Source organism: Streptomyces orinoci (assembly GCF_003121295.1).
Taxonomy (GTDB): Bacteria; Actinomycetota; Actinomycetes; order Streptomycetales; family Streptomycetaceae; genus Streptomyces; species Streptomyces orinoci.
This window is the reverse complement of the sequence record NZ_PHNC01000011.1, coordinates 171,084-228,754: the sequence shown is the minus strand read 5'-3', so window position 1 is coordinate 228,754 and position 57,671 is coordinate 171,084. Positions and strand designations below refer to the sequence as shown.

Annotated in this window: 32 protein-coding genes and 1 pseudogene (2 of these 33 cut by a window edge); 4 read left to right on the top strand and 29 right to left on the bottom strand. The window is 71.6% G+C overall.

The window, feature by feature from the left end; translation table 11 throughout:
• From CV755_RS34165 to CV755_RS09595, 8 genes are all read right to left on the bottom strand, one after another.
• On the bottom strand, positions 1-2,602 hold the start of the coding sequence (locus CV755_RS34165; RefSeq protein ID WP_479681636.1) for a type I polyketide synthase. The gene continues 4,169 nt to the left of window position 1, outside the view; only the first 2,602 of its 6,771 coding nucleotides appear in the window; its start codon is at positions 2,600-2,602; its stop codon lies beyond the left edge, outside the window.
• Between the two features lie 36 nt (positions 2,603-2,638).
• Positions 2,639-9,118 (bottom strand): type I polyketide synthase, encoded by a 6,480-nt coding sequence (locus CV755_RS09625; protein ID WP_422070527.1) that lies wholly within the window; start codon positions 9,116-9,118, stop codon positions 2,639-2,641.
• A gap of 31 nt (positions 9,119-9,149) precedes the next feature.
• Positions 9,150-19,883: a type I polyketide synthase gene (locus CV755_RS09620; RefSeq protein ID WP_479681635.1), complete on the bottom strand. Its 10,734-nt coding sequence runs from the start codon at positions 19,881-19,883 to the stop codon at positions 9,150-9,152.
• Between the two features lie 193 nt (positions 19,884-20,076).
• Positions 20,077-21,297, bottom strand: a complete 1,221-nt coding sequence (locus tag CV755_RS09615) for a cytochrome P450 (protein WP_109279742.1) — start codon at positions 21,295-21,297, stop codon at positions 20,077-20,079.
• Between the two features lie 49 nt (positions 21,298-21,346).
• Positions 21,347-23,458, bottom strand: coding sequence for an aminodeoxychorismate synthase component I (gene pabB / locus CV755_RS09610; RefSeq protein ID WP_109279741.1), 2,112 nt, complete (start codon positions 23,456-23,458; stop codon positions 21,347-21,349).
• Positions 23,459-23,468: 10 nt separating this feature from the next.
• A complete protein-coding gene (locus CV755_RS09605) occupies positions 23,469-28,835 on the bottom strand; it encodes a type I polyketide synthase (protein WP_435881487.1) in 5,367 nt (1,788 codons plus the stop codon).
• Between the two features lie 379 nt (positions 28,836-29,214).
• On the bottom strand, positions 29,215-30,279 hold the full coding sequence (gene aroF, locus CV755_RS09600; protein WP_109279739.1) for a 3-deoxy-7-phosphoheptulonate synthase: 1,065 nt from the start codon (positions 30,277-30,279) through the stop codon (positions 29,215-29,217).
• Between the two features lie 36 nt (positions 30,280-30,315).
• Entirely contained in the window at positions 30,316-31,332 is a 1,017-nt protein-coding gene (locus CV755_RS09595) for a 4-aminobenzoate N-oxygenase (protein WP_109279738.1), read from the bottom strand.
• Positions 31,333-31,612: 280 nt separating this feature from the next.
• Between CV755_RS09595 and CV755_RS09590 the strand changes: the two genes are divergently transcribed.
• On the top strand, positions 31,613-33,115 hold the full coding sequence (locus CV755_RS09590; RefSeq protein ID WP_109279737.1) for an AMP-binding protein: 1,503 nt from the start codon (positions 31,613-31,615) through the stop codon (positions 33,113-33,115).
• Here the strand turns inward: CV755_RS09590 and CV755_RS09585 are convergent.
• The 18 genes and pseudogenes from CV755_RS09585 to CV755_RS09505 form a co-directional block, all read right to left on the bottom strand.
• Entirely contained in the window at positions 33,112-33,465 is a 354-nt protein-coding gene (locus tag CV755_RS09585; RefSeq protein ID WP_241561083.1) for an ArsR/SmtB family transcription factor, read from the bottom strand. The genes CV755_RS09590 and CV755_RS09585 overlap by 4 nt on opposite strands.
• Positions 33,466-33,931: 466 nt before the next feature.
• Positions 33,932-34,192, bottom strand: a complete 261-nt coding sequence (locus CV755_RS09580; RefSeq protein WP_153068628.1) for a hypothetical protein — start codon at positions 34,190-34,192, stop codon at positions 33,932-33,934.
• 338 nt (positions 34,193-34,530) lie between these two features.
• On the bottom strand, positions 34,531-34,800 hold the full coding sequence (locus CV755_RS34160; protein WP_153068627.1) for a hypothetical protein: 270 nt from the start codon (positions 34,798-34,800) through the stop codon (positions 34,531-34,533).
• Positions 34,801-34,974: 174 nt separating this feature from the next.
• Entirely contained in the window at positions 34,975-36,921 is a 1,947-nt protein-coding gene (locus tag CV755_RS09575) for an MFS transporter (protein WP_109279734.1), read from the bottom strand.
• Positions 36,922-37,052: 131 nt separating this feature from the next.
• Positions 37,053-37,577 (bottom strand): annotated as a pseudogene (locus CV755_RS37130) (IS982 family transposase); the annotation flags it as partial.
• Positions 37,578-37,640: 63 nt separating this feature from the next.
• Positions 37,641-38,660, bottom strand: coding sequence for an aldo/keto reductase (locus CV755_RS09565; RefSeq protein ID WP_109279733.1), 1,020 nt, complete (start codon positions 38,658-38,660; stop codon positions 37,641-37,643).
• Positions 38,635-39,855, bottom strand: a complete 1,221-nt coding sequence (locus tag CV755_RS09560; RefSeq protein WP_109279732.1) for a GNAT family N-acetyltransferase — start codon at positions 39,853-39,855, stop codon at positions 38,635-38,637. The genes CV755_RS09565 and CV755_RS09560 overlap by 26 nt, the downstream gene beginning before the upstream one ends.
• A gap of 31 nt (positions 39,856-39,886) precedes the next feature.
• The gene (locus tag CV755_RS09555; RefSeq protein WP_161968638.1) at positions 39,887-40,921 is read right to left on the bottom strand and encodes a Gfo/Idh/MocA family protein; all 1,035 of its coding nucleotides are present in this window, start codon (positions 40,919-40,921) and stop codon (positions 39,887-39,889) included.
• Between the two features lie 8 nt (positions 40,922-40,929).
• Entirely contained in the window at positions 40,930-41,682 is a 753-nt protein-coding gene (locus tag CV755_RS09550) for an SDR family NAD(P)-dependent oxidoreductase (RefSeq protein ID WP_109279730.1), read from the bottom strand.
• Complete coding sequence (locus CV755_RS09545; protein ID WP_153068626.1) at positions 41,679-42,587, bottom strand: NAD(P)-dependent oxidoreductase; 909 nt, start codon at positions 42,585-42,587, stop codon at positions 41,679-41,681. Before CV755_RS09545 ends, CV755_RS09550 begins: the two co-directional genes overlap by 4 nt.
• 11 nt (positions 42,588-42,598) lie before the next feature.
• Positions 42,599-43,447 carry an NAD(P)-dependent oxidoreductase gene (locus CV755_RS09540; protein WP_161968637.1) on the bottom strand — a complete coding sequence of 283 codons (849 nt, stop codon included), beginning with the start codon at positions 43,445-43,447 and terminating at the stop codon, positions 42,599-42,601.
• Between the two features lie 29 nt (positions 43,448-43,476).
• Positions 43,477-44,124: a hypothetical protein gene (locus CV755_RS09535; RefSeq protein WP_109279727.1), complete on the bottom strand. Its 648-nt coding sequence runs from the start codon at positions 44,122-44,124 to the stop codon at positions 43,477-43,479.
• Positions 44,117-45,145: an inositol-3-phosphate synthase gene (locus CV755_RS09530; protein ID WP_109279726.1), complete on the bottom strand. Its 1,029-nt coding sequence runs from the start codon at positions 45,143-45,145 to the stop codon at positions 44,117-44,119. The genes CV755_RS09535 and CV755_RS09530 overlap by 8 nt, the downstream gene beginning before the upstream one ends.
• 49 nt (positions 45,146-45,194) lie before the next feature.
• Positions 45,195-46,505 carry a DegT/DnrJ/EryC1/StrS family aminotransferase gene (locus tag CV755_RS09525; RefSeq protein WP_109279725.1) on the bottom strand — a complete coding sequence of 437 codons (1,311 nt, stop codon included), beginning with the start codon at positions 46,503-46,505 and terminating at the stop codon, positions 45,195-45,197.
• Positions 46,505-47,833, bottom strand: a complete 1,329-nt coding sequence (locus tag CV755_RS09520) for an FAS1-like dehydratase domain-containing protein (RefSeq protein ID WP_109279724.1) — start codon at positions 47,831-47,833, stop codon at positions 46,505-46,507. Before CV755_RS09520 ends, CV755_RS09525 begins: the two co-directional genes overlap by 1 nt.
• Entirely contained in the window at positions 47,833-49,047 is a 1,215-nt protein-coding gene (locus CV755_RS09515; RefSeq protein ID WP_109279723.1) for a MaoC family dehydratase, read from the bottom strand. Before CV755_RS09515 ends, CV755_RS09520 begins: the two co-directional genes overlap by 1 nt.
• Complete coding sequence (locus tag CV755_RS09510) at positions 49,044-50,384, bottom strand: AMP-binding protein (protein ID WP_109279722.1); 1,341 nt, start codon at positions 50,382-50,384, stop codon at positions 49,044-49,046. The genes CV755_RS09515 and CV755_RS09510 overlap by 4 nt, the downstream gene beginning before the upstream one ends.
• The gene (locus CV755_RS09505; RefSeq protein ID WP_109279721.1) at positions 50,381-50,620 is read right to left on the bottom strand and encodes an acyl carrier protein; all 240 of its coding nucleotides are present in this window, start codon (positions 50,618-50,620) and stop codon (positions 50,381-50,383) included. The genes CV755_RS09510 and CV755_RS09505 overlap by 4 nt, the downstream gene beginning before the upstream one ends.
• A 494-nt stretch (positions 50,621-51,114) precedes the next feature.
• Between CV755_RS09505 and CV755_RS09500 the strand changes: the two genes are divergently transcribed.
• From CV755_RS09500 to CV755_RS09490, 3 genes are all read left to right on the top strand, one after another.
• Positions 51,115-52,113, top strand: coding sequence for an LLM class flavin-dependent oxidoreductase (locus CV755_RS09500; protein ID WP_161968636.1), 999 nt, complete (start codon positions 51,115-51,117; stop codon positions 52,111-52,113).
• A gap of 118 nt (positions 52,114-52,231) precedes the next feature.
• Entirely contained in the window at positions 52,232-52,645 is a 414-nt protein-coding gene (locus CV755_RS09495) for a nuclear transport factor 2 family protein (RefSeq protein ID WP_161968635.1), read from the top strand.
• A gap of 52 nt (positions 52,646-52,697) precedes the next feature.
• Positions 52,698-53,504, top strand: a complete 807-nt coding sequence (locus CV755_RS09490; protein ID WP_241561089.1) for a histidine phosphatase family protein — start codon at positions 52,698-52,700, stop codon at positions 53,502-53,504.
• A 43-nt stretch (positions 53,505-53,547) separates the two neighbouring features.
• On the opposite strand, the gene CV755_RS35375 is transcribed toward CV755_RS09490, so the two are convergent.
• From CV755_RS35375 to CV755_RS09465, 3 genes are all read right to left on the bottom strand, one after another.
• Positions 53,548-53,937, bottom strand: a complete 390-nt coding sequence (locus CV755_RS35375) for an ATP-dependent DNA helicase (RefSeq protein ID WP_241561088.1) — start codon at positions 53,935-53,937, stop codon at positions 53,548-53,550.
• 44 nt (positions 53,938-53,981) lie between these two features.
• Entirely contained in the window at positions 53,982-55,106 is a 1,125-nt protein-coding gene (locus tag CV755_RS09480) for a helix-hairpin-helix domain-containing protein (RefSeq protein ID WP_109279718.1), read from the bottom strand.
• 976 nt (positions 55,107-56,082) lie between these two features.
• Positions 56,083-57,671 carry the 3' end of a caspase, EACC1-associated type gene (locus CV755_RS09465; RefSeq protein WP_109279715.1) on the bottom strand. Its footprint extends 3,070 nt past the window's final position, so 1,589 of the gene's 4,659 nt are visible here — the last part of the coding sequence; its start codon lies off the right edge, out of view — the gene reads right to left on this strand; it ends in the stop codon at positions 56,083-56,085.

Below are 57,671 nucleotides of genomic sequence, written 5' to 3'. Positions count from 1 at the left end.
CCTCGCCACGCCGCAGCGAGGCCAGCACCACGCCCTCGGTGGCCGTGGCGTCCAGGATCTCCTGGACGGACACCGCCAGCACCGGGTGCGGGCTCACCTCCACAAAGCCGCGGTGTCCGGCCTCCAGCAGCCGGCGGACGGTGGACTCGAAGCGGACGGTCTGCCGGAGATTGCGGTACCAGTAGGCGGGGTCCAGCGCGGAGGTGTCGATAAGCGCGCCATTGACCGTGGAGAAGAAGGGGATCTCCGCGGTCCGGGGGGTGATCCCGGGGAGGGCCGCCAGCAGTTCGTCCTCCAGCGTGGCCACCTGGGCGGAATGGGAGGCGTAGTCCACCGCGACCCGGATGGCTCGCACCCCTTCCTCCTCGGCGGCGGCCAGCATGCCGTCCAGCGCCTCGGCGTCCCCGGAAACCACCACGGAGGACGGCCCGTTGACCGCCGCCACGCCCAGCCGGGTCTCCCAGGCGGCCAGCCACTCCCGGGCCCGGCCGGCGGGCAGACCGAGAAAGGCCATCCCGCCCCGGCCGGAGAGGCGTTCGGCGATCAGACGGGAACGCAGGGCGACGATCCGTGCCCCGTCCTCCAGGGAGAGGGCGCCCGCGACGCAGGCGGCGGCGATCTCGCCCTGGGAGTGGCCCACCACGGCGCCGGGCTCCACGCCATGGGAGCGCCAGAGCGCGGCCAGGGAGACCAGCATGGCCCATAGCGCGGGCTGGACCACATCCACCCGGTCCAGCGCGGCGGCGCCCTCGGCCCCGCACACCACATCCACCAGCGAGAAGCCGGTATGAGGCGCCAGGGCCTCGGCACACTGCCGCAGCCGGTCACGGAAGACGGCGGACTCGCGGTACAACTCGGCGGCCATGCCCTCCCATTGGGCGCCCTGGCCGGGGAAGACCAGTACCGGTTTGCGGGGTTCGCCCGCCACTCCGGTCAGCACGCCGGGGGCGTTCCCGCCCCCGGCCAGGGCGTCCAGGCCGGTGAGGAGTTCGTCCCGGTCATCGCCCAGGACAACGGCCCGGTGGCCGAAGAGGGTCCGGGAGACCAGCAGTGAGTGAGCGGTGTCCGCCGGGGAGAGGTGCGGGCGGGCGCGGATATGGTCGCGCAGCCGGGCGGCCTGTTCCCGCAGGCCGCGCCCGGTGCGGGCGGAGAGCACCCAGGGCAGCGGCCGTATCGCCGCCTGGGGCGGTTCCGGCGGTCCGGCGGGGGCGGGGAAGCCGTCCGGCTCGGCTTGTTCCAGCACCACATGGGCGTTGGTGCCGCTGATGCCGAAGGAGGACACGGCGGCCCGGCGGGGTCGGCCGGTCTCCGGCCACTCCCTCGCCTCGGTGAGCAGCCGCACGGTGCCCGCCGACCAGTCCACCTGTGGAGTGGGGGCGTCGATATGCAGGGTGGGCGGCAGTACGCCTTGGCGCAGGGCCATCACCATCTTGATCACACCGGCGGCGCCGGCGGCGGCCTGGGTGTGGCCGATATTGGACTTCAACGACCCGAGCCACAAAGGACGTTGGGCGTCGTGCTCGCGGCCGTAGGTGGCCAGCAGCGCCTGGGCCTCGATGGGATCGCCCAGCCGGGTCCCGGTGCCATGGGCCTCCACCGCGTCCACCAGGTCCGCCGACAGCCCGGCCGCCGCCAGGGCCCGTCGGATCACCCGCTGCTGGGCGGGCCCATTGGGCGCGGTCAGCCCATTGGAGGCGCCATCCTGGTTGACCGCCGATCCCCGCACCACGGCCAGCACCGGATGGCCCTCGCGCCGGGCCTCGGACAGCCGTTCAAGGAGCAGCAGTCCCACGCCCTCGCCCCACCCGGTGCCGTCCGCCGCCGCCGCGAACGCCTTGCACCGGCCGTCCGGGGCCAGCCCGCGCTGCCTGCTGAACTCCACAAACATGCTGGGGGTGGCCAGCACCGCCACTCCCCCGGCCAGCGCCAGCGTGCAGTCCCCGGCGCGCAGTGCCTGGGCGGCCTGGTGCAGGGCGACCAGGGAGGAGGAACAGGCGGTGTCCACGGTGACCGCCGGGCCCTGAAGGCCGAAGTTGTAGGCCAGGCGCCCGGATATCACACTGGCCAGGTAGCCGGTGGAGTAACCCTCGAAGTTCTCCCGGGCGTTGTGCACCAGCATCGCGTATTCCTGGCTGCTGGTGCCGACGAAGACCCCGGTGCGGGTGCCGCGCAGGGCGGCGGGGGTGAGACCGGCGCGTTCGAAGGTCTCCCAGGTCACCTCCAGCAGCAGCCGCTGCTGGGGGTCCAGGGCCAGGGCCTCGCGGGGGCTCACGCCGAAGAGTCCGGCGTCGAAGGAGGCCACATCGTCCAGGAAGCCGCCCTCCCGGGCGCAGCTCTTGCCCGGCCGGTCCGGGTCCGGGTCGTAGAGGCCGGCCGTCTCCCAGCCGCGGTCGGCGGGGAAGGGTGTGATGGCGTCCCGCCCGGAGGCGACCAGATGCCATAGGTCCTCGGGCGAGCGGACGCCGCCGGGGAAGCGGCAGCCCATGGCCACCACCGCGATGGGTTCTCCGGCGGCCTCCTCCAGCTCCCGCAGCCGGCCCCGGGTTTCATGCAGGTCGGCGGTCACCTTCTTGAGGAAGTAGCGCAGCTTGTCGTCCGTCACCATCTGAGAAACACCCCGTCCAGAAGTCATCGGCGGTCAGGAGATGCCGAGTTCATTGCTGATGAAGTCGATGACTTCCTCGTCGGTCGCCAGGTCCAGTTCGCCGGCGACGGCCGGCCCGGTGTCCTGGGGGCGTGTTCCCTCCTCCCAGCGCAGGGCCAGTGCCCGCAGCCGGGCCGCCACCCGCTCCCGTTCGTCCTGGTCCAGGGGGGCGGCGGCCAGTCCGGCCGCCCAGTCGTCCAGGCGGGCGAGGAAGGATTCGGCCGGTGCGCCCGGACCGGCCGGCAGCCGGGCTTCGATGGCGTCGGTCAGCGCGTCCGGGGTCGGATGGTCGAACACCAGGGTGCTGGGCAGGGTCAGGCCGGTCATGGCGCCCAGGCGGTTGCGCAGTTCGACGGCGGTAAGCGAGTCGAACCCCAGCTCCTTGAAGGGGCGTTGGGGGTCCACGGTCTCCGCTGTGGGATGCCCCAGGACGGCGGCGACCTGGCCGCGTACCAACTCCCGTACGGCCGGGCGCCGTTCCCCGGGCGCCAGGGCCGCCAGGCGTTCCCGCAGGGCGTTTGCCGCCCCGGCCGGTGCGGCCGGGTCCGCCGGGGTCCCGGCCAGGCCGCGCAGCAGGGGCGGGAGGGAGCCCTGTCCGGCCGCGGTGCGCAGGGCGGGGGTGTGGAAGCGTATGGGCAGCCATACCGCCCGGTCGGCGGCGAGTGCCGCGTCGAACAGGGCCAGTCCGTCCTCGGTGCTCAGGCCCGCGATCCCGGAGCGTGAGACCCGGTCCAGCCCGGCCCGGTCCAGCGCGGCGGCCATGCCTCCGGTACCGGCCCACATTCCCCAGGCGAGGGCGGTGGCGGGCAGTCCGGCGTCCCTGCGGTGGGCGGCCAGGGCGTCCAGAAAGGCGTTGGCGGCGGCGTAGTTGGCCTGCCCGGCGGCCCCCAGGGTGCCGGCGGCGGAGGAGAAGAGGACAAACGCGGCCAGTTCCCGGTCCCGGGTCAGCTCATGGAGGTGCCAGGCGCCATCGGCCTTGGGCCGGAACACGGTGTCCAGCCGCCGCGGTGTCATCGACTCCAGGAGCCCGTCGTCCACCACTCCGGCCGTGTGCACCACGGCCGTCAGCGGGTGCTCCGCCGGTACCGAGGCCAGCAGTTCCGCCACGGACGCCCGTTCGGCCATATCGCAGGCCACGGCCCGGACGGACAAGGCGCCCAATTTCCGGAGTTCTTCGGTCAGTTCGGCCATCCCCTCGGCCTCCGGCCCCCTGCGGCCGGCCAGCAGCAGATGACGGGCCCGGCCGGTACGGACCAGATGCCGGGCCACCTCGGTGCCCAGCGCCCCATAGCCGCCGGTCACCAGGATCGTGCCGGAGGGGTCCCAGGCGGGCGGCATGGTGAGGACGAGCTTGCCCACATTCCGGGCCTGGGCCAGGAAGCGGAAGGCCGCCGGCGCCTGCCGGACGTCCCAGGTCCGCACCGGGACCGGCCGCAGGCGGCCCCGCTCGAAGAGGGCCAGGATCTCCGCCAGCATCTCCGCGATGCGCCCGGGTCCGGCGTCCATCAGATCGAAGGCGCGATAGCGGACGCCCTGGTGCTCCCCGGCGATCCGGGCGGCGTCCCGGATGTCGGTCTTGCCCATCTCCACAAACCGGCCGCCGGGCCGCAGCAGCCGCAGCGAGGCGTCCAGCAGTTCCCCGGTCAGGGAGTTGAGCACCACATCCACCCCGCCGGATCCGGCGAATCGTGCCTCGAACTCCCCGGTACGGGAGGAGGCGAGATGCCCCTCGTCCACTCCCAGGGCGCGCACCGCATCCCATTTGGCGGGGCTCGCCGTGGCGAACACCTCGGCCCCCAGGTGCCGGGCGAGCTGCACGGCGGCGATGCCCACGCCGCCCGCGGCGGCATGGATGAGCACCTTCTCCCCCGCCCGCAGCCCCGCCAGGTCCACCAGACCGTGAAAGGCGGTGAGGAAGGTGACGGGGACGGCGGCGGCCTGGGGGAAGGACCAGTCGGGGGGCATCGGGGCGATCAGCCGGTGGTCGGCCACCGCGACGGGTCCCAGACAGCCGGCCGCCAGCCCGAACACCCGGTCGCCGGGCGCCAGTCCGGGGACGTCCGGTCCCACCTCGGTGACCACTCCGGCGATCTCGCCGCCCAGCGCCCGCTGATCGGCGACCATGCCCAGGGCCATCACCACATCGCGGAAGTTCAGCCCGGCCGCCCGCACCGCCACCCTGACCTGTCCCGGTGCCAGGGGCGCGGCGGCCTCCGGGCAGGGGGCGAGCACCAGATCGTCCACCGTGCCCCCGCCGGCCGGTGCCACCCGCCACTCCGCCGCGCCCGGCGGCGGCATCAGACTGCCCTCCGGGACGCCACGGGCCAGCCTGGGCACCAGCAACCTTCCCTCGCGCAGGGCGAGTTGCGGCTCGTTGCCGGACAGGGCCGCGGGCAGTGCGGCCGTCGAGCCGGGGTGCCCGTCCAGGTCGGCCAGCAGAAACCGGCCCGGGTGCTCGGACTGCGCGGAGCGCACCAGGCCCCAGAGCGCGGCGGCGGCCGGGTCGGTGACGGGCTCCCCGTCGGCGGCGGAGAGCGCGCCCCGGGTGATGACCGCCAGCCGGGAGTCCGTCAGCCGGGCGTCGGTGAGCCAGTGATGGATCACCTCCAGCACCCGGCCGGTCAGGGAACGGGCGGCGGCGAGCGGGTCGTCGGCGTCCGGGGTATCGGCGTCCGGGGCCCGGCAGGGCAGGAGCACCAGCCCGGGTATGGACTCGCCGGAGTCCAGCGCGGCCAGGAGGGCCTCGGGGCCGGGGAGGCCCGGGGCAGCCACGGCGGCGGCCAGGTCGTCGTCCCCCAGCACCACGCAGCCCGGCGCGGCGCCCGGAACCGGCTCCGCCGCCGCCCAGTTGAGGTGGAACAGAGTGTCCTGGGTACGGGTGGCACGCAGTTGCCCGGCGGTGATGGGACGGGTGACCAGCGAGCCCACCGAGGCCACCGGAGCGCCGTGCTCGTCCCATAGGGCCAGGGAGACCGAGTCCGTGCCCGCCGGGGTCAGCCGGGCACGCAGCGCCGGTGCGCCGGCGCCATGGCAGGAGACGTCCTGCCATGCGAAGGGAATCCGCAGCCGCGACCGGCCGGCCAACGCGCCGTCCAGCAGGGCGAGATGGAGTGCGGAGTCCAGCAGCGCCGGATGGACGCCATAGGCGCCCGCCCCGGCCCGTGCGGTACGGTCCAGCGCGAGCTCCGCGAACACCGCCTCTCCCAGCCGCCAGGCCCGGGACAGGCCCCGGAAGGCGGGGCCGTAGTCGAGGCCCTCGGCGGCCAGGCGCTCATAGAACCCCTCCAGGGGCACCGGTTCCGCCCCCGGGGGCGGCCAGTCCTCGCCGGGAGCGGCGGGCGGCGCGGCGGCCTCCGGGGCGAGTTGGCCACGGGCGTGGCACACCCAGTCCGGGGCCTCTTCCGGCCGGGAGTACACCCCCAGGGAGCGATGCCCGTTCTCCCCCGGCGCCCCCACCCGTACCTGGAGGTGGACGGCGCCTTGGTCGGGCAGCGTCAGCGGCGCCTCCTGGGTGAGCTCCACCAGCCTCCCGCACCGGGCCTCGGTTCCCGCCCGGAGCGCCATCTCGACGATGGCGGTGCCGGGGACCAGGGCGGTGCCCAGCACCTTGTGGTGGGCGAGCCAGCTCTCGGTGCGCCGGGACAACCGCCCGGAGAACACCGTCCCCTGGCCGTCGGCCAGTTCCAGGCAGGCGCCCAGCAGCGGATGCCGGAGCCCGGCGAGGCCCGCCGCGGTCACCTGGGCGGTGGCGCTCGCCCGGCTCCAGGGATAGCCGCGGCGCTGAAAGGGATAGGTGGGCAACTCCACCCGGCGGTTGCCGGTTTGAGGGAAGAACCGGGTCCAGTCCACCGGGGTGCCCTGGACGAACGCCCGGGACACCGCCGCCAGAGTGGTGCCGGTCTCCGGCCTTCCGGAGCGGGCCACCGGGATCACCACCGCGCCGGTGGCCGCCGGTTGTTCCGCGAGACAGTCCTGGGCCATGGCGGTGAGCGTCCCGGACGGCCCCACCTCCATAAAGGTGCGCACTCCCGCCGCCACCAGGGCGCGCATTCCGGTGTGGAAGCGCACCGGGGCCTGGGCGTGGCGCACCCAGTACTCCGGTGAGCACAGCTGCTCATCGGTGGCGATCTCGCCGGTGAGGTTGGAGACCACCGGGATACGGGGCGGATGGAACTCCAGCTTGCCGGCGACCTCGCCGAACTCCTGGAGCATTCCGGTCATCTGCGGGGAGTGGAAGGCATGGCTCACCCGGAGCCGGCTGGTGCGGCGTCCCCGCTCCTTCCAGTATCCGGCGACCTCCAGCACCGCGCCCTCGGCGCCCGAAACCACCACCGAGCACGGCCCGTTGACCGCGGCGAGGGAGATCTCCCCGGCCCTCGCCGCCACCAGCGGCAGCACCTCGGCCTCGGTGGCCTGGATGGCCACCATGGCCCCGGTGCCGGGCATCCGCTGCATCAGCCGGCCCCGGGCGGCGACCAGGGTGCAGGCATCCTCCAGGGAGAACACCCCTGCCGCATGGGCGGCCGCCAGTTCTCCGACGGAGTGGCCGAGCAGCAGGGCCGGGGTGATTCCCCAGTGGGTGAGCAGGCGGAACATGGCCATCTCATAGGCGAACAACGCGGCCTGGGTGAAGGCGGTCTGTTCCAGCAGTGCGGCCCGCGGGGTGCCCTCCTCGGCGTGGAGGATCTCGCGCAGAGGCCGGTCGAGTCGCGGGTCCAGATGCCCGGCCGCCTCGTCCAGCGCCTCGGCGAACACCGGGAATTCCCCGGCCAGTTGGCGTCCCATGCCGGGGCGCTGGCTGCCCTGGCCGGAGAAGAGGAAGGCCAGGGCGCCCTCGGTGGCCGTGCCCCGGGTGAGGCCGGGGGCGGGGCGGTCCTGGGCCAGGGCGTCCAGTCCGGCGAGCAGGCCGTCCCGGTCGCCGGACCACACCACGGCCCGCTGGTCCAGGGTGGCCCGGGAGGTCACCAGAGAGTGGCCGACATCGGGCGGCCGGAGGCCGGAACGGGCCCGCAGATGCGCGGCCAGGCGTTCCGCCTGCTGCCGCAGCGCCCGGTCCCCGCGTGCCGAGAGCACCAGGGGCAGGCCCACGGCCGGGATGTCCGCGCCCTCCGGCCCGTCCGTCATCTCCCCTTCTGCCGGGGCCTGTTCGAGGATCACATGGGCATTGGTGCCGCTGATGCCGAAGGAGGACACCGCCGCCCGGCGCGGGCGGCCGGTGGGTGGCCACTCGCGGTTCTCGGTGAGCAGCCGCACCGCGCCCGAGGACCAGTCCACATGCGGGGTCGGCCGGTCGATGTGCAGGGTCCTGGGCAGGACGCCATGGCGCATGGCCAGCACCATCTTGATCAACCCGGCGATGCCCGCGGCGCCTTGGGTGTGGCCCAGGTTGGACTTGACCGAGCCCAGCCACAATGGCCGGTCGGCGGGCCGGTCCTGGCCATAGGTGGCCAGCAGGGCCTGGGCCTCGATCGGATCGCCCAGGGTGGTTCCGGTGCCATGGGCCTCCACCGCGTCCACCAGGTCCGCCGAGAGGCGGGCGGCAGCCAGCGCCTGCCGGATCACCCGTTGCTGGGACGGGCCGTTGGGCGCGGTCAGTCCATTGGAGGCGCCGTCCTGGTTGACGGCGGAGCCACGGATCACCGCCAGCACCGGGTGCCCACGGCGCCGGGCGTCGGAGAGCCGTTCCAGCAGCACCAGGCCGACGCCCTCGCCCCAGCCGGTGCCGTCCGCCGCCGCCGCGAAGGGCTTGCACCGGCCGTCCGGTGCCAGCCCGCGCTGCCTGCTGAACTCCACAAAGATTCCAGGGGTGGTGAGCACCGCCGAACCACCGGCCAGGGCCATGGCGCATTCGCGCTGCCGCAGCGCCTGGACGGCCAGATGCACCGAGGCCAGTGCGGCCGAGCAGGCGGTGTCCACGGTGACCGCCGGGCCCTCCAGGCCGAAGGTGTAGGCCAGGCGTCCGGAGAGCACGCTGGCGGCACTGCCGGTGAGCTGGTGTCCCTCGCTGCCCTCGGCCGGTTCGGCCCCGCCGCCATTGGTGGTGAGCACCGATCCGACGAAGGTGCCGACGGGGCGGCCGCGCAGGGACGCGGGGTTGATCCCGGCCCGTTCGAAGGTCTCCCAGGCGGTCTCCAGCAGCAGCCGCTGCTGGGGGTCCATGGCCACCGCCTCGCGTGGGCTGATCCCGAAGAGATCGGCGTCGAACTCGGCGGCGTCGTCCAGGAAGCCGCCTTCCAGGACGTAGGTGTGTCCGGGCCGGCCGGGGTCGGAGTCGAAGAGGGAGTCGGTGTCCCAGCCCCGGTCGGCGGGGAAGGGCGAGATGGCGTCGGTGCCCTCGGCCACCAAGTGCCATAGGTCCTCGGGGGACTTGACGCCGCCGGGGAAGCGGCAGCCCATGGCCACCACCGCCACCGGTTCCCGGGCGGCGGCCCGCAGCTCCCGGTTGCGGGCGCGCAGGTTCTCGGTCTCCTTCAGTGAGGCCCGCAGTGCCTCGACGAGCTTGTCGTCACCAACCGGCATCGTGGTCCTCCGTCTCGGCGTGTGCTTGGTTGTTCAGGGCCATGGCCAGCAGCCCTTCGGCGTCCAGTCGGTCGATGGAGCCGGGTTCGCCGTCGTCCGGCGGTGCCGCCCCGGCTGCCGGACGGCCCGCGAGTTCCAGCAGGGCGTCCAGCAGACCGGCGTCCCGCAGCCGGGTCAGCGGGATGGCGGCCAGGGCCCGGCGCACCTCGCGCTCGCTGTCATGCGGCGCGTCCGGCGGGTCGTCGTCCGGGGCGAGCCGGGTGCTCAGATGCCCGGCCAGCGCGGCGGGTGTGGGGTGGTCGAAGACCAGGGTGGGGGGCAGTCGCAGGCCGGTGGCGGTGGAGAGCCGGTTGCGCAGTTCCACGGCGGTCAGCGAGTCGAAGCCCAGTTCCTTGAAGGCCCGGTCGCGTCCCACCGCCTCGGCGCCCGGGTGGCCGAGCACGGTGGCGGCCTGGGCGCGGACCAGGTCGGTCAGCTGCCGGTCCCGCTCGGCCGGGGTCAGGGCGGCCAGTCGGCGGCGCAGGGCGGCGGCGTCTTCCGCCCGGCCGGGCCCGCCACGCCGGGCCGGGGCGCGCACCAGGCCGCGCAGTACCGGGGGCAGGGGGCCGGCGCCTGCCCGGAGCGCGGGCGGGTCCAGCCGCATGGGCAGCAGCAGCGGCCGGTCGGTGGCCAGGGCCGTGTCCAGCAGGGCCAGCGCTTCCTCGGTGGGCATTCCCTGCAGGCCGGAGCGGGCCAGCCGGGCCCGGCCGGCCTGGCCCAGGGCGGCGGTCATCTCGCTGGTCTCGGACCACAGTCCCCAGGCCAGCGACTGTCCGGGGAAGCCCGCCCGGCGCCGGGCGAGGATCAGGGCGTCCAGGAAGGCGTTGGCGGCCGCGTAGTTGGCCTGGCCGGCGCTGCCCAGGGTGGCCGCGGCGGAGGAGAACACCACCAGGGCCGGCGGGGACGCGGTCCGGGTCAGGGCGTCGAGGTGCCGGGCGGCGTCCGCCTTGGGCCGGAACACCGCGTCGATCCGCTGGGGGGAGAGCGCGGGCAGCACTCCGTCGTCCAGGACCCCGGCCGCGTGGATGACGGCAGTGAGCGGGTGTGCGGCGGGGATCGAGGCCAGCACCGCGGCGATCGCCTCGCGGTCGGCGGCATCGCAGGCCGCCCAGTCCACCGTGGCCTGGTGCCCGGCCAGTTCGGTGGTGAGCCGGGCCGCTTCCTCGCCGGCGCCGCCGTGCCGGCCGACCAGCAGCAGACGGCGTACGCCATGGGTGGTGACCAGGTGCCGGGCGACCGCGCGGCCCAGGGTGCCGGAGGCGCCGGTGATCAGCACGGTGCCCTGGGGGTCCCAGGGCGGGGTGCCCTCCTGGGCGGCGGGGGCGCGCTGGATCCGGGGCAGCAGGACCCGGCCCGCGCGGAGGGCGAGTTGGGGTTCGTCCAGGGCCAGGGCGGTGGCCAGGGCGGCGGTCAGAGCCGGGGCGGAGTCGGGGTGCCGGTCCAGGTCGGCCAGCAGGAACCGGCCGGGGTGCTCCGACTGGGCCGAGCGCACCAGGCCCCAGACGGCGGCGGCGGCCGGGTCCGGCGGAGGATCGTCATCGGAGGCGGTGACCGCGCCCCGGGTGACGATCACCAGCCGCCGGGTCTCCGTCCGGTCGTCGGCCAGCCAGGACTGGAGCAACTCCAGGGCCCGGCAGGTGAGTTCGCGGGACCGCTCCGGCCCGTCCCCAGGCCCGCCGGCGAGCGGCGCCAGCACCAGCTCGGGGGCGGTCGCACCACCGTCGTACGCCGCCCACAGCGCGGGCAGGCCGGGGAAGTACGGCAGGGCGAGCCCCGGATCGTCCTCGCCCAGCACTGCCCAGGCCCCGGGGGAGGCGCCGGTGTCGGTGGGCGCGGGGGTCCAGGTGAGGTGGAACAGGGAGCCGGACCGGCCGCCCGCTGCCCGGAGTTGCCCGGCGGGGACCGGGCGGGCCGCCAGGGACCGGATGGTCACCGCCGGGCTGCCCTGGACATCCGCCACCACCACCGATACCTCCTGGCCCGCGCCCGGGGTCACCCGGACCCGGACGGCCGGTCCGCAGTCGGCATGGCAGGCGACATCGTTCCAGGCGAAGGGCATGGCGGCCGCCTCGGGCCGCTCGCCCCGGCCGCGCAGCAGACAGGAGTGCAGTGCCGCGTCCAGCAGGGCGGGGTGGGCGCGATAGCCCGCGGTCTCATCCTGCTGCGGCTCGGGGAGGGCCGCCTCGGCCAGGATCTCCTCGCCCAGCCGCCAGGCGGCGCGCAGACCACGGAAGGCGGGGCCGTAACCGAGGCCGATCTCGTCCAAGTGCTGGTAGAAGCCGACGAGTTCGATGGGCTCCGCTCCCGGGGGCGGCCAGCTGCCGTCGAGGGCGGGCGGGGTGGCGGGTTCCTCCTCGCTGAGCAGGCCCCGGGCGTGGCAGAGCCAGGGTTCTTCCGGGGAGGCGTCCTCCGGCCGCGAGTGGATGGCGAGCGCGCGGGTGCCGTCCTCGGCGGGCGGGGCGATCCGCATCTGGAGCCGGGCTGCGCCGCGTTCGGCGAGGACCAGCGGGGCCTGCTGGATGAGTTCCCGGACCTGGGGGCAGCCGGTCTCGGCCCCGGCCAGCAGGGCCAGTTCCAGGAAGGCGGTGCCGGGCACGATCACGGTGTCCGCCACGGTGTGGTCGGCGATCCAGGGGTGGGTGTCCAGGGACCAGCGGGCGGTGAGGACGGTCTCGGGTGGGTCGGCGAGTTCCATCCGGGCGCCCAGCAGCGGGTGTTCGGCCCGGCCCAGCCCGGCGGCGGTCACCTCACCGGAGGCGGCGGGGGCCGGCAGCCAGAAGCGGCGCCGCTGGAAGGGGTAGGTGGGCAGGTCCACCACGCGGGGTGTGCGGCCCGCCCATAGCGTGGACCAGTCCACGGCGATGCCCCGGGTGTGTGCCTCGGCGACCGAGGCCAGAAAGCGCAGCGGCCCGCCCTGGCCGCGCCGCAGGGACCCCACCACCACCGGGGGCGGTCCTGGACGCCCGGCCAGCGCCTCGCCCACGGCGGTGGTGAGCACCGGGTGGGGGCTGGTCTCGACAAAGGCGCCGAAGCCGAGTCCGGCCAGTTCCCGGACGGCGGGTTCGAAGCGGACGGGCTCGCGCAGATTGCGGTACCAGTAGTCGCCGTCCAGGCCTGCGGTGTCCTCGAACCGGCCGGTGACGGTGGAGAAGAAGGCGACCTGGCCGGTACGGGGCCGCAGCTCCGCCAGGTCCCGCTGGATATGGGCGCGTACCTCTGCCACCTGGGGCGAGTGGGAGGCGTAGTCCACCGGGATCCGGCGTGCCCAGACCCCGGTCCGTTCACAGTGGGCCAGTACCTCCTCCAGGGCGTCGGTGTCGCCGGAAACCACCACGGATTCCGGTCCGTTGACGGCCGCCAGGGAGAGGCGGTCGTCACCCCGGCCGGCCACCAGCTTCCCGGCCTCGGCGGGGGTCAGCGCCAGGGACAGCATGCCGCCGCGTCCCGCCAGCGCGGTCAGCGCCCGGCTGCGCAGGGCGACCACCCGGGCGCCGTCGGCGAGGGTCAGTCCGCCCGCGACACAGGCGGCGGCGATCTCGCCCTGGGAGTGGCCCACCACGGCGGCGGGTTCCACGCCATAGGAGCGCCAGAGTCCGGCCAGTGCCACCATGACCGCCCAGAGCGCGGGCTGGACGACGTCCACCCGCTCCGGGTCGATACCGGTGGCGGTGCCCCGGACCACCTCGACGGCGTCGAAGTCCACCCAGGGGGCGAGGGCTTCGGCGCACTCGCCCAGGCGCTTGCGGAAGACCGGCGAGGACTCCCACAACTCTGCCGCCATGCCCGGCCACTGGGCGCCCTGGCCGGGGAAGACAAACACTGTTTTGCCCGGTGCGCAGGCCGTGCCCCGCACCACGGCGGGGGTCTCCCGCCCATGGGCCAGGGCGGCCAGCCCGGCCAGCAGTTCCGCGCGGCCGTCACCCAGGACCACGGCCCGGTGCTCCAGGGCGGCCCGGGTGGTGAGCAAGGAGCCTGCCACATCGGCGAGTTGGAGGCCGGGGTCGGCGGTGAGGCGCTCCCGCAGCCCGGCCGCCTGCGCCCGCAGGGCCGGTTCGCCGCGGGCCGAGAGCACCAGGGGCAACGGGCCGGGGACGGCGGCCGGTTGAGGGTCGTGCTCCGCCGGGGCGGGTGCCTGTTCCAGGACGACATGGGCGTTGGTGCCGCTGATGCCGAAGGAGGAGACCGCGGCCCGGCGGGGCCGGCCGGTCTCCGGCCAGGGACGGGCCTCGGTGAGCAGCTCCACCGCTCCCTGGGACCAGTCCACCTGGGGCGTGGGACGGTCCACATGCAGGGTGCGGGGCAGTACGCCCTGCCGCAGGGCCAGCACCATCTTGATCACACCGGCGACGCCCGCGGCGGCCTGGGGATGCCCCAGGTTGGACTTCACCGAGCCCAGCCACAACGGCCGCCCGGCGGGCCGGTCCTGGCCATAGGTGGCCAGCAGGGCCTGGGCCTCGATCGGATCGCCCAGGGTGGTCCCGGTGCCATGGGCCTCCACCGCGTCCACATCGCGGGCCCTGAGCCGGGCGGTGGCCAGGGCGTGGCGGATCACCCGTTCCTGGGAGGGGCCGTTGGGCGCGGTCAGCCCATTGCTGGCCCCGTCCTGGTTGACGGCCGAGCCGCGCAGTACGGCCAGGACCCGGTGCCCTTGGCGCTGGGCCTCCGAGAGGCGCTCCACCAGGAGCACTCCGGCGCCCTCGCCCCACACCGTGCCGTCCGCGGCCGCCGCGAAGGGCTTGCAGCGGGCGTCGGCGGCCAGCGCGCCCTGGCGGCTGAACTCGGTGAAGGCGCTGGGGGTGCACATCACGGTGACGCCGCCCGCCAGCGCCAGCTCGCAGTCCCCGGCGCGCACCGACTGGGCGGCCAGGTGCAGGGCCACCAGGGAGGAGGAGCAGGCGGTGTCCACGGTGACGGCCGGGCCCTCGAAGCCGAAGGTGTAGGCGATCCGGCCGGAGGCGACACTGCCGGATCCGCCGGTCCCCAGATAGCCCGCGGCCTCGCCCGGGGCGGCGGCGTGCCGGACGGTGTAGTCGTGGTACATCAGCCCGGCGAACACCCCGGTGCGGCTGCCGCGCAGGGCCGTGGGGTCCAGTCCGGCCCGTTCCAGCGCTTCCCAGGTGATCTCCAGCAGCAGGCGCTGCTGGGGGTCCATGGCCACCGCCTCACGGGGGCTGATCCCGAAGAACTCGGGGTCGAACCGGGCGGCCTCCCGCAGGAATCCGCCCTCGGCGGTGTACTCGGCGGGGTCCAGGTCCCAGCCGCGGTCGGCGGGGAAGGCGGAGATGGCGTCGCCGCCGCGCTCCAGCAGCCGCCAGAGGTCCTCGGGAGAGGCGATGCCGCCGGGGAAGCGGCAGGCCATGCCGATGATGGCGATCGGCTCATCGGGGCGGGCCGGGGCGTGGGGCGCGGTGGAACGGGGCCGTTGCCCGCCGGTCAGGCGGCCGAGCAGATGCGCGGCGAGCGAGTGGGGCGTGGGATGGTCGAAGACCAGGGTGGCGGGCAGCCGCAGGCCGGTGACCCGGGCCAGCCGGTTGCGCAGTTCGACGCCGGTGAGGGAGTCGAAGCCCAGCTCCTTGAAGGCGCGCTGTGGTTCGACCTCGGCCGTCCCGGTGTGTCCCAGCACCGCCGCGGCCTGGGCGCGGACGGTCTCCAGGACCGCGCCGGCGCGGTCCTGGGGTGCCAGCGCGGCGAGTTCCCGGGCCAGGGCGGAGCCGCTCTCGGTGGCGGTGCCGGCGCGCCGGGCCGGGGGCTTCACCAGGGCACGCAGCAGGGCGGGTACGCCCTCGGCTGCGGCCCGGGCGCGAACGGCGGCCAGATCCAGGCGGGTTGGCAGCACCATGGGCGGCCCGGCGGCCAGGGCGGCGTCGAACAGCGCGGTGCCTTCCGCGCCGGACAGGCCGGTCACTCCCGAGCGGTGCATCCGGTCCCGGTCGGTGTCCGACATCCGGGCGGTCAGCGCGCTGGTCTCGGCCCAGAGCCCCCAGGCCAGGGAGAGCGCCGGAAGCCCCTGGGATCGCCGCAGGCCCGCGAAGGCGTCCAGGAAGGCATTGGCCGCGGCATAGCCGCCCTGTCCGGCGGTGCCAAAGGTGCCGGCGGCGGAGGAGAACAGCACAAAGGCCGTGAGATCACTGGTGAGTTCATGGAGGTTGACCACGGCGTCGATCTTGGGCCGGAACACCGTTTCCAGGCGGTCCGGTGCCAGTGCGGAGACCACTCCGTCGTCCAGCAGGCCGCCCGCGTGCACCACCGCGCGCAGCGGGTGCCGGGCCGGTATCCGGGCGAGGACGTCCGCCAGTGCGGCCCGGTCGGCCACATCACAGGCGGTCCAGCGCACCGAGGCACCCAATTCACCCAGTTCGGCGGTGAGTTCGGCCGCTCCGGGTGCCTCGGGGCCACGCCGGCTCACCAGCAGCAGCCGGCGCACCCCATGGGTGCGCACCAGGTGGCGGGTGATGACCCGGCCCAGCACTCCCGCCGCTCCGGTCACCAGCACGGTGCCCTCGGCGTCGAACGCCTGGGGTGCGGGCCGGGTGACGGGCAGGCGGCGCAGCCGGGGAGCGAGTATCCGGCCGCCGCGCAGGGCGAGTTGGGGTTCATCACCGCTGACGGCGGCGGGCAGCGCGGCGGCCGAGGACGGCTGTCCGTCCCAGTCCACCAGCACCAGGCGGTCCGGGTGCTCCGACTGTGCCGAGCGCAGCAGGCCCCAGGCGGCGGCCAGTGCGGGGTCGGCCGTCTCGGTCCCGGTGGCGGCGACGGCGCCCCGGGTCAGCAGCACCAGGCGCGAGGGCCCGTCCTCGGCGAGCCACCGCTGGGCCAGGGCCAGGGCGCGGCCGGTGACTTCCCGGGCGGCGGCGGGCAGTTCCCCCCGTCCGGGGTCCAGGGCGGCCAGCACCACATCCGGCGGCTCGGGTACGGCGGCGGACAACTCGCCGGGGGCCGCGTCGCGGGCGGCAAGCATCGCATCCGGCAGGCCCGGTGCGGCGTCGGACCGTTCACCCAAGCCCAGGTCCCGGGCGGCCGGCATCGCATCCGGCAGGCCCGGTGCGGCAATGGCCGCCGTGAGGTCCGGGCGGCGCAGCACCTCGCACCCGGCGGCCTCGATGGCCGGGGCGAGGGACTCGGCGCCGTCCAGGACCGCCCAGGTGCGTGACGTGGCGGAGGGTGCGGCCGGGGCGGGGGTCCAGTCCACGGCGAACAGGGAGTCGGCCGGCGTGACGGCGGCAGGCGCACCACTGCCGGGTGTCAAGGGGCGCACGGCCAGGGACTCCACAAAGGCCACCGGGGCCCCCGTGCCGTCGGCCGCCTCCAAGGTCACCGCATCGGGCCCGGCCGGGCCGATACGGACCCGCAGCCGGTTGGCGCCGACGGCGTGCAGGGTGACGCCCGTCCAGGAGAACGGCAGCCGGGGGCCGTCCGCGTCCTCGTCGGCGGCCACCGGGTGCAGGGCGGCGTCCAGCAGAGCCGGGTGGAGGGCGAAGCCCTGGCTCTCGCCGCTCTCGTCCAGGGCGACCTCGGCGAAGAGTTCCTCTCCCCGGCGCCAGGCGGCCCGCAGGCCGCGGAAGGCGGGCCCGTACTCCAGGGAGAGGGCCGCCAGTTCACCGTAGATCCGGTCCACCGGCAGCGGGTCGGCCCCGGGCGGGGGCCAGTCCTCCGGCATGGGTTCGGCGGGCCGGGCGGTACGGGTGAGGGTTCCGGTGGCCTGGCGGGTCCAGGGCGCGTCCGGTGCGTCCTCCGGCCGCGCATGGAGGGTGAGCGGATGGGTGCCGTCCGCACCGGCGGCGCCGACCACGGCGCACAGCCGGATCCCGCCCCGGGCGGGCAGCAACAGCGGGGCCTGAAGGGTCAGTTCGGCCACGCCCGCGCAGCCGGCCTCCTCGGCGGCCTGGAGTGCCAGTTCCAGGAATGCGGTGCCGGGCAGCAGGACGTTTCCGTCCACGGTGTGCTCGCCCAGCCAGGGAGAGCTCTCCCGGGACAGCCGTCCGGTGAGCAACCAGCCCTCGTCCTCGGGCAGTTCGGTGACCGCGCCCCACCAGGGGTGGTCCAGCGGGCTCAGCCCGGCCGGTACCGGGTCGCCCTGTGGCCGTACCGCGTCCAGCCAGTGGCGGCGCCGCTCAAAGGCATAGGTGGGCAGTGCCACCCGGCGGGCGCCGGTGCCGGTGAAGACCCGTTCCCAGTCGGGGGCGCGCCCGCCCGCGAACAACTCGCCCAGTGAGCACAGAAAGCGCTCCGGTCCCCCGTCGTCCCGGCGCAGGGTGCCCACCACCAGCGCGTCCTCGTCCAGGCCGGTGAGGGTTTCGGTGAGGCCGGGGGTCAGTACGGGGTGCGGGCTGCACTCCACGAAGACCGAGTGCCCGGCGGCGGCCAGGGTCCGCACCGTGCCGGCCAGCCGGACGGTTTGGCGCAGATTGCGGTACCAGTGCTCGCCGGTCAGCCGCTCGCCCGCCAGCGGACCGCCGGTGACCGTGGAGTACAGCGGGATCTCCCCGGCCCGGGGGCGGATGGGGGCCAGGGCGGCCAGCAGTTCCTCGCGCAGCGCCGCCACCTGCGGGGAGTGGGAGGCGTAGTCCACGGCCACCCGCCGGGCCCGTATCCCGTCCCGGGCGCAGTCGGCCAGGAGTTCCTCCAGTGCCGCCGGGTCGCCGGAAACCACCACGGAGGACGGGCCGTTGACGGCGGCCAGGGCCAGCCGGCCGGGCCGGCGGGCCAGCCGGTCCTCGGCCTCGGCCACCGGGGCGGCCACCGAGACCATGCCGCCCTTCCCGGCCAGCCGTTCGGCCACCAGCCGGGAGCGCAGGGCCACCACCCGGGCGCCGTCCTCCAGGGACAGCGCCCCGGCCACACAGGCCGCGGCGATCTCGCCCTGGGAGTGGCCCACCACGGCGGCGGGTTCCACGCCATGGGAGCGCCAGAGTCCGGCCAGGGAGACCATCACCGCCCAGAGCACGGGCTGGACCACATCCACCCGGTCCCAGCGGGCGTCCTCGGCGGGGGCGTCCACCATCTCCCGCAGTGACCAGTCCACATGGGGGGCCAGGGCCTCGGCGCAGGCTTCCATCCGCTCCCGGAAGACGGTGGAGTGCCGCCACAACGGCTGGGCCATGCCCGCCCATTGGGAGCCCTGGCCGGGGAAGACAAAGACGGTACGGCCCACTTCGCGGGCCTCGCCCTCCACCAGGCCGGGTGCCGGTTCGCCGTCGGCCAGCGCGCTCACCCCGCGCAGCAGTTCGCCGGGGTCCCGGCCCACCACCACCGCCCGGTGCCGCAGGGCGTCCCGGGTGACGGCCAGGGAGTAGGCGATATCGGCGGGGTGCGGGACGGGGGCGTCGGCGAGGTGGTCGCGCAGCCGGGCGGCCTGGGCGCGCAGGGCCCGGGGGGTCTGGGCGGAGAGCACCCAGGGCACCGGGGAGAGCGGCCGGCTGGGGTTGTCCTCGGCCGGGGGCTGCTCGGCCTGTTCCAGGATGACATGGGCGTTGGTGCCGCTGATGCCGAAGGAGGAGACGCCCACCCGGCGGGGCCGGCCGGTATCCGGCCAGGGCCGGGCCTCGGTGAGCAGCCGTACGGTGCCCTCGGACCAGTCCACATGGGGGGTGGGGTGGTCGATGTGGAGCGTCGGCGGCAACTGCCCCGCCCCCAGCGCCATCACGGTCTTGATGACGCCCGCGATACCGGCGGCGGCCTGGGTGTGGCCGATATTGGACTTCAAGGACCCTAGCCACAAGGGCTGTTGGGGGTCGCGTCGGCGGCCGTAGGTGGCCAGCAGGGCCTGGGCCTCTATGGGGTCGCCCAGGGTGGTTCCGGTGCCATGGGCCTCCACGGCGTCCACCTCGGCGGCGGTGAGCCCGGCGTTGGCCAGGGCGGCGCGGATCACCCTTTGCTGGGCGGGGCCGTTGGGGGCGGTCAGGCCGTTGGAGGCGCCGTCCTGGTTGACGGCGGAGCCGCGTACCACGGCCAGTACCGGATGCCCGTTCCGCCGGGCGTCCGTGAGGCGTTCCAGCAGCACCACGCCCACGCCCTCGGCCAGCCCGGTGCCGTCCGCCTGTCCGGCGAAGGCCTTGCAGCGGCCGTCGGGGGACAGGGCGCGCTGCCGGCTGAACTCCAGCAGGGCGGCGGGGCTGGACATCAGGGTGGCCCCGCCGGCCAGAGCCAGGTCGCACTCCCCGTCGCGCAGTGCCCTGACCGCCAGGTGGAGGGCGACCAGCGAGGAGGAGCAGGCGGTGTCCAGGGTGAGGGCCGGGCCCTCCAGGCCGAAGGTGTAGGCCACCCGGCCGGAGGCGACGCTGCCGGCCCGGCCGATCTCCAGCTGTCCCTCGAACTCGCCGAGGATTCCGGGCAGCCGGGCGGTGTAGTCGCCGCCCATCAGCCCGGTGAAGACCCCGGTGCGGCTGCCGCCCAGGGTGCCGGGGGCGATCCCGGCCCGCTCCAGGGTCTCCCGGGAGACCTCCAGCAGCAGTCGCTGCTGGGGGTCCATCACCAGGGCCTCGCGGGGGCTGATGCCGAAGAGCCCGGCGTCGAAGGAGGCGATGTCGTCGAGGAAACCGCCTTCGCGGGCATAGGACTTGCCCACCCGGTCGGGGTCCGGGTCATAGAGCCCCTCGGTGTCCCAGCCGCGGCCGGCGGGGATCGGGGTGATCCCGTCCCGGCCGGCGGCGACCAGCCGCCACAGCTCCTCCGGTGAGGACACTCCTCCGGGGAAGCGACAGGCCATCGACACCACCGCGACCGGCTCCCGGCTCGCCGCCTGGGCGGTCCGCAGGCGTTCACGGGTCTGCACCAGTTCGGCGGTGAGCCGCTTGAGGTAGTCGAGCGTCTTGTCGTCCTTGGTCATGTCGAATTTCGCTGCCCTTCAACCGGAGTTGAGATATCCGATGGCTCGCTCAGGCGCCGAAGCGCAGTGGCAGGACGTCCGGGCCGGAGACGCCGGTCTCCGGGCGCCAGCTGATCTCCCCGGTGATCCGCGGCGGGTCCAGCCGGGCGGTCAGCACCTGGAGGGCCTCGGCGATCTCCACCCGGGCCAGCGCGGCGCCCAGGCAGAAGTGGGCGCCGCCGCCGAAGGCCAGGGTGCCCGCCTCGCGTTTGACGGTGATGTCGAAGGCGTCGCCGTCGGTGAACACCCTGGGGTCGCGCTGGGCGGAGTGGGCGCACAGCCAGACCGGGGTGCCGGCCGGTATGTGCAGTCCGTTCATCTCGAAGTCCTCGGCGGCGGACTTGGTGGCCACCACGGTGGTGGTGGGGGCCCAGCGCAGCACCTCCTCCACCGCCTGCGGGGCCAGTTCGGGCCGCTCGCGCAGCAGCAGCCACTGTCCGGGGTGGGCGGCGAACGCCACCATGGCGTGGCCGAGTTGGTGGCTGGTGGTCTGGAATCCGGCCACCAGCAGGGTGGCCACCAGGGTGCGCAGTTCGTCCTCGTCCAGCGCGTTCTGCTCCCGCTGGGCGCGCAGGATGTCGGAGAGCAGGTCGTCGCCGGGGTTGGCGCGCAGCTTGGGGAAGACGGTGTCGAAGTAGGCGTACATCCCGCTCAGCGCCTCCTCCACCCGGTTGACCAGGCTGAGGTCGCCGAGCGCCGCCACCAGGTTGGTCTCCTTGCACCAGTGGCCGACGGTGGCCTGGTCCTCCTGCGGGAAGCCCAGCAGTTCACAGACCACGGCGGCGGGCAGCGGGTCGGCGAAGGCCGCCACGAAGTCGCAGTCACCGGCGGTGGCCAGTTCCCCGGCCAGCCGCTCGGCGGTGTCCCGGATGAACGGGCGCAGCGCGGTGATCCGGCGGGAGGTGAAGGCATGGGTGACCAGGCCGCGCAGCCTGCGGTGGTCGGGGCCCTCCAGGCTCTGCATAAAGTCGCGCATAAAGTCGCGGACGATGCCGCTGGGCGGCCCGACCAGGTCCACCACATCGCGGAAGCCGGAGACCAGCCGGGCGTCCCTGGAGAGGCTGTGTGCCTCGGCGTACCTCAGCACCAGGAGTCCCATGGGGGTCCGGGCGATCCAGGACTTCTCCCGGGCGGCGGCCACCTCGGGCGAGTCCCAGGCGAAGCCGGGCGAGATGATGTCCAGGAACGGCAGGTCCTGCCAGGGGGATTCGGTGGTCGGGGCGGTAGACATACACGGTCCTTCGCTCAAGGGTGCGGCCTGCTGCCGCACCGCATGGTGATCAGTGGGACTTGGCGCCTTCTTGGACCCGGCTGGGACCGCCGGACCGGCCCGTGGTGGCCAGCAGGGCGTACGCCCGTACCAGCGCCCGGCCCTTGAGGACCACTTCGTCGAACTCGTCGTCCGGGTCGGAGTCCAGGACGATGGCGCCGCCGGTGCCGATGACCGTGCCGGCCGGGGTGGTCACGGCGGTGCGGATGACGATATTGAGGTCGGCGCCGCCGCCCAGGCCGAAGTAGCCGATGGTGCCGGAGTAGACGCCCCGGGCGTCGGGTTCCAGGCGGTCGATGATGGCCATGGTGCGCAGCTTGGGGGCGCCGGTCATCGAGCCGCCGGGGAAGCAGGCCCGTACACAGGCGACCGGGTCCACATCGCGCCTGAGGCGGCCGCGGACGGTGGTGACCAGCTGGTGGACGGTGGCATAGGTCTCGGTGACCATATAGGCGGGGACTTCGACGGAGCCCACCTCGCAGACCCGGCCGAGGTCATTGCGGAGCAGATCGACGATCATCAGGTTCTCGGCCCGGGTCTTGGCCGAGGCGGTGAGGGAGTTGCGGAGTTCCTCGTCGGCGGCCGGGTCCTTGCCGCGGGGCGCCGTGCCCTTGATCGGTTTGCTTTCCACGGTGCCCTCGCGGTCGATCCGCAGAAAGCGTTCCGGGGAGGAGCACACCACGGAGAGCTCGCCCAGCCGCAGATAGGCGGCGTAGGGGGCGGGGTTGAGCTCGCGCAGCAGCAGATGGAAGGCGAGCGGGTCGCGCAGGGCGGGCAGGCGTATTCGGTTGGTCAGGCAGATCTCATAGCTTTCGCCATTGCGCAGTTGCTCCAGGCAGTCGGCGATGTCCCGGGCGTAGTCGGCGCGTTGGCGGGCCGGGGCCGCGTCGCCGCCGGGCCCGTCCGCGGCCGGCGGCGCGGGCGCGGGCGCGGTGAGGGTACGGGCCCGGCGGGCGGTGGCGGCCACCCAGGCGCGGGCCTCCTCGGTCTCCTCGGTCCCGCCGGTGGTCAGGGCCAGCACATAGGTCCGGGCCTCCTGGTGGTCCACCGCCACCAGCCGGTCGGCGAACATCCATACCGCGTCCGCGGTCTGGGCGGTGTGGACATTGGGGCTGCCGCACTCGGCCTTGAGTTCATAGCCGAAGTAGCCGACATAGCCGCCATTGAGGTCGAAGGGCAGGCCGGGGGTGGTGAGGCGGCGGGCGCGCAGGCGTCGCTGGAGCACCTCGAAGACGGTGCCGTCCTCGGTCCGCCGGCCGGTGCGGTCGCGGACCGTCACGGTGTCCTCGCCGGTGCGGTAGGTGAGGGTCTCGGCGAGCGGTCCGGAGTCGTCGCCGAGGAAGGAGAACCTGCCCCGTCCGGTGGCCGCGGTGCCGCTGTCCAGCCAGAAGCCGTGCCCGCTCGCGGCGAAGAGGGTGGTGAACAGTGCGGCGGTGTCCACCGCCCGGTCGATGACCTCGATCACCGGCCGGAGTTCGGGGCCGGTGCCGGGGGTGTGTTCGCGCGGCGCCCAGCGGGCGGGTTCCAGGGGCGCGGCGGCGTAGTGGCGTCCGGTCAGTTCGGCGAAGTTGCGGATGAGCTGGGCACCCCACTCGCTGGCGATGGACTCCGGGTGGAACTGCAGTCCCCAGCGGGGCAGCGTGCGGTGCCGCAGGGCCATCACGGTGCCGTCCTCGGCCCAGGCGGTGGCCCGGAGGACCTCCGGCAGCGGTTCGGTGACCCGGAGCGAGTGGTAACGCACCGCGGTGAAGTGCTGCGGCAGCCCGTCGAAGAGGTCCTGGGCCTCATGGCGGACCCGGGTCAGATGGCCGTGCCGGGGCGTTCCGCGCTCCACCCGGGCGCCGTGGTGGTGGGCGATCGCCTGATGCCCCAGGCACACCCCGAGCACCGGGACCTCGGCCCAGCGCTCCAGCACCTGCCGGCAGAAGCCGAGGTCGGCGGGGCGCTGGGGGCGGCCCGGACCCGGTGAGATCACCACGCCGTCGAACATCGCCGGGTCCAGTTCCGGCCAGGACGGGTCGTCGTTGACCAGCACCGTCGGCTCCTTGCCGTAGACCCGGGCCAGGAGCTGGAACAGGTTGTAGGTGTAGGAGTCATAGTTGTCGATCAGCAGCACGCTCATCGGGACGTCCTCACTCGCCGAGCTGGTGGTCGATAAAGTCCAGGACTTCCTCCAGGGAGGCCGAGTTGAGCCGCTCGATGACCTGGTCCGCCTGGTCCGGGCCCGGTTGGCCGTCGGGTGCGGTGGGTGCCGGGGCGGGGTCCGGCAGCAGCAGGGTGCGCAAATACCGGCTGAGCGCGGCCGGGTTGGGGTGGTCGAAGACCAGGGTGGCGGGCAGCCGCCGGCCGGTGGCGGCGCCCAGCCGGTTGCGCAGTTGCAGGGCGCGCAGTGAGTCGAAGCCGATGTCGGAGAAGGGGCGCCGCTCCGCCACGGCGCGGGGGTCGTCATAGCCCAGTACGGCCGCGATATGGCCGCGCACCACACCGAGCAGCAGGGCGTCGCGTTCGGCCTCCGGGGTGGCGGCCAGCCGGGCGGCCAGATCCTCACCCGCCGGTTCGGGGGCCTCGGCGGCGCCGGCACGGCGGGCGGGGGTACGGGCCGTCAGGCCGCGCAGCAGCGGCGGAATGCCGTCCGGAGCACCGGAGTTGAGAGCGGTGATATCCAGGCCGAGCGGGAAGACCACGGGTTCGCCGGTGGCGCGGGCCTGGTCGAACAGGGCGAGCCCCTCCTCGTCGGTGAGCGGCCGGACGCCGGTGCGGGCGATCAGCCGGGCGTCGGTGTCGCTGAGCGCGCCGGTCAGCCCGGAGCGGGTGGCCCACATCCCCCAGCCCATGGACACTCCGGGCAGCCCGGTGCCCCGGCGCCGCTGCACCAGCGCGTCCACAAAGGCGTTGGCCGCGGCGTAACCGGCCTGTCCGGCCGGCCCCAGCACCCCGGAGAGCGAGGAGAAGGCCAGCAGCGGCACCCGGGCCCGGGCCGTCAGCCGGTGCAGTTGCCAGGCCGCCTCCGCCTTGGGGCGCAGCACCCGGTCCAGGCGCTGTGGGGTCTGTGCCGCCAGCACTCCGTCGTCCAGGGCCCCGGCCAGATGCGCCACGGCCGCCAGCGGATGCTCCTGGGGGATGCCGTCCAGCACCCGCTCCAGTACGGCCGGGTCCGCGGCGTCGCCCTTCACCACCTGGACGTTGGCGCCTTGCGCTAGCAACTCGCCGACGAATTCCCTGACTTCGGCACTGTCGCCGCCCGACCGCGACAGGATCACCAGCCGCCGGGCGCCATGCGTGGTCACCAGGTGCCGGACCACCAGACGGCCCAGGGTGCCCAGTCCGCCGGTCACCAGTACCGTGCCATCGGCGGGCCAGGCCGGGCCGCCGGGCCCGTCGGTGGCGGTCACCCGCGCCAGCCGGGGCACCAGCAGGGCGCCGTCGCGCACCGCGGCCTGTGCCTCGCCGGCGTGCACGGCGGCGGCGACGGCGGCCCGGGACCGCCCCGGGTCGTCGGTGTCCACCAGGCCGATGCGGTCCGGGTATTCGGCTTGCGCCGAGCGCACCAGTCCCCAGACCGCGGCGAGCGCGGGGTCGGGCAGTGCGCCGGGGGTGGCCGCGACGGCGCCCTGGGTGAGCACCACCAGCCGGGTGCCGGCCAGCCGTTCCTCGGCCGCCCAGTCCTGGATGGCGGCCAGGGTGCGGTGCAGGGCGGCGCGGGCCGCGGTGAACGGGTCGGTGCCCTCGGGGGTGGCCGGTTCCGCGAGCACGATGACGGGGGGTACGGCGGCGCCGGCGTCCAACTCGGCCCGCAGGGCGGCCAGATCGCGGTATGGCCGGCCGTCCGGCGGCTGAGCGGGCGGCGCCCCGGCGCCCACCCAGGCCCAGCCCGTCAGGTCCGGGCCCGCCGGGTGTTCCGGCGCCTGACGCCGCCACTCCAGGCGCAGCAGTGCCGTGCCCGCGGTACCCGCCGCCCGGTGCAGGGCCTCGGCGGTCACCGGGCGCATGCCCAGGGTGCCGACCGAGAGGACCGGGTGTCCCAGCGGGTCCATGGCGGTGAGCGTCAGGGACTGCGGGCCGGTGAAGCTCAGCCGGGCCCTGAGGCGGGTGGCGCCGGCGGTGTACAGTGCCACGCCGCTCCAGGAGAACGGCAGCCGGGTCAGGGGCTCCGCGCCGGACGGTCCGGCCAGCGCGGCCGCGTGCAGGGCGGCATCGAAGAGGGCGGGGTGCAGGCCGTAGCGGCCGGACTCACCGGCGCTGTCCGGGAGTTCGGCCTCCAGGCAGAGGTCGTCCGCCAGGCGCCAGAGGCGTTTGAGGCCCTGGAAGGCGGGGCCGTAGTGCAGTCCGGTCTTGGCCAGTTGGCGGTAGCAGTCGTCGAGGTCGATCTCGCGGGCGCCGGTGGGTGGCCAGGGGCCGGGGTCCTGCCGGGGGTGCCCGCCGCCGGGGGCCAGGGTGCCTTCCGCGTGCCGGGTCCATGGCTCGTCGGCCCCGGCGTCCTCGGGGCGGGAGGAGAGGATGAGGGCGCGCCGCCCGGTGCCGTCGGGTCCGCCCACGCTCAACTGGATCCGTACGGTGCCCTGTTCGGGCAGGATCAGCGGGGCCTGGAGGACCAGCTCCTCCAGCATCGCCCGGCCGGTGCACTCGGCCCCCGCCCGCAGGGCCGCTTCCACCAGTGCGGTGCCGGGCACCACCAGGACGTCGGCCACCGCATGGTCGGCCAGCCAGGGGTGGGTGGCCAGGGAGAGCGTTCCGGTGAAGAGGGTGCCTCCGCCGCCGTCCGCCAGGGGGATGGCGGCGCCCAGCAGGGGGTGGTCGATGCCGTCCAGGCCGGCCGTGGTGACATCGGCGGCGGGCGGGGCCGCGTCCTCAAGCCAGTAGCGGCGCCGCTGGAAGGCGTAGCACGGCAGGTCGGCGGGCCGGGGATCGGTGTGGGCGAAGGCCGGTGACCAGTCCACGGCGACCCCGTGCACATGGGCCTCGGCCACCGCGGTCAGCAGCCGGGCCGGGCCGCCCTCGTTGCGCCGCAGGGACTCCACGGTCAGTACCTCGTCGGCGCCCGCCTCCTCGGCGGTCTCCTGGATGCCGGGGGTGAGCACCGGGTGCGGGCTCATCTCCAGGAAGGTGGTGTGGCCGTCGGCCAGCAGCCGGCGGACGGTGCGGTCGAACTGGACGGTGTCCCGGAGGTTGCGCACCCAGTAGCCGGTGTCCAGGGCCGTGGTGTCCAGGGGTTCACCGGAGACGGTGGAGTAGAAGGGCACGGTGGCCGGCCGGGGCCGGATGCCGGACAGTTCGGTCAGCAGGGTATCCCGGATCTCCTCCACCTGGGCCGAGTGCGAGGCGTAGTCCACCGGTATCCGGCGGGCCCGTATCCCCTCGGCCTCGAAGGCGGCCAGCGCTTCGCCAAGGGCTCCGGGATCGCCCGAAATCACCAGCGAGCGCGGCCCGTTGACCGCCGCCACCGACACCGCCCCGCCCCAGCGCTCCAGGGTCCGCAGCACCTGCCCGGCGGGGGCGGCGACCGAGACCATCCCGCCGCGCCCGGACAGCACCCGCAGGGCCCGGCTGCGCAGGGCCACCACCCGGGCCGCGTCCTCGAGGGAGAGTGCGCCCGCCACCCGGGCCGCGGCGATCTCGCCCTGGGAGTGGCCGGCCACCGCCGAGGGCTCCACCCCGAAGGAGCGCCAGAGGGCGGCCAGCGAGACCATTACCGCGAACAGGGCGGGCTGCACCACATCGACCCGGTCCAGGGTGGGCGCGCCGGACTCGCCGCGCAGCACCTTGGCCAGCGACCAGTCGGTGTGGGGCGCCAGGCTCCGGCCGCATTCCTTGATGGACTCCCGGAACACCGGGTAGCAGCTCATCAACTCGGCGGCCATGCCCGGCCATTGGGACCCCTGGCCGGGGAAGACAAAGGCGAGCCGGTCCCGGGGGACGGCCGTCGCCCGGGCCACCCGGGGGCCCTGGTCGCCTTCGGCGAGGGCGGTCAGACGGGCGATGGCCTCCGCGCGGTCCGCGGCCACCACCACGGCCCGGTCGGTCAGGGTCGCCCGGGTGGTGGCCAGGGAGTAGGCCAGGTCGGCGTCGGGCGCCGCGGGACCGGCCCGCAGGAAGTCCGCCAGCCGCCGGGCCTGGGCCCGCAGGCCCGCCGCACCGTGTCCGGAGACCGGCCAGGGCAGCGGGCGCGGTTCGCCGTCCGCCTCGGGCGCGTGGGGGCGCTCGGGCTCGGGTGCGGCCTGCTCCAGGATGATGTGGGCGTTGGTGCCGCCCACGCCGAAGGAGGAGACCGCGGCCCGGCGCGGCCGGCCGTCCGCCGGCCAGTCCCGGGCCTCGGTCAGCAGCTCCACCGCGCCGGAGGTCCAGTCCACATGCGGGGTGGGCTCGGTGATGTGCAGGCTGCGCGGCAGCACCCCGTGCCGCATCGCCATCACCATCTTGATGACGCCGGCGGCACCGGCGGCGGCCTGGGTGTGGCCGATATTGGACTTCAACGAGCCCAGCCACAGCGGGCGTCCGGCCGGGCGGCCCTGGCCGTAGGTGGCCAGCAGGGCCTGGGCCTCGATGGGGTCCCCCAGCCGGGTTCCGGCGCCATGGGCGTCCACGGCGTCCACCTCGGCGGTGGTCAGCCCGGCGTGGGCGAGGGCCTGGCGGATGACCCGCTGCTGGGCGGGGCCGTTGGGGGCGGTCAGTCCGTTGGAGGCCCCGTCCTGGTTGACCGCCGAGCCCCGGACCACGGCCAGCACCCGGTGGCCATGGCGCCGGGCGTCGGACAGCCGCTCCAGCAGCAGTACGCCCACGCCCTCCGACCAGCTGCTGCCGGCCGCGTCCGCCGAGAAGGAGCGGCAGCGGCCGTCCGGGGCGAGGCCGCGCTGGCGGCTGAACTCGATATAGCCCCAGGGGGTGGCCATCACGGTGGCGCCGCCGGCCACGGCCAGGGTGCACTCGCCCTTGCGCAGTGACTGGGCGGCCAGGTGCATTGCCACCAGGGAGGAGGAGCAGGCGGTGTCCACGGTGACCGCGGGCCCCTCGAAGCCGAAGGTATAGGCCAGGCGGCCGGAGGCCACACTGGGCATGCTGCCCACCACCCGGTAGCCCTCGGCGCCGGGCGGCACCCGGCGGATGCGGGCGCCGTACTCGCTGTACATCAGGCCGACGAACACTCCGGTGCGGCTGCCGCGCAGCGAGGTGGGATCGATACGGGCGTCCTCCACCGCCTTCCAGGTGGTCTCCAGCAGCAGCCGGTGCTGAGGGTCGATGGTCACCGCCTCGCCGGGGCTGATGGCGAAGAAGCCGGCGTCGAAGTCGGGCGCGTCATAGAGGAATCCGGCGTGCCGGGTGACGGTGGTGCCCAAGTGGTCGGGATCGGGGTGCTGTTGGACGGTCCAGCCGCGGTCCTCGGGGAACTCGGAGATGGCGTCGGTCCCGTTGTGCACCAGCCGCCACAGGCCTTCCGGCGAGCGGACGTCTCCGGGCAGCCGGCAGCCCATGCCCACGATGGCGATGGGTTCCTCCGCCTCCATCTGTCCGTTGGCGCCGCCGGGTCCGGCGGGCTCGTCCAGCAGCAGGGCGCACAGCCGCCCGGCCAGCGCGCCGGGGGTGGGGTAGTCGAAGACCACGGTGGCAGGCAGCGGCAGGCCGGTCGCCTCGCTCAGCCGCTCCCGCAGCCGGCCGGCGGCCCGGCCGCGTACTCCCTGTGCGCCGAAGGCCCGGCCGGGGTCCAGTGGCAGGGGGCCGGGCCGGTCCAGGGCCTCGGCGGCCGCGGCGCGGATCAGCTCCAGCAGCAGACGGTGCCGCTCCGCCTCCTTGGCGGTGGCCAGCCGCCGGCGTATCCCGTTCAACTCCATGGTTGCTTCCTTCCTGGCAGGGCGGGGGTCGGCGGGAGCGGTTCGGTGACCCCGGTCATCGGCCGGCCATCGCGGGGTCCGCGGCCGGCCGATCGGGGCCGAGGCTGTGCAGCAGCCGGCCGGTGCGGTCCACCAGCGCGCCGAACTCCTCGGCGGTGATGGCCTGTTCGCCGTCGCACAGCGCGGTGCTGGCGTCCTGGTGGACGTCCACCATCACCCCGTCGGCGCCGGCCACCGCGGCGGCCGCGGCCAGCGGGGCCACCAGGTCGCTGCGCCCGCAGGCGTGGCTGGGATCGACCAGCACCGGCAGGTGGCTCAGCCGCTTCACCAGGGACACCGCGCTGATGTCCAGGGTGAAGCGGGTGGAGTTCTCAAAGGTGCGCACCCCGCGTTCGCACAGCAGCACCCGGGAGTTGCCGGCCGCCAGCAGGTATTCGGCGCTGTGCAGCCACTCCTGGACGGTGCAGCCGAACCCCCGCTTGAGCAGCACCGCGCGGCCGGTCAGCGCCGCCTCGCGCAGCAGGGCGAAGTTCTGGGCGTTGCGGGCGCCGATCTGCAGCACTTGGGCGACCTCGGCCACCGTCTCCGCCTGGGCCGGGTCCACCACCTCGGTGACCACGGGCAGTCCGGTGGCGGCGGAGACCTCGCCCAGCATCCGCAGCCCGTCCCGCCCCAGGCCCTGGAAGGAGTAGGGCGAGGTACGCGGCTTGAAGGCGCCGCCGCGCAGCAGTTGGGCCCCGCGGGCCCGGACTTCCTTGGCCGCCAGGGCCAGTTGGTCCTCGCTCTCCACGGCGCAGGGTCCGGCGATCCAGGTGAAGCGGCCGCCGCCCACGCTCCAGTCGTCGGACACCGGCACGGCGGTGGGCTCGCCGGCGGCCGCCAGGCTGCCCAGCGGTGGTGAGCCGGCGCTGTCCACGACCGTCTCCACCGCCCTGGTGGCACGCAGCACGGTGAGGAACCGCTGCCCTTCCGGCGAGGCCGCGGCGAGGTCGGGGAAGGTGATCAGGGTGCGGTGGCCGACCCGGCAGCGGAACGAGCGGTGGCCCCGGTGCCGCCAGCCGGCGACCAGCCGGCTCTGCTCATCGGTCAGCACGTCGGGACGGAAGCGAGCGACGATCATCAGGCACCTTTCTGCGGGCTGACCGGCTGCCGGTGCTCAGCGAAGAGCCCCGTCGGCGGGCGACCACTCGGGCCGCTCCGGGAAGTCGAAGTCGATCTCATGGGCCAGTCCCAGCTGCTGGACCAGCCGCTGGGCACCGGAGAAGTCACGGACCAGCCGCCGCCCGGTGGAGCTCGTCCGCAGATCGCCCGTGATCTCCTCCGCCCCCGCCACCCCGGCGGCGGCCAGCTCCAGCCGGAGGATGGACAGATCCTGCTCGGCGAAGGCCTCCAGGGCCGGCGGCAGACAGCGGATCACGGTCCGGCGCTGTGCGGCGTTCATCCGGGCGTACAGCTCCCTGACCACCTCCACCACCACCGAGCCGTGCGCGGTCTCGTCCCTCAGGTGCAAGGTGGTGATCAGGGAGTGCATGGGCTGGATCCCGGTGTCCCGGGCCAGCAGCGCCAGCAGGGCGTTGATACAGGTCTCGGCCATGGCGCCCCAGACCAGCACGGCGACGTCCCGTTCCCAGCGTTCCGGCATGGCCGCCAGGGTCTGCCGCAGCCGCCGGTAGGTGATCAGTTCGGGCTGTGCCGGGCGGCTGCGCACCTGGCGCAGCTCGCGGGCCCGGTCGATGGCCAGCATATGCATATAGGTGTGGAACGACTCGTCCACCAGGGCCTGTTGCACCCCCTGGCGGATCAGGGGGTCGTCGCTGCCCGGGAACACCCCGCGCATCACCAGGCCGAAGGCGGGCTCGGCGATGAGCTGTTCGGTGGCGATGACGCGTTCGTTGTAGCCGATCCACATGCCGGTGAGCACCCGCTGCCGCTGCTCGGGGGCGGCGGCCAGGAACAGCGGGTGCTCGGCGAAGGGCACGATGCCCAGCGGGTAGTCCGGTATGGAGGGGTCGAACTCGGCGTGGTCCCGCAGGATTTCGGACCTGGAGGTCACCGCCGCCCGCCGGGGCCAGGCCCGTACCAGCCGGCTGAGGGTGGCGCTGTCGATGCCCCGCTCATCGGCCCAGCCCCGGGCGGCCCAGGTGGTCACCCCGTCCGCCTGCGCTTCTCGCATCGTCTCTCCCGACCTTGTCCAGCCTTGTTCCGGCCTCGTCCAAGCCTTGTCCGGCTTCGTCCGGGCCCCGTCCGGACCCGTCCGCCTTGGCGCCGGCCGGCCGTCCGCACGTGCCGTCGCATCGTCGCTGGCCGCTCTTGGCGGATTCTTGGAGGCCACTTGGCGGCGCCCGGACGAGGCTTCTGGATGCCGGGCGGGGATGCCAAGATGGGCCCGGGATCACGGCGGCGCGGGCCGGACCCTCCCCCACTTCCCCGGTACTCCCGTCGGAGGGCACAGCATGCTCGTTCCGCTCACCATGGCCGACTTCCTCGACCGCGCGGAGGCAACGGCCTTCGGCCGCACCGCCGTTGTGGACGAGCCGGGTCAACTGCCCACCACCACCTATGGGGAGCTGCTGCACCGGATACGGGCCTGGCAGGCCGGGCTGGACGCGCTGGGCATAGGCGAGGGCGAGCGGGTGGCGGTGGTCGGCCCCAACTCGGCCCGGCTGCTGGAGCTGCTCTATGCGGTCCCGGCCAGTGGCCGGATCTGTGTGCCGGTGAACCACCGGCTCGCCCCCGAGGAGATCGGCTACATTCTGCGCCAGTGCGATGCCTCGGTGGTCTTCACCGACCCCGAGGCCGAGGCGCGGCTGGGCTCGCTGGGCGGGCCCAAGCGGTTTGTCCTGGGCGAGCAGACCGAGACCCAGGTGATGGGCTTCGGCACCGAGCCCCGCCCCTGGTCCCGGCCGGACGAGAACGCGGTGGCGACCCTCAACTACACCTCCGGCACCTCCGCCCGGCCCAAGGGCGTCGCCCTGACCCACCGGAGCATCTGGCTCAACGCCATGACCTTCGGGGTGCACGCCCGGATCTGGGAGGGCGATGTCTATCTGCACACCCTGCCCGCCTTCCACTGCAACGGCTGGGGGGCGCCCTTCCTGCTCGCCGGGCTGGGCGCCAAGCAGGTGGTGCTGCGCCGGATCGACGGCCCGGAGATCCTGCGCCGGGTCAGGGAACACGGGGTGACCCTGGCCTTCGGCGCGCCCGCGGTATGGGACGTGGTGCTCCGGGCGGCCCGGGACTGGCCGGGCCGGATACCCGGCCATGGGACGATGCGGGTGGTCTGCGCCGGGGCGCCGGTGCGGGCGGAGCTGGTCGCCCGGGTGGAGGAGGAGCTGGGCTGGGAGTTCCTCCAGGTCTACGGCCTCACCGAGACCACCCTGCTCACCTTCAACCGCCGCCTGCCGGGCGCCCCCAGGACCGATCTGACCCGCGCGGGCGCCCCGGCCCTGGGGGTACGGCTGCGCACCGGGCCGCGGGGCGAGGTACTGGCCCGCTCCAATATGGTGCTGGACGGCTACTGGCGGGACGAGCGGGCCAACGCGGCGGCCGTCCAAGGGGGTTGGTTCCGCACCGGCGATGTGGGCGCCTTTGACGAGCGGGGCAGTCTGGCCCTGTCCGACCGGGTGAAGGATGTGATCGTCACCGGCGGGGAGAGTGTGTCCTCACTGGAGGTGGAGGACTGCCTGCTGGGCCATCCGGCGATCGCCGAGGCGGCCGTCATAGGAGTGCCGGACGAACGGTGGGGCGAGACCGTCAAGGCGCTGGTGGTACGGGCGGCCGGGGCCGAGGCCGCCGAAGCGGAGATCATCGCCCACTGCAAGGCCAACCTGGCCCGCTACAAGGCGCCCACCTCGGTGGAGTTCCGCGATTCCCTGCCCCGCACCAGCAACGGCAAGGTGCGCAAGGCGGTGCTCAGAGAGCCGTACTGGGCCGGCCAGGAGCGCCGGATCAACTAACCGTCCGCCGCCGCGAACCGGCGCCCGCAGGCCGCCAGCACACTGTCCAGCAGCCCCGGGAAGAGCGCGTCCAGATCCTCCCGCCGCAGCTCGCTCACCTTTGAAGTCCCCTGGTACTCCTGCGCGATCACCCCGCTCTCGCGCAGCACCCGGAAGTGGTGGGTGGTGGTGGACTTGCTGACCGGAAGGTCGAAGTCGGAACAGGCGTGCCCGCCGCAGTCCACCGCCAGCTTATGGACGATCTTCAGCCGCAGCGGGTCGGCCAGCGCGTGCAGCACATCCTCCAGGCGGATCTGGTCGCGGGACGGGTGGTCCAGGGGGCGCCCCGGCGCCGGCGGCTGCGTCTTCACGACTGTTCCTCGGATGAGCGGTGGCGGATGATCCACCCCCATTGTACGAAGCCATTCGTAGTTCGCCAATCATCGTAGTATGCTGCCTGGCGAACCAGATGGGATTCATCCGGTACGGAGCCTGCCGTGAGCACCTTGTTCGAGCCCTTCACCCTGCGGTCGCTGACCATCCCCAACCGCGTCTGGATGGCGCCCATGTGGGCCATGTGTGCCGACTGGCCGGCTCGGTCGAGGTGGAACGGGGCGAATTCCGACCGGCGTTGGGCCTGTTGGACGATTCACTGACTGCCTACCGGCGACTGGGCAGCAGGCGTGGCGAGGCCCTGACGCTACGCGCGATCGGCCTGGTGCACCGTGCCCGCGGGGCCTGGAGAATCAGCAGCGACCGGCGGCGCAGCACAGGCGGTACCGCCAACCGCTCCTCGGCGTCGGTGAGCACGGCCACGGCCGGATGCAGGAAACCCACTCATGTGGGGACCGGGACCGCCGGGACGTCACCTTGCGGCTCTGGCCCCCCGTGAGTTGGGATGGGGCCCTCCGCAAGAAGCATCTCCAGGCCCCGGGTACCGAAGCGGGCTTTCTCGATACGCCTGCCCTGCGGTTCCAGGCCATGGCGTTTGGCGTAGTTGACGACCCGCCGCCATTCCGCGATCTCGTCGTCATCGGGCTCGACAACGCGGACACGGCCTTCGGCGACCAGCCGCTCCACCAACTCCATCGCCTTCACGCGTCGCGCGCGAGCGACGGGCCGTTCGCTGTGAGACATCGGAGTGCGTCTTCGGCCTGTAGCGCCGCGCCGCCTGTCGCCTACCGTCGAAGGCGCGGCCTCAGCGGACACCGCCTGGTCACCGCTGTCTACAAACGCCGGGTCGTCGGGACGATGACCATGCCGAAGGTAGAAGCGGCCGGCCTCAGTGACCTCCGCACGCGTCCTCCCGCCACCCCGCCTGACTCTCAGGAGTCCACGGTCGTGCAGGGCATACGCCGACCGCCAGTCACCCGGCTCCCCGGCTGCAGGGTCTTCACCGGCTGCGAGCCGTTCGAGAAGTACACGTTGCCGTTCGTTCAGGGCGGGACCACCGATGCACGAACACCAGCCCACACCGCACCCGTACCCTGCATAGAGCCGAAAGAGTGACAGCGGGCAGTGGGAATTCCCTGGGAGTTGGGACTTCCGGCTGCAACAACGGGCACGAGCGTGAAACAGCCGAAAAACCATTCCTCCTCGACGCCATTTGGATCGACCACCTCGCCGTAAACCACCACCAGCCAGTCCCGCCCACCTCGTTGACCAGGCAGAACGCCCCTGACCAGCGTGATCACGGACAGCGCCATGAGACGCAGGAACCATCTGCGGCACACCCCGGCGCTCTCCACGAAGCTGACACGCCCCCAGGCCAGGACCCCTACCCCCCTCCCCAAGACACCACCAACCGTTCTCATTCAGCCCGCAACACCCCGGCTCACACCCAGCCCCACACCCTGCCGGCATTACCAGAAGTCAGCACGTCACCGCCGCCGGACGACAAGTGAACGATCGTGGTGGATGACCTCGAAACGGTTGTCTTCGGCCAGCCAGGAGTCAACCGCGCGCTTGGCACCCCCGTTCGTGCTGTAGTCGTCGAACATGACGACTCCCCCGCAGCTGATGTGGTCACGCAGCCGTTCGATGCACACGGCTACCGGGTCGTACCAGTCGCAGTCCACATGGGCGAACGCGACCGGGCCATCCATGATGAGCGTGTCGTAGAAAAGCCCTTTGACGAAGTGGACGTTCTCCCGCTCCACGTCGATGCCCGCTTGGCGGAAATTGATTTTCACCTGCTCGAGCATGTCCGTGGTGTGGGCAAGGCAGTTGGTCACGGCGGGTTGATCGGCTTTCTGCGCCGAAAGCTTGGAGTAGTCGTCGTGAGACATTTGGTCATCGTTTTCTCCGGGTGCGGGAATCAGGTCGTAGGAGTCGTACAGCCGCAGTTCTCGCCCGGGTGTCTTCGTCTTTGCCAGGACGATGGCCGATCCCCCGAGCGCGACGCCGGTCTCGACGAAGATGCCGGGGACATGAGATTCCTCAACACCCCGGGCGATCCGTTGAACGGTCTCGAGCTTGCCTGGGCGCATGGACCGTGTAAGTGCTCGTTCGCGAACGAAGCGGATCGTGTCGTCGATGGTCATGGTGTCTACGGATCGGGATGCTTGCGAGGCGATGTGGGGATGGCAAGGAGCGGTAGTCATCTCGATGCGCTGAGGCGGTTCGACAGGCGAAGGGCTGGCCTTTCGGTATCCACGGACGAGTCTCAAGGCGTACGCGCCCGCGGCCAGCGCGGCGAACCCGCCTACGGCGGAGATCGTGGTTCCGGCGCCGATGGTAGAGGACAGAGAGGAGACGAGCAGCGCGCCCACCGGGGTGACGCCGGTGAAGGCGAAGGCGTAAAGGCTGCCCACGAAGCCCCGCCGTCCCTCCTCGACGCCGGTGACCAACATGGCATTCGACGATGCCGCGAACACGACTCGTCCGAACCCGGCGAGAAAGAGCAGGGCTCCCACCGCCCACAGGGGAACCCCAATCCCGGCAGCGGCGAACGCGACCCCGAACAGGACGAGACCGCAGACCGTGGTGATCTCAGGAGGAACCCTGATGGTTGCCCGCACCAGTCCGCCAGCCACGGAGCCAATCCCGAACGTCGCGTTGAGCAGTGCGAGGACCTTTGGATCGTTGAGGTAGGTGTCGCGGACGAAGAGCGGCATCAGTGTGGCCACGTTGAACGAGACGAGGCTGACGAGGGCGAATAAGACAAGCAGGTCGCGGACGAGGGGTAGATGCCACACCACTCGGAAGCTCTCCCGCAAGGAGGCTCGCCTGGGCGTTTCCGCGCGGTAGTGCCCGTGAGGCAGCAGCAGGAAGGAGAGCGCGAACGTGACGGCGTCCACGGCGAAGCACAGCCCGCTGGGCGCGACGCTGAGCAACGCTCCGGCAACGGCGGGCCCCACCACCCGGCCCATACTGGATGCTGACGTCGTGGCACCCACGAACTGGGCCCGGTGCTCGTCGGAAACCAGTGCGGTCAGGTAGGAGGTGCGACTGGCGTATTCCGCGACCGCGAGAACCTGGCTGCAGGCACCGACGAGCACGAACGGCCAGAAGGCCAGCGCGCCAGGCGTGAGCGCGAGCGCTCCGGCCGCCAGCGCGAAGACCATCTGCAGGATGTTGGACAGTTGCAGGACCCGGCGAGGGTTCCGCCCGTCGACGAGCGCTCCGATCCACGGCGTGACGAGTGCGGCCGGCCCGTACCGCAGGGCCATGAAGATGCCCAACGCAAGCGTGTTCTGGGTTGCGCTGAGCACTACCCACGCCTGGGCCGTGGAGGACACATAGGTACCGGACTGCGAGAGCAGTTCCCCGAGTGTGTAGCGCGCCGTCGCGGCGTTCCACCACGTCCTGCGGGCGGTGCCGCTCACCGGCTGCCCAGTGCATTCTTGAGCGGAGCGGGAATGGCTGAGAGCATGCTGCGTCGTCCTTTCGTCGTCTCTAGACGAGTCATTCCGATGTGATCAGTGGTCGTAGACGATCAGGGATCGCATGACCAGCTGGTGTCGTTCACCGACTCGATCAACTGCCGCACCGACTTCAGCAGGGACTCGCCCTTGCGGCGTTTCTCCCGCTTGAACGACGGCCGCAGCAGCTCTGCCCCACGCTGGAGCAGATCGGCCTCGAACTCCTCGGAGGCGAAGCCCTTTCCGCGATCAGCCGCAGGCCGGGCCGACCGTCGGCCGCGAGCGGCCGCACTCGACCGGAGGGGAGCCGGTGATCCAGTGGTTGTCGAACCAGAAGTCGGTGCCCGTCGCAAGGAGTCGTATCGCTCGCTTGACCAGCGGCAGCGCTGCCCTCAGCCGCTTGTTCCAGCCTTGCGGCTTCGGCACTTATGGGAACATCTTGTCCAGGCGGGAGCGGACAAACCGCAGTCATCCGGCCTCCGAGGCGAAGCCCAGCATCGCCTGGGCAACGGCGAGGCAGACGAGCTGGTGCCGGTCAACCGCGGAGGTCGGCCCAGCCATCGGGTATCGCCGATCTTCACATAAAGCGCGGTGAGCAGGGTGTCCAGGTCGCTTGACACAAAACGATCTTGGACACCCTGTTTGCGTTGCCTGACGCACCATCAACACTGGGAATGACTCGTCTAGGCGGGATGGTCGCCCGGGACGGGCGCATTCGCCGGAATGAGGCCCTCGTCCCGCAGGTCGGCCCACAGGGCGTCCGGGATCGGCGTGGCGAGCCACCCGGCGTCGTCGGCGATGTGCTGGGCGGACCGGGCACCGACGACGACGGCTTCAACGGCTGGATGAGCGAGCGGGAACTGCAACGCGGCGTGCGGGAGGGCGACGTCGTGCCGTCGGCAGACTTCGGCCAGGCGGCGAGCGCGCAGAATCGGGCCGCGGGGTGCGCTCGTGAAGTTGTACCGGGCGTCGTCACCGATCTCGGTGGCCGAGAGCAGCCCCGTGTTGAACACCGCCGCGGCCACGACACGTACACCGCGCTCCACGCACCGGGGCAGCAATTCCTCCAGCGCTGGCTGCTCATGCAGGGTGTAGCGGCCGGCGAGCATGACGACGTCGATGTCAGTCTCGGCGACGAACCGGGCCGGGACTTCCCACTGGTTCATTCCGATCCCGATCGCCCGGATAACCCCCTGGTCGCGCAATGCGGCCAGTGCTGGGTAGGCGCCGCTGAGAGCCTCCTCGACGTGATCGTCGGGGTCGTGGATGTAAACGACGTCGACATGATCGAGGCCGAGCCGGCTCAGTGAGTCATCGAGGGTCCGCCGTACCCCGTCGGCCGAGAAGTCCCACACCCTGCGCAGGCAGGACTCGACGGCGTAACCACCCTCCTCCAGGTCGTTCACCGGCGCGTCCCGTGGGTCGAGCCGGCGCCCCACCTTCGTGGATACGACGAACTCATGGCGCGGCCGCCCGGCGAGAGCGGAGCCAAGGCGGCGCTCTGAGAGACCGAGTCCGTAGTGCGGGGCGGTGTCAAAGTACCGGACCCCGAGCTGCCAGGCGGCGTCCAGCGCCTCGGCTGCTGCCTCTTCGGTCACCGCCCGGTAGAGGTTGCCGATGGTGGCGGCGCCGAAGCCGAGCCGGCTTGGGGTCGTGAAGCGCGGGGCGATCACGCTCTCAGCTCCCTTCCTGGCGCAGGACATGATGCCGTGTCACGGCTTCAAACTTGCGGCGCTGGGCACCGTCCACCATCGCGAGGTCAGTCGCGGCGCGGCTACCCGGCGCGACACCGGAGAGGTAGCCCATGAAGTGCCGCAGCCGTGCGCCGCGGGTGTGCTTCGCCTCATAGGAACCCATCGAGTAGCCGATGGCGCCGACACCGCGTTCGATGGCCAGCTGGACCGGCCGGTAGAACACGAGATTGAAGTACAGGAACGACTTCTTATCGCTGTAGTCGAAGCCGCCGAAGCGGGCCCACCACGCCTCTGGGTCCGCCAGGAAGACCACGAACCCGATCGGCTCGCCGTGGCGGGAAGCGACTACCACCCGCAGCGCGTCGCCGATGTTCTCCCGCAGCGACTGGTAGCCGGCGACGGTGTCGCCGAGATCCGCGGCCCGCCCGTACTTGGCGCGCCAGCGCAACTCGAGCTCGGCGAGTCGCGGGCCGAGCACGTCGGCGTCGTGCACCGCTACGGAGATTCCCGCCCGGTCGAACGCCTCGATCTCCTTGCGGATGTTCAAGCGGCGGTGTGAAGTGAACTGTGCGAGATAGCCTTCGAAGTCGTCGAACTCGATCGGGATGTAGGCGTCGGCGCCGATGACGACATGCTGGTAGCCACGTCGGGCCAGCGCAGCTTCGATCGCCGGGTCGTACTGTTCGAGCAGATACAGCCACGCCACCCTGGCGGCACCGTCGGCATCCGCGCGACGCTCAAGGGCTTCGACCGCTGCTGTGGCGACTCGTCTGCGTCCCGCGCCGTCGAGTTCGCGGGCGTAAGCGACACCGCCCATCCGCCCCGGCGAGCCGGCGACGATCGCGGGACGCCACGGCGCCGCATCGGCGCGCAGCCTGGTAAGGGATTGGCGGGCTTCGGGCAGCCCGGTGAGGTCATCCTCCTCGAGTTCCTCCATGGACAGGACTTTGGCCAGGTCGTAGGCCGGATGCGCACCGTCGCCCGTGAGGTAGGCCGGAGCGGCGAGCAGTAGACGGCCGCCGGTGTCGCTCACCGTCACGAATCGGGGCTCGCCCTTGACCGTTCGACTACGGCCCCGCAACCAGTCGTAACGCAGATATACGGAGGGACGCTCCAGCGCGTCCCAGCGGTCTCGGTCGATCCCGTCGATGTCGGTATGGATCTCGGTGAGCAACGCCTCGTGGCGGACGGCGGTGGGCGGCATGAGCGGCTCCAGTGATGGTCGGTCGGCGCGGTTAGACGGTCTGCACGGCGCCACCGGCGCGCACCGAACGGTAGGCCGCCTCGGCTACGCGCACCGCGTGCACAGCGTGCCCGGTGTCGACGGAGGGTGCTCGCCCGTCTCGCAACGCCCGCACGAAGTCCGCAGCGCCACGGGCCATCGACGATGCTCTCCAGGTGCGCGGTTCGGCGGGAACCCCGGCCAGTGGCACGCCCGGATCATGAGCACCCTGATGGATGATCACCGGAGGGTCACGCAACTGGTCGCAGAGGATCGACGCGCGGTCTCCGTAGACCTCGAAGCGTTCGCCCCAGGGAAGTTCCAGCGCGAGGCCCACCTCGATGCTGAAGAATGCGCCGCACTCGAGGGTCCCGGTGACTATGGCTCCATCCTCGACTTCGACACCTGGAAGGTGGCCGGCCGCCCAGTGCCGGGTGACCGCCTGCACAGCGGCGACCGGCCCGAACATCCAGGCCAGCACGTAGAAGAAATGGGTGGCGGCGTCGAGGATGGCGGCGAAGCCGTGCTCTTGGCGTTTCCACAGCGCCGTGTCGTCCCGGTACTCGGGTACGGCACTGCCGTGGATGAGTCCGCGGACGAGCCGAACCGGGCCCGGACCGCCTCGTGCGATCAACTCCGCCACCTGCATGTAGGACTCGACGAAACGGCTGTTCTCCGAGACCGACAGCACCAGCCCGAGTTCGGTGGCGAGCGCCGCGAGTTCCTCGCCCTCGGCGGCCGTCGCGGCCAACGGCTTCTCCACTGTGACGTGCTTCCCGGCGGCTAGCGCGTCGCGGACCACCGGGCCGTGCAGAAGGTGAGGCAGCAGGACCACGACGGCGTCGACGTCCTCACGGGCGAGCAGTTCGCGGTGGTCGAGGTGGCCGGCGACTCCGAGGTCGGCCGCCACCGGCAGCAGCGCGGCCGGGTCGGTGTCGCACACCGCGGTGATCTCGGCTTCGCCCGCCAGCGCCCGGTAACCGGCCACGTGGTCGGCGCTGACCTGGCCGAGACCGATGATGCCGATGCGGACGACGTCGCCGTGCACCCCGCCGCTCATCGCGCGACCCACCCGGAATCGACGAGGAGGTCGGCGCCGTTGACGTAAGAGGCGTCCCCGCCCGCGAGGAACGCGATCGCCGAGGCGATCTCGCCGGGGTCGGCCCAGCGTCCCAGCGACTGCTCAGCCTCGCGCTCGGCCTTGACCTCGTCGAACGGCCGACCGAGTCGACGTGCTTCGATGGCGATGTCCGAGCGCAGCATCGCGGTGTCGACCGAGCCCGGTGAGACCGAATTGACCCGGATCCCCAGAGGGGCGAACTCCCAGGCCAGTGCCCGGCACAGAGCGAGGATCGCGCCCTTGCTCGCGGCGTACACTCCGTGCTGAGTCTGCCCGATGTGTCCGGAGACCGACGCCACATTGACGATCGCTGAGCCCGGGGACATCCGGGCCGCCGCGTGGCGGCAGCACAGCAGGGTGCCGCCAAGGTTCACGTCGATCACCCGCCGGTAGTCCTCCCACGTGGTGTCCAGGAACGGCTTGACCAGCACCGTGCCGGCAACGTTTGCCAGTATGCGCAGCTGCGATCCGTCGCGGGCCAGCTCGTCGTCGAGCGCGGTGAAGAACTGCTCGACTGCCCCGGGATCGCTGACGTCGAGTGTGCACGGCCGGATCCGGTCGTCGGCCGGCGGCTCCGGCCAGGCCAGATCGATGCCGTGGACACGGTGGCCCGCCTCGGCGAGTGCGCGGGCGGTGGCTGCCCCGATGCCGCCCGCGGCTCCGGTGACGAGTGCGACAGTCGGGCTCACAGGTCCGCCTCCGGCTTCCCGCGCCGAGGTGTGGGCCAGGTGGTACCCACGCTTTCGGCGACCCACTCGACGATGTGGGTGTAGTCCTCCGGGCCGTGCTCGGCGGTGAGGTTGCGCCACAGTGCCCCGGCACTTCGGGCGAGCGTGAGGTCGAGTCCCCGTCGGCGCGCCACGTCGAGGGCGACGTCGGCGTCCTTGCTGTACTGACCGGTGGTGAAGCGGGCGTCGAACCGGCCGGTCAGCGCGAAGCGCGGGATCTGCGTGCGGGTCGCGAACGACGTCGCGCTGCTGGCGTTGAACACGTCGAGCAGGACCTCGGCATCCAGCCCTTCGGCCAGGCCCAGGGCGAGCCCCTCTGCGGCGAGTGCGAGGTTGGCCGCGGCGAGGAGGTTGTTGATGACCTTGGCAAGGTCGCCGGCGCCGGGGCGTTCGGAGACATGGATGATGTTCTCGCCGATGATCTTGAGCACGGGCGTGGCGTCGGCGAGGTGCTCGGCCGGCCCCGCGGCCATGATCGTGAGACTGCCGTTCTCGGCGCCGGCGACCCCGCCTGCCACCGGGGCGTCCAGGAACCGCACGCCCTTTCGCTCGGCCTGCTCTGCGATCGCGCGGGTCGTGTCCGGGTGCGAGGAGCTCATTTCCAGCCAGATCGTGCCTGGCGCTGCCGCCGCGAGGAGGTCGTCGGCGACGTCGCTGACGACAGCGGCGTCGGGCAAGTAACTGATCACCACCGCGGCGGTCTCGACCGCTGCCGCCAGCCCGTCGCGCACATCGACACCGGTTTCGAGCGCCGCCTCGCGGGCCCTGGCACTGACGTCATGACCGCGCACCGGGTACCCGGCCGCGAGCAGCCGCCCGGATACCGCACGACCCATGTGTCCGAGGCCGAGGACGGCGATGGGCACGCCCGCCGCGCTCACCGCTCACCCCGCACGGCGAGGTAGGTGGCCGCGTAGTCGTCCTCACCGTGCCCGAGGGCGATGGCGCGGTCGAAGCCGGCGAGGGCGGTGGCCGCGGCGGTCATAGGAACCGTGTCAGCGGCGGCGTCGAGCACCAGGGCGAGGTCTTTGCGGGCCAGGGTGAGGGTGAAGTCCGGTGGGAAGTCCTCCGCCGCCATGGCTCCTCCCTTCAGCCGCACGTAGGGCAGGCTTACGCCGCCCGCGTCGAGTACGTCGAACAGAGTTTCGGGCTCGAACCCTAGGGCGCGGGTGAACGCGACCGACTCGGCCAACACTTGCACCAGCGAAAGCAGCCAGCTGTTGACCGCGAGCTTGAGCCGAGTGCCCGCGCCTGCTTCGCCGACTCTCACAACGGTCTTGGCGTAACTGTCGAGCAGCGGAGTCACCCGGTCCAGGGCGGCGTCGGGCCCGGACGCGAGGACGACGAGCTGTCCCCGCTCGGCGGGGCCGCGGGTGCCCAGCAGCGGCGCGTCGACCAAGATGACGCCGGCCTTGGCTGCCCGCTCGGCCCACGTCTGCGTCTCGCCGACCCCGATCGTGCTCGACTGCACCCACACGGTGCCCTCGGCCGCCGCGGCGAGGACCTCGTCGGTCATGACGGCCTGAAGGCTGGAGTCATCGGCGAGGACGGTGAGGACGGCGTCGGCACCGGCGACGGCTCCGGCGGCGTCGGCCGACACCGTGCACCCGTGCGCGGCCAGGGGCGCGGCGCGGTCGACGGAGCGGTTCCACACGCGGACGTCGGCCACTTGGGCCAGGTGGCGGGCGATCGGAGCGCCCAGAGTGCCGGTGCCGAGCACCGCCACGATAGGACGGTGGTCGGATGCTGATGAGGTCATTGCTGCTCCTCCTGGACGAAGAGAGGGCTTATCTCGGGAGCGCCATCGATCAAGGTCCGCAGCCGTGCCCGGAACCCCCGGGGGTCCTGCCGGTGCAGTTCGACGAGGTCGTCGGCCACACCAGTCAGGCTCAGCACGACGACGCGTCGCGTCGCGTCGGGCAGGCCGAGTTCGGCCAGCCGGGCGAGGACCTCGTCGCGGTAGCTGTTGGCGCCCATCGGGTAGGTACCGGGGTCGTCGGGCTCTACGACGACCCCGACGACGTTCGCGCCGGCGAGATGTCCGGCGCCGAGTACGTCGATGTGGTCGGCGCCCGGGAAGCCGACGGCCGCCACGCCGTGGTGCCAGGCGGTCCAGCAGGACGACTCGCCCTCGCACAACAGGAGGTATCCGCGCTCGCGGGCGAGTCCGGGGACGAACGGCCGCCAGTAGGCGGTCCGCGGCAGGTCCCGTTCCTCCCAGGTAGAACTGGTCGGGCCCCCCGGGGTCCACCGGAACCGGTCGCGTACCGGCGTGCCATCGGGGGAGAGGTACTCCTCCCGCACCCCGCCGCCGTCGACGTCGGTCACGCCGAAGCGGCGCAGTGCGTCCTCGGGCAGTGCCTTGGCCCGGGCGAGTTCCGCGACGCTGGTCCGGTCAGGCATGGTCGGCGGCGAGGGCGGAGAGAGCGGCGCGCCCGTTGGGTACCTGCTCCTGCCAGTCCGTGAGCTTCTGGGGCGACTTCAGCAGCTGGGTTGCGGCCACCGGGAACCCGCCTTCGCCGCGGCGTGCGGCGACCGCCGCTATCCGGATGAGGTCGATGATCACGCCGGCGGCGTTGCTGGAGTCCTGGACCTGGAGCGAGATCTCCAGGCGGACGGGCATGTCGGCCCAGCCCCGGCCCTCCACGGACATGTGCGCGATCTTGCGGTCCTCGAGGTGGCCGACGAAACCGGCCGAGGGGATGACCGTGACCGCGTCGGTGTTGCTGACCTTCTGGCGCAGGGCCCGGTGCTTCGAGGACTCCTTGTTCCCGCCGTGCTCGCGCAGGTTCTTGAAGTCGGCGTTGCCGCCGATGTTGAGCTGGTACGAGCCGGTCAACGTGATACCGCGCTCCTCCAGCAGGGAGAGCACCGTACCGTGCACGATCGAGCTGCCGATGTGGCTCTGCAGGTCGTCGCCCACCATCGGAATGTTCTTCTCCCGGGCCTCGGCGAACAGCTCGGGCAGCCCGGCGATCGGATCGGGCGTGCAGTTGACCACCGCGACGCCCGCGTCGACCGCTGCGCGGCCGTACGCCGCGGCGACCTCCGGCAGCCCGGTCGGCAGCGAGTAGAGGAAGACCTCGGCGCCGCTGTCCCGCAACACCTGCGCGACGGCGTCAATCTGGCTCTGGTCCGACGGGTCGGCGATCCCGAAGGTGACCTCGGGATCACTGTCCAGGCCCGGGATACCCAGCTTCGGGTAGTTGTTCGGCTCTGCGAACATCGCGTCGGAGAGCTTCCTGCCGACCTTGTTGGGTGCCAGGTCGAAGACGGCCACCGCTTCGATGTCGGTGACGGCGATGCCACCGAGGACGGGATGGGCGACGCCGGGCATCATCTCCGCGTCGAGCATCCCGTAGTAGGTGATTCCCTGGAGCAGGGCGGAGATGTTGTTCCCGACGCCGGCGATCGCAAGCTTCATACTGCTCTCCTCATGTGTGTGGACCTTGGAAGAGTCCGCGGGTGTTCGGTCAGGCGATGTTGCGGGGCTGGGGGTCGACTGGCAGTTCGAGGAGCTGGTCGAGGTGTGCGAAGACCTTGTGGACGGCCTCGACATAGGACTCCATGAGCTCCGCGCGCTGTACGTAGAGGGGTGCGAAGACGGCACCGAGGTTCATTGTCGAGTCGCAGATCCGCGATGCTGCGGGAAAGGTCTCGCGATGCCATTCCGACAGCGGCTCGGCTTCGTTGCGGGGATGCCAGACGGTGTGGGGCCGCCGCCGGAACGCCGGCTGGGCTGGTACGGGCTGCGGCTGCCAGATGTTGACCTCGACGCCTTCGTCGCTCAACGCGTGCATGACGGTGTCTCGCAGGTCGCGGACATCGCCGTCGTACCCGATGGCTTCGGGGTCGAGCTGGGTGGCGTAGCGCCAGTAGGACGCCTCGCGGTCGGAGTGTACGAAGGGCGGGCGGATGCCTGGGAGGTCGCGCAGGCCGGCGTCGAGGATCGCCGCGTTCGCCATCGCCCGGGCGTTGAACTCTTGCAGCCGGGGGAGCTGGCTGCGGGCGAACGCCGCCACCAGTTCCTGCCCGCGATAGTTGTACCCGACTCCGTGCGACCAGTACGGGCGTATCTCGCCGGGTCGCACGTCCTCGCCGTAGAGGACCATGCGCCGCGCGACCAGGGCCCCGTCGTCGTCATCGGTTGTGAATAGGCCGCCCTCGCCGCCCGAGAGGTTCTTCGAGACGTTGATGCTCGCCCCGGAGGCCGCGCCGAGCCCGCCCGCCACCCGCCCCCGGTATCGGATCCCGTGGGCCTGCGCATTGTCCTCGACGACAGGCACACCATGGCGTGCGGCGACGGCGAGGATCTCGTCCATGTCGGCGGGCTGTCCGTGGACGTGGACCGCCATGATCGCGGCTGTCCGCTCGGTGATGCACGCCTCCAGCGCCGTCGCGTCGAGGTTGTAGGTCCGGGGATCGACGTCGCAGAACACCACGTCGGCACCTTGGTGCACGGCGGCGAAACCGGAGGCGACGAAGGTGAAGGCGGGGACCACCACTTCGTCGCCCGCCCGCACCCCGACGGCGGCCAATGCGGCGTGCAGCGAGGAAGTGCCGCTGCCGGTGAACACGCAGTGGCGCACGCCGACAAGCTCGGCGTACTCCTCCTCCAGCGCCCGCAGCTCCGGCGCGTTCGGGCCGGCCAGCACCCCGCGGGTCAGCACGCGGTCGAGAGCGCGCCGGTCGTCGTCGGTAATCTGCGGCCACGGCTGGTGGGCGTCCGCGGCGACGACCGGGCGACCGCCGAGCCGGGCGGGCAGGTCGGTGGTCGTAGGCATCAAAACCACTCCGCTCGACGGTGGGTGTCGAATGGGACGTACGACGGGCGGTCGTCGTGGGGCACAGGGAGTTCCGGCGGGCCGAACTCCCGTGACGGCAACAGGACCGAGCCGTAGCCGAGGCAGTGGACCTCGCCTCGCTGGTTGACACCGGTGATCTCAACGGCGACCGCGTGGTAGGACGCGGCGTGGCCATGCTCGTCATCGAGATCAAGCCGGTACTTGCGGCGCACAACCCCCGTGAACGTGACGGTGTCGCCGTAGAAGACTGGGCGGCGCATTGAGGTGTACATGCGTCGGACGAACGCGTCGTCGCCGGCCCAGTTCGTGAGCAGCCGCATCGGGATCTGGGCGCGTTGGACGCCGAAGTCGAACGGCAGCGGCTCGCACCGGTAGGCCGAGAGGTAGCGGTCCTCGTGCTCGTCGTAGGGCGTGTAGGGCCAGCCCGTGATCGGATGAGTGCGGGCGAAGTCGGGGTTCTCCCGACACCGCTGGTAAGCGGGACGGAACGCCCGCACCAGGCGGGTGCCATCGAATGCAGCGATGAGGCCGTGGTGCAGCGACTGATAGGTCATCTCGTCGCGCACGCTGTAAGGCGGTTGCACGATGGCGGGCAGCTCATCGTCCACGGAAACGTCTTCCCACCAGCGCGGCACCGCGCCGCGGCGGGTTTCGCTCGCGAGTGCGGTCTGGATCGCGGCGATCTCGGAGTCGCTGTACTCATAGGGCTTGTAGTCGTAAAACATGCGCTCGCCGAGCCGGTTGGGAGGCATGACGCGCCGCCCGCCCATCTGCTCCACCGGGATGTGCAGCAACCGTCCGTAGGACTTGGCTTTGAGCTCACCGCGGTTGTCCCAGTAGAAAGTCTCTGAGTGGTGGGAGATCGTGCGGCCCTGGCGGCCGCCGGACACCACGAGCTCGCGTGGAATCTTCGAGGACTCGAACTGCATGCCCGGTCGCAGGACGTCGTAGAAGTCCCACGCCACACCGGACAGGAAGTTCGCCACCGGGTAGCCGATGGCGCGCTGTGCGCCGTGATCACCCGGGTAGCGCGCGTGCACAAGGATCGGTCCGGGCGCGATGAGGCTGCCATAGCGGGTGCCCCGGGCATAGTGATCGTCGGTGTAGATCGGGTTGTCGTCTCCGATGGTCGCGGCGTACCGGCTGATCGACTCGGGGGTGAGCAGGAACGCCGAGGGCACCGGCACCCGGCTGTGCGCGAGCGGCGCCGGGTGCGGCGGCGGGACGTCTTCCTGGCTCTCGTGGTGCAGGAGTTCCCGGCTGCGCGTCAGGAATTCCTCGAGGGCTTCGTCGAAGGTCTGCTGCATCAAGCGCTCCGCAGTCGGGGGGTGCCGGTCAGGGGCAGCTCCACGGAGCGGCCCGGTTCGGGGAGGAGCACGGTCGCGTCGGCGGTGAAGACGGTTTCGCCACGCTGGTTGGTGCCGCTGGTGGTGAGCAGCACCGCGTGCCGTTCGTCGCCGCCCGGCATCTCCTGGTGCCAGCGGTCGGCCACCCGGCCCGCGAGGTGGAGGCAGTCGCCGTAGAGCAGCGGCGTCGACAGGTGCAATCTCAGCCGCCACAGGAACCCGGTGTCCCCGCACCAGTGGGTGATGTGCTGGCCGGCGAGGGCGAAGACCAGCTCCGTGGGTGCGGCGGGGGCGCCCAGGCCGGCCTCGTGCGACGCCGCCGAGTCGATCCACGCGTCGTGGCGGTCCCACTGGGTCCAGCCGGTCTGCGGGTTGCGACGCAGCCGTCCCGGCAGGGCGGAGAGAGCCTTCAGGTGGAGATTGCCTGCTTGCACCGAGCGTGCCTCGGCGATGGTCCACACGAACAGGTCGGAGAACGTCAGCGGTCCCTTGAGCAGTTCGGGTAACAGGTCGCCGGGCTCGGTCTCGTTCCAAAACCGCGGCCGGTGTCCCCGCCCGGCCGGCTCGTTCTCCAGGCGCTCAACGATGTTGTTCACGTCGGTCGCCGAGTACTGGTGGATCCCGCGCTCGGGCAGACCGCGCTCGCGGACGGCGACGGTGGCGCCGACGTCGGCGACCGGCCGACCGTCGATGGTGTAACTGGTCTCAGTGACGATCCGGGTCGTGGCGGGCGACTTGGAGTCATGGGCGACGTCGACGATGGACGAGCGGGCGCCGAGCCGTGCGCCCAGCGGGATCCGGTCGCTCCACGTGGCCCGCATCGACTCGGTGCGCTCCACCAGGTCGTGTCCCGGTAGGGTGTCGAGCGCTCCTGAGGAACTCGGCCGACGGACGGCGAGGACGAACGTCGGGGGTGCGAGCATCGTTCCGTGCACTGACCCGGCGCCGTACTGGACGTCGGTGTACAGCGGGTCGGTGTCGCCGGTCGCCTCGACGAAGCGGCTCACGTTGAGCCATGTGGCGACACCGATACCGTCCTGGGTGTCGGGGGCGAGGTGGCCGAGGTAGCGGGTCGTGGCCTCGGCCACCGTGGCCGGAGAAACCGCCGCCGGATCGAGTTCCCGGCCGACCGGAGTCGACGGCGGTGAAGCGAGATTGGGCTGGGTGTCGGTCACGAGTTCTGGACCACTCTTTCAGAGACTGCGGGGAGATCGACCTTGCCGGTGCCGGTCATAGGCAGCGCATCGACTTCTTCGACCCGGAAGAACCGCGAGGGCAGTCCTACAAATTGCCCGATGTGCCGCGACAATTCCTCGGCACTCGTGCCGTCGGCCTCTTTCTCGCGGACGATCACGACCTGTTCGTTGTGCTCGACCGCCACCATGGGGCTACTTCCGCTCATGGCCGCGATATCGTCGAGATTGATCCGGTAACCCGCGATCTTCGCGATTCTGCTCTTCCTGCCGACGATGCGATAAAATCCGTCGTCATCCCGTCGGCCGAGGTCGCCAGTGGGCAATGTGCCGCCGGTGACATCTCCAAGTGCGAGATCACGGTAGGACTTAGCGTATCCCATCATAACGTTGGGGCCCCGGTAGATCAATTCTCCGTCGTCAGCTATATCGAAATCCCCACGCGATACAGGAAGGCCGATTTTTCCCGCTTTCTCGACGGCCTGCTGCCAGGGGACCACGGACATCCGGGCTGTGGCCTCGGTCTGCCCGTACATGGAGTAGAAACGACCGCCCCTGTCGGCCATCAGCGTGGCGTACCGGACCATGGCTTCCATCGCCATGGGGCCACCCGCATGGGTCAGGGTACGCAGGGCTGGAAGCTCCATGCGGGGAAATCCGATGCGATCCAGAATGGTGAAGGAGAATGGGACGCCCGCGAAGCTGGTGCACCGGTGTTCCGAGACATCGTCCCAGAAGCGCCGGGTCACGATGCTGTGCGCGGAGAACACGACCGATGCCCGTGCGTGCAGATGCGAGTTGAGCACCGATAGACCGTAGGAGTAGTGGAGCGGCAGGCTCTGCACGGCGCGTGCCGTTTCGTCCAGATCGAGGGCGCTGCTGATCTGTTCGGCGTTGGCATTGAGCGCGCCGTGGCTCAACCGGACGTACTTCGCGTTCCCCGTCGAGCCTGATGTGGCGAGCAGTAGCGCGAGGTCGGGGTGTACGTCAGGGTAGTGCTCGGATTCCTGGATCCGCTGGTGAGGATCGACGACGAACGCTGCCTTGAACCGTTCGACAAGCGCCGGAACGAACTCGGGTCGCTCGGCGTCGGCCAGGAGCACGGCGTGCCCAGCGTGGAGGCTCGCGAGGTAGGCGAGCACCGTGTCGACGTCGGAACCGCAGAGGCAGATCACTAAGGACTTCCGCGGTCGGCGTAGCCTCTCCGCGAGAGCACTCACGCGGTCGGCCAGTTCCCTGAAGTCGAGCACGCGGTCGCCGCTGGCGTCCACGAGCGCCGGGGTGGCCGGCGGCTCCGCCATCCAGGCCAGCACCGTCACGGCTGGTTCGTTTTCTTCTTGGCGATCATTTCGGCGGCCGCACTGTAGCTGTCCAGCGCCAGGACCTCTTCATCGTCGAATTCAATTTCGAATGCTTCTTCGAGCGCGACGATCAGGGAAAGGTGGCCCAAGGAGTCCCAGTGCGGATGCCCACCATAGCGTATCGGTATCAGATCCGTATCCGGCGGGAGGTCGAGGCCCTTATGAAAGGCTTCCTTCAATAAATCCGTACGCATGCCACTCCTTCGAACCCACGGGGCACAGCCGCCGAGAGATGTCGATTAATCAGGGTGTACAGCACATCGGAGCCTGGACCCCTTATGGGTCGCCAGGCGTTTGAGGATCGAGATCCAATCGACCGTTGGCACCTACAACATCATTGCAGACCCTCGACGATCAATCATGTCATGGTCATACGCTGGTCAAGGATTGGTAATGCACGCCACGCATCCACGAAGACAAGTACGCGCAAATGCCGCATACGGTAACGCTCCCCAGCTTCGCCCGCGTCGATGCGCGATGGATGAACGGGCCGCAACCTTCCGCTGTGAGGCGTATTACGCAGCTTTGCCTGCGCAATAATTCGCTCATTCTGGACTTCGCCTGGCCCTATAGTCGGGAAGCTCTTGATGTGCATAATGTGAAAACACGTCCTGCGGACCGCAGCTCGTCCAGACCGAAGCGACCGGTTGTGCCGTTGTCCTGGTCATCTCTCGGAGGCATCCACACCATGCGAATTCTGGTCAAAGTCAGCGCGTCGACCGAGGTCGCGATCCTGCGCGAGCGAGTCGCACGCTGGCTCGACGCCGGGATCGAAGGCGTCGTCGCGGGCGACCACCTCTTCGCGGTCGCCTCGTCGACCGCGAAGTCGCCCGAGCAGAGCCGTGTGGAGCCCTACGTTCTACTCGCTGCCGTGAGTGCTCTCTCCGACCGGCTGGACCTCGCGACGATCGTGAGCAACTACACGATTCGCCACCCGGTTCATCTCCTGCGGGAAGTTGCTCAGCTCGTTGCTCTGGCGGGCGCCGAGCGCGTATGGGCCGGGTTCGGCGCAGGTTGGAACGCGATCGAATATGAGGCTGTGGGCCGGACCATGCTCCCGCTGTCCGACCGGCTCCGTGAGCTCGACCGCACGGTCGGGCTCGCCCGGGCGTTGTTTGCCGGGGAGATCGTTACCGAGGACGGTGTCGCGGCGGGACTTCCGCTGTCACCGGCGCCGGCGGCAGCGCCGCGTTTTCTCTTCGGCGGTGGTTCGTCGGGCCTGTTGGAGCTCGCCGCCCGGCACGGTGATCACCTCGACGTGAACACTCCTCCGGGCATTGAGCCTCAGAGCGCTTCACGATCGGGCTGGCGCGCGCGTGACAGCGACAGCCGCCGTCGGCTGCGTACCCCAGTAGCGGCTGTCCGGGACCATGTCTTTCGATGGCGCGAACTCCGGCGCGCTCTCGGTCGTGAGGATGCCGGCACGACATCGGTGACGCTCAGTACCCTGCGCCTGTGCCGGCGCGAGGAGAAGAACGAGTACGCCGAGCGGTATGCACGGGCCCTCGGTGTGCCTGGGATCAACCTGGACGACTGCGCCTACGCCCTCGTCGGTGAGCGCGAAGAGCTACGCGAGCGCCTGGCACAGCGCTATGCCGATGGGCATCTCGACTGGCTCGTCGTGCCCGATAGCGAGGACGCACTTCGCCTGCGGGAAGAGGTGCTGGCACCGGCTGGTCTGGGCTGACCCTCACCGGTCGGCAACCGTGCTCCGCCAGCCCATTAAAAGAGCAGGCCCGCACAACGCAAGCACAAAACGGATCCGACAGACCGCTCCCCTGTCGCAACCCCAAGGAGTTCTGAGCATGACCACTGCTTCCCGCCCGCTCAACGACACGGCCGTCGCACGACACCAGATCGCCAACCTGCTCACCACCTACCTCGAGGCGGCCGACCGGAAGGACGTCGAAGCAGCGGTGGCTGTCCTCGGCCAGGCCGAGGTGTCGTTCCCGGCCGGGTCGTCCCACGACCCCGAGTCGGCCCGGACCTTGTTCGAAAAGCTTTGGGGCAACCCCATCAAGCACCGGCACGATCTGTCGAACCTGCTTGTCCTGCCCGGGGCCACCCCGGGCACCTGGAACGCGCGAGCCCATTACACCCGCTACGTCCTCGAGCCCGACCCGGTACTCAACACCCTCGGCGAGTACGACGTCATCGTCGACGAAGCCACCTGGACCGTTCGCCGGCTCATCGTCACGCGGACCTGGGTTCAGGGCTGAGCTCCTCGTCGGTCCCTTGCCGAGAAAGGAACTTACCGGAATCGTGAGCCAGATGTTGCCGCCCGTACGTTCCACGGGCGCGGCTAGTCCATTTCGGACTCATGCGGGAGAGATCGAGGTGGTCCTCGTCCGGCACGGTGAGACCCGCACGTACGACCGCGACGTCGGCCTGACCGCTCGTGGCAAGCACCACGCGTATGCGCGGGGAACAGCGCTGGCCCGGGCACTGGCCGGGCGCGACCGGATCATATTGCGCCACGCGCCGACAGAACGAGCGCGCGAGACCGCCGAGGCCCTGCGCTCCGGTCTGACCGACGCGTCCGGACCGCCGATAGCCGGCGACCCCAAACCCGACCCGGCCTTTGGAAACTTCCGCATCTGGTGCGGAGACACCGCCAGGGAGCCGTCGGGAGCCTATGCTCTGTATCAGAAGGCCAGGAACACTGGCACGGTTGCCGGCTGGATCACCGATTTCGCCCGTTACCTCGAGCGCCAGCGCCTCGGAAGCGACCCAGTCGGCTACTGGCTGCGCCAGCCGCTCCCTTCTTTCGAACCACCAATCGCCGTCGTCCACCGGTTCGGGCGCGCGATCGCCGAGCTCGCCGACGCCGATGACCCCACCCCGGTGACCGTGGTTGCCACGCACTCGGGTTGCCTGCGCGCCGTCGTCGCTACGGCGAGTGGCAAGGACCGTGGCGAGCCGGAGAATGGCGAGACTGTCCACGTTTTCGCCACCCCGGGCCGGGACGTCGCGACGGTCCACTACCGAGACCGCACGGACCAGTGGATCCTTCCCCGCACCACACCACCCTGGCTCAGACCAGCGGTCTTCCGTACCGCTGTGGACGGGCTGACATAGAGCTGTCACGGTCTTTAGGAGCCTTGGGGTCCTCACGGGGCTGTTAGCCGCGCAGGATGCGGTGGGCGTTGAGGACGATGGCGGCGCTGTCGTCGTGCTGGCGGAAGACCTTGGTCAGCCGGGTGCGCGGGATGTCTTCGACGTCGAGGAGGTCGCGCAGGACGCGGCCGGGGCCGATGCTGGGGAGCTGGTCGGTGTCGCCGACGAGCAGTAGGTGGCAGCCGTCGCGGAGGGCGGCGAAGAGCTTGCGGGCCAGGGGGAGGTCGAGCGTTGACGCCTCGTCGATGATGACGAGGTCCACGGTTTCCAGCACGCCGGCGTGGTCGAAGAGGGAGTCGCCGTCGGGCGGCCTGATCAGCCGGTGGACGGTCACCGCCGGCTGGCCGCAGGTCTCTTCCAGCCGTTTGGCGGCCTTGCCGGTCGGAGCGGCCAGGGCGACGACCGCGTTGGCCTCGTCGGCGAGGTCGACCAGGGTGCTCAGGATGTGGTCTTGCCGCAGCCGGGGCCGCCGGTCAGGACGGACAGGGGGCGGGTCAGGGCAGTGAGGATCACCTGGTGCTGCTCGTCTGTCAGTCCGGCGGTCTGTGGGTCTCTTAGTGATTCCAGTTGTTCGGCCCATGGGGCGAGCCCGTCCAGCGCCGAGGTGGAGGCGAGCAGGCGCCGTACATGAAAGGCGAGTTGGGTCTCGTCGCGGTGTTGTTGCGGCAACATGGCGGTCTCGATGTCCGCCAAGGCGTCTGTGCCGTCCAGGACCGGCAGTGGCAGCACCTCCATGACCAACTCGCCCTGGCCGCACAGTGCCTGAAGGGCGTGGCGCAGCACCGCCTCGTCGAGGATCTCGGCACTCGCCGGGTCATCATCGGTCAGAAGTCGGCGGGTACGGGCAATCAGCACGCGCACCGGAAGGTGACCGTGACCACTTGCTCGGGCTTGGTCGAGTTCGTGCAGCAGGGCGGCCTGGAGTCGTGCGTCGCTGTGCTTGGGGATGCCGACGGCGAGGGCGATCTTGTCTGCGTTGACAAAGCCGACGCCGTGCACGTCCTGGCAGAGCCGGTAGGGGGTGCGGCGGACGATGCGCATCGGGTCGTCATCGGTGCCGGCGTATGTGGTGTAGATCTTCACGGCCAGCGCCGGGGTGATCTGGAGTCCCTGCAGGAACACCATGATCTCGGCAATAGCCTTCTGCTCCTGCCAGGCCGCCTGGATCCGGCCCAGCCGGACCCGACCGATGCCATGTACCTCAAACAACCGCTGTGGTTCGACGTCGATGACCTTCAGCGTCTGCTCGCCGAAGACGTCCACGACCGCCGCGGCGAGAACCGGCCCGATACCGCGGATCATGCCTGCGGCTAGATAGAGGCGGATCGCCCGCTCGTCGGCGGGCACGGTCCGTTCGCACCGCTCCGCTTTGAACTGCCGTCCATGGCGCGGGTGATGGTCCCATACACCGTGCAGCCGCAGGCTTTCGCCGGGTCTGGCGCCAAAAAGTGCCTTGCCCACCGCGGTGATGCTCTCTTCGTCGCCCGCTGTGGTGTTCAGCCGCAGCACCGTGTGCTCGTCGTAGCCGACGTACAGCAGGTGATCGACAACGCCCTCGGTCATGTCGAGGGTGTCCAGGGGTACTTGATGAGGCTGGGCACGGGCACCGTCTCCCGGGATAGGTGCGGCTGCGGGTCATGATGCTGCCGGGACTTGGCAAGGTCAGCATGGATGCCCGGACGGCCGCTTGTCGCGTCTTTGCCGGATTCTCCTCACTCCTGCGAGCGACGCCACCGAAGCCGGATCTGCGGTGACGGGCAGGCGGGCCGGGCAAAGCGAGTAGGCGTGACACCCCTATCTGCGACCCGCGCCTCCGACGGGGAGTGCCCAGCGACCCGAGTGTCCGGGACTCACGGAGACAGTACGAGCCAGCGGGTGTGCGTGATCCCGATCGTCAAGGAGGTGATGGTGACCGCGGTGGCCCCTGCCACGGCGGCCGCCGTGCCCGCCGACAGGAACAGGGCGAGGGCGCAGGCAAGGACGGCACCGGAGAGTGCCCAGGCCGTGAAGACTCCCGGCGGCGTCCGGGCGCGGCGGTGGGTGTGGCGGCGCCCAATCCCGCCAGTGGCGGGCGGTTTCGCGCCGTTCACGGCAGAGTTGGGCACGCACCCGCAGCGCGAGGGATATCGCCGCCGTCGCAACCCACCACGGTGATCGCGAGGATCGCCAGCCCCGAGCCGGTCGCCCTGAGGAGCGGACCCGCGAGGGTCCAGGCGCCCCACCCGGTCAGGCCGGCCCACGCGTCGGGCGACATCCCGGTGATCGCCACCGGGTGGCAGCATCGTCATCGAGCAGTACAACCTCTACGAAAAGCACGAGTACACCGATCCCCCCAAAAGTGGCACGGGCCGGTCCACCTAGGACGGCCCGCCAACCCACCGGCAAGCTTCGTCTTGTACGAGGTCACCCCATGTCCTTCCACGGTTCGCGGTCTCCGCCGCGATGCAGTCGGAGCACGATAGTGGAGTCCGGTACGGTCCTGCCCGGCCGGAGGCGCCCAGAAGGCCCGTGCGGTCCCGCGCGAGGGAAACGGCTACGTCTACCGCTCACAAGGGCTTTGGTAGGGATGGATTTTGCCCACGTGCTTCTTCCATTCTTCGTGTGTGATTGTCGATCGGGTCACGGAGCACAGGTAGCGGTAGAGTTCGCCGGGCCGGGTAGTGACCAGCCGGACCCCAAAGCCTTGGCTGAGGCGTTGGCTTTCGGTCAGGGCGACGAAATGGCCGTCGGGACTGAACTCCAGGCCATCTACGTTCCGGCCGAGGGATTTCCCCAGATCGGAAACATTGTGTGGGTCACTGATGTCCCAGAGGTGTACTTCATCGGTGATGGACGCAAGGGCGGCCAGAGTACGGCCGTCAGGGCTGACCCGGATCTCTTTGACATCGTCGTCGGCAGGAAGGACCTGTGTCCTTCGCGGGCCCTTGGGATCGCTCAAATCCCACAAGGAGACGCTGCGGTTGTTCTCGGTCACCACTGCCAGGGTGACGTCGTCGACGTAGGCCGCGGTGCTCACCCGACCGATGATCTCACCCTTGGGGAGCTGGGCAGGGTGCCGCATGTCGGTCAGCGTCCACAAGGTCATCGAGCCCTTATCGGTCCAAAAGGCCAGGGTCCGAGTGCGTGGGTTGAACACCGCGCCGCCTGCCGAACCGTAGGTGAGGAGGTCGGCCGCAGGCGTAGGTTTGCGAGGGTCACGCAGGTTCCAGAGACGGACTCCGTCATCGTCGTTCACCACCAGAGTCGTCGGATCCAGGAAGTAGGCCGAGGGGCCTGGTTGTTGGGATCTGGCGTGCATGGGAATACCGGAGATTTTGCCGGGATGGCGGATATCGGTGATGTCCCAGATGGCTGCTTCGTGCTGATCGGTGATTGCGAGGCTGTGTCCGTCGCTCGCGCCGCTCACTTGGCCCGAAGCCGGGAAGTCGGATCGTTTTGTGGGGCGGTGGGGGTCTTGCAGGTCCCATAGGGCGAGTGAGGCTCCATCCGCACTCTGGCTCACCAGGGTGCGGGTATGGGGGAGGAACGCGGCTCGCATCCAGGGGCGGGGGAGGGTGGTGACAAGGACCGGGTGATAAGGGTCGGCGATGTCCCACACACAGGCGCCGTCCCCGGCTGTCCTGGCGGTCACGGCCATGAGCCGGCCATCGGGACTGAACGTCTTTCCCGGTGCGTCGGAACCCGGCATTTGGATGCTGCCCGGCAGCACCGGGCTCGCGGAGTTCCAGAGCCTTACTGTCCCTCGTTCCCTGCCACTGCCGTCTGTTCCCTGCCCGCCACCGGTGGCGACAACCTGCCCATCCGGGCTGAAGGCTGCGGAATAGACGGGGGGTGTGTCGGGTAGCGAGGTGAGGACCCTGATGCTGGTGTCAGTCTTGATGACATCGTCGATCTGCCAGATTTCCGCGGTTCCGGTGGAGTTGGCGGTGACGAATGTTGTCTCGTCGGGCCGGAAGTTCACCGACTGGATATTGGTGTTTTCGTTGGCTGTCGCCGTAAGGTTGTCCACTTTCTTGGCGGCCGGGTGTTCGCGGTCGGTGACATCCCACACCGCTATCGAGCCCTGTACCCCGCCGGCAGCGAGGTAGTTGCCCTGACCACTGAAGGCCAGGCTGAGCACGGAGTCGG

Bases quoted from the DNA above. Each gene is read 5' to 3' on its own strand.
- CV755_RS09615 (WP_109279742.1), bottom strand. From the start codon at position 21,297: ATGTCTACCGCCCCGACCACCGAATCCCCCTGGCAGGACCTGCCGTTC.
- pabB (WP_109279741.1), bottom strand. From the start codon at position 23,458: ATGAGCGTGCTGCTGATCGACAACTATGACTCCTACACCTACAACCTG.
- CV755_RS09605 (WP_435881487.1), bottom strand. From the start codon at position 28,835: ATGGAGGCGGAGGAACCCATCGCCATCGTGGGCATGGGCTGCCGGCTG.
- aroF (WP_109279739.1), bottom strand. From the start codon at position 30,279: ATGATCGTCGCTCGCTTCCGTCCCGACGTGCTGACCGATGAGCAGAGC.
- CV755_RS09595 (WP_109279738.1), bottom strand. From the start codon at position 31,332: ATGCGAGAAGCGCAGGCGGACGGGGTGACCACCTGGGCCGCCCGGGGC.
- CV755_RS09590 (WP_109279737.1), top strand. From the start codon at position 31,613: ATGCTCGTTCCGCTCACCATGGCCGACTTCCTCGACCGCGCGGAGGCA.
- CV755_RS34160 (WP_153068627.1), bottom strand. From the start codon at position 34,800: ATGGCGCTGTCCGTGATCACGCTGGTCAGGGGCGTTCTGCCTGGTCAA.
- CV755_RS09565 (WP_109279733.1), bottom strand. From the start codon at position 38,660: ATGTCCTGCGCCAGGAAGGGAGCTGAGAGCGTGATCGCCCCGCGCTTC.
- CV755_RS09560 (WP_109279732.1), bottom strand. From the start codon at position 39,855: ATGCCGCCCACCGCCGTCCGCCACGAGGCGTTGCTCACCGAGATCCAT.
- CV755_RS09535 (WP_109279727.1), bottom strand. From the start codon at position 44,124: ATGCCTGACCGGACCAGCGTCGCGGAACTCGCCCGGGCCAAGGCACTG.
- CV755_RS09530 (WP_109279726.1), bottom strand. From the start codon at position 45,145: ATGAAGCTTGCGATCGCCGGCGTCGGGAACAACATCTCCGCCCTGCTC.
- CV755_RS09525 (WP_109279725.1), bottom strand. From the start codon at position 46,505: ATGCCTACGACCACCGACCTGCCCGCCCGGCTCGGCGGTCGCCCGGTC.
- CV755_RS09520 (WP_109279724.1), bottom strand. From the start codon at position 47,833: ATGCAGCAGACCTTCGACGAAGCCCTCGAGGAATTCCTGACGCGCAGC.
- CV755_RS09505 (WP_109279721.1), bottom strand. From the start codon at position 50,620: ATGCGTACGGATTTATTGAAGGAAGCCTTTCATAAGGGCCTCGACCTC.
- CV755_RS09500 (WP_161968636.1), top strand. From the start codon at position 51,115: ATGCGAATTCTGGTCAAAGTCAGCGCGTCGACCGAGGTCGCGATCCTG.
- CV755_RS09495 (WP_161968635.1), top strand. From the start codon at position 52,232: ATGACCACTGCTTCCCGCCCGCTCAACGACACGGCCGTCGCACGACAC.
- CV755_RS09490 (WP_241561089.1), top strand. From the start codon at position 52,698: ATGTTGCCGCCCGTACGTTCCACGGGCGCGGCTAGTCCATTTCGGACT.
- CV755_RS09480 (WP_109279718.1), bottom strand. From the start codon at position 55,106: ATGACCGAGGGCGTTGTCGATCACCTGCTGTACGTCGGCTACGACGAG.